This window comes from bacterium, assembly GCA_020444325.1.
In the GTDB taxonomy this organism is placed as follows: Bacteria; Bacteroidota; Ignavibacteria; order SZUA-365; family SZUA-365; genus BM516.
Genome location: JAHLLD010000012.1, coordinates 115,344 through 162,425 on the forward strand (window position 1 = coordinate 115,344; position 47,082 = coordinate 162,425).

42 protein-coding genes and 1 tRNA gene (1 of these 43 cut by a window edge) are annotated in these 47,082 nt (G+C 54.4%); 12 read left to right on the forward strand and 31 right to left on the reverse strand.

What is annotated here, in order from left to right; translation table 11 throughout:
• Window positions 1-527 carry the 3' portion of a M2 family metallopeptidase gene (locus KQI65_14660; protein MCB2205980.1) on the forward strand. It extends 1,264 nt beyond the left edge of the window, so 527 of the gene's 1,791 nt are visible here — the last part of the coding sequence; its start codon lies off the left edge, out of view; the stop codon is at window positions 525-527.
• 152 nt (window positions 528-679) lie between these two features.
• Here KQI65_14660 and KQI65_14665 read toward each other — a convergent pair whose 3' ends face one another.
• The 7 genes from KQI65_14665 to KQI65_14695 form a co-directional block, all read right to left on the reverse strand.
• Complete coding sequence (locus tag KQI65_14665; protein MCB2205981.1) at window positions 680-1,807, reverse strand: alanine racemase; 1,128 nt, start codon at window positions 1,805-1,807, stop codon at window positions 680-682.
• 3 nt (window positions 1,808-1,810) lie between these two features.
• Window positions 1,811-2,251: a GNAT family N-acetyltransferase gene (locus KQI65_14670; protein ID MCB2205982.1), complete on the reverse strand. Its 441-nt coding sequence runs from the start codon at window positions 2,249-2,251 to the stop codon at window positions 1,811-1,813.
• Window positions 2,252-2,501: 250 nt separating this feature from the next.
• Window positions 2,502-7,034 carry a PAS domain S-box protein gene (locus KQI65_14675; GenBank protein MCB2205983.1) on the reverse strand — a complete coding sequence of 1,511 codons (4,533 nt, stop codon included), beginning with the start codon at window positions 7,032-7,034 and terminating at the stop codon, window positions 2,502-2,504.
• Window positions 7,035-7,254: 220 nt separating this feature from the next.
• Window positions 7,255-7,449, reverse strand: a complete 195-nt coding sequence (locus KQI65_14680) for a hypothetical protein (GenBank protein ID MCB2205984.1) — start codon at window positions 7,447-7,449, stop codon at window positions 7,255-7,257.
• The gene (locus KQI65_14685; GenBank protein MCB2205985.1) at window positions 7,449-7,829 is read right to left on the reverse strand and encodes a hypothetical protein; all 381 of its coding nucleotides are present in this window, start codon (window positions 7,827-7,829) and stop codon (window positions 7,449-7,451) included. Before KQI65_14685 ends, KQI65_14680 begins: the two co-directional genes overlap by 1 nt.
• A gap of 110 nt (window positions 7,830-7,939) precedes the next feature.
• Window positions 7,940-9,778: a DUF4153 domain-containing protein gene (locus tag KQI65_14690; protein ID MCB2205986.1), complete on the reverse strand. Its 1,839-nt coding sequence runs from the start codon at window positions 9,776-9,778 to the stop codon at window positions 7,940-7,942.
• Between the two features lie 98 nt (window positions 9,779-9,876).
• Window positions 9,877-11,580: a T9SS type A sorting domain-containing protein gene (locus KQI65_14695; protein MCB2205987.1), complete on the reverse strand. Its 1,704-nt coding sequence runs from the start codon at window positions 11,578-11,580 to the stop codon at window positions 9,877-9,879.
• 227 nt (window positions 11,581-11,807) lie between these two features.
• On the opposite strand from KQI65_14695, the gene KQI65_14700 reads away from it, so the two are divergent.
• Window positions 11,808-12,818 carry an NAD(P)-dependent alcohol dehydrogenase gene (locus KQI65_14700; protein ID MCB2205988.1) on the forward strand — a complete coding sequence of 337 codons (1,011 nt, stop codon included), beginning with the start codon at window positions 11,808-11,810 and terminating at the stop codon, window positions 12,816-12,818.
• Between the two features lie 9 nt (window positions 12,819-12,827).
• Here KQI65_14700 and KQI65_14705 read toward each other — a convergent pair whose 3' ends face one another.
• Both KQI65_14705 and KQI65_14710 read right to left on the reverse strand, forming a co-directional pair.
• Window positions 12,828-13,610: an ABC transporter permease gene (locus KQI65_14705; protein MCB2205989.1), complete on the reverse strand. Its 783-nt coding sequence runs from the start codon at window positions 13,608-13,610 to the stop codon at window positions 12,828-12,830.
• The gene (locus KQI65_14710) at window positions 13,607-14,602 is read right to left on the reverse strand and encodes an ABC transporter ATP-binding protein (protein MCB2205990.1); all 996 of its coding nucleotides are present in this window, start codon (window positions 14,600-14,602) and stop codon (window positions 13,607-13,609) included. The genes KQI65_14705 and KQI65_14710 overlap by 4 nt, the downstream gene beginning before the upstream one ends.
• Before the next feature lie 203 nt (window positions 14,603-14,805).
• Between KQI65_14710 and KQI65_14715 the strand changes: the two genes are divergently transcribed.
• Window positions 14,806-16,080 (forward strand): TlpA family protein disulfide reductase, encoded by a 1,275-nt coding sequence (locus KQI65_14715; protein ID MCB2205991.1) that lies wholly within the window; start codon window positions 14,806-14,808, stop codon window positions 16,078-16,080.
• Between the two features lie 135 nt (window positions 16,081-16,215).
• Window positions 16,216-17,778, forward strand: coding sequence for a T9SS type A sorting domain-containing protein (locus KQI65_14720; protein MCB2205992.1), 1,563 nt, complete (start codon window positions 16,216-16,218; stop codon window positions 17,776-17,778).
• A 165-nt stretch (window positions 17,779-17,943) separates the two neighbouring features.
• Here KQI65_14720 and KQI65_14725 read toward each other — a convergent pair whose 3' ends face one another.
• From KQI65_14725 to KQI65_14740, 4 genes are read right to left on the reverse strand one after another with little or no spacing between them, the layout of a single operon-like run.
• Window positions 17,944-18,849, reverse strand: coding sequence for a hypothetical protein (locus KQI65_14725; protein MCB2205993.1), 906 nt, complete (start codon window positions 18,847-18,849; stop codon window positions 17,944-17,946).
• A gap of 6 nt (window positions 18,850-18,855) precedes the next feature.
• A complete protein-coding gene (locus KQI65_14730) occupies window positions 18,856-21,456 on the reverse strand; it encodes a phosphotransferase (protein MCB2205994.1) in 2,601 nt (866 codons plus the stop codon).
• Between the two features lie 41 nt (window positions 21,457-21,497).
• Entirely contained in the window at window positions 21,498-21,935 is a 438-nt protein-coding gene (locus KQI65_14735) for an ATP-binding protein (GenBank protein ID MCB2205995.1), read from the reverse strand.
• Window positions 21,936-21,973: 38 nt separating this feature from the next.
• Window positions 21,974-22,309, reverse strand: a complete 336-nt coding sequence (locus KQI65_14740) for an STAS domain-containing protein (GenBank protein MCB2205996.1) — start codon at window positions 22,307-22,309, stop codon at window positions 21,974-21,976.
• Window positions 22,310-22,623: 314 nt separating this feature from the next.
• Here KQI65_14740 and KQI65_14745 point away from each other — a divergent pair, with 314 nt between their 5' ends.
• Entirely contained in the window at window positions 22,624-23,181 is a 558-nt protein-coding gene (locus KQI65_14745; GenBank protein ID MCB2205997.1) for a porin family protein, read from the forward strand.
• A 15-nt stretch (window positions 23,182-23,196) separates the two neighbouring features.
• Here the strand turns inward: KQI65_14745 and KQI65_14750 are convergent, their stop codons facing one another.
• Genes KQI65_14750 through KQI65_14795 form a run of 10 tightly spaced genes read right to left on the reverse strand, consistent with a single transcriptional unit; the run spans window position 23,197 to window position 33,717 of the window.
• Complete coding sequence (locus KQI65_14750; protein MCB2205998.1) at window positions 23,197-23,880, reverse strand: hypothetical protein; 684 nt, start codon at window positions 23,878-23,880, stop codon at window positions 23,197-23,199.
• On the reverse strand, window positions 23,877-25,247 hold the full coding sequence (locus KQI65_14755) for a radical SAM protein (protein MCB2205999.1): 1,371 nt from the start codon (window positions 25,245-25,247) through the stop codon (window positions 23,877-23,879). Before KQI65_14755 ends, KQI65_14750 begins: the two co-directional genes overlap by 4 nt.
• On the reverse strand, window positions 25,247-25,957 hold the full coding sequence (locus tag KQI65_14760; GenBank protein ID MCB2206000.1) for an ABC transporter ATP-binding protein: 711 nt from the start codon (window positions 25,955-25,957) through the stop codon (window positions 25,247-25,249). Before KQI65_14760 ends, KQI65_14755 begins: the two co-directional genes overlap by 1 nt.
• A complete protein-coding gene (locus KQI65_14765; protein MCB2206001.1) occupies window positions 25,954-27,012 on the reverse strand; it encodes an ABC transporter permease in 1,059 nt (352 codons plus the stop codon). The genes KQI65_14760 and KQI65_14765 overlap by 4 nt, the downstream gene beginning before the upstream one ends.
• Before the next feature lie 45 nt (window positions 27,013-27,057).
• Window positions 27,058-28,059, reverse strand: a complete 1,002-nt coding sequence (locus KQI65_14770) for an NAD-dependent epimerase/dehydratase family protein (GenBank protein ID MCB2206002.1) — start codon at window positions 28,057-28,059, stop codon at window positions 27,058-27,060.
• Window positions 28,060-29,934: a hypothetical protein gene (locus KQI65_14775; protein ID MCB2206003.1), complete on the reverse strand. Its 1,875-nt coding sequence runs from the start codon at window positions 29,932-29,934 to the stop codon at window positions 28,060-28,062.
• Between the two features lie 4 nt (window positions 29,935-29,938).
• Entirely contained in the window at window positions 29,939-30,865 is a 927-nt protein-coding gene (locus tag KQI65_14780) for a class I SAM-dependent methyltransferase (GenBank protein ID MCB2206004.1), read from the reverse strand.
• Between the two features lie 28 nt (window positions 30,866-30,893).
• Window positions 30,894-32,414 (reverse strand): B12-binding domain-containing radical SAM protein, encoded by a 1,521-nt coding sequence (locus KQI65_14785; protein MCB2206005.1) that lies wholly within the window; start codon window positions 32,412-32,414, stop codon window positions 30,894-30,896.
• Window positions 32,411-33,436, reverse strand: a complete 1,026-nt coding sequence (locus tag KQI65_14790; protein MCB2206006.1) for an HAD-IIIC family phosphatase — start codon at window positions 33,434-33,436, stop codon at window positions 32,411-32,413. The genes KQI65_14785 and KQI65_14790 overlap by 4 nt, the downstream gene beginning before the upstream one ends.
• Window positions 33,437-33,447: 11 nt before the next feature.
• Window positions 33,448-33,717 carry an acyl carrier protein gene (locus KQI65_14795; GenBank protein ID MCB2206007.1) on the reverse strand — a complete coding sequence of 90 codons (270 nt, stop codon included), beginning with the start codon at window positions 33,715-33,717 and terminating at the stop codon, window positions 33,448-33,450.
• Between the two features lie 370 nt (window positions 33,718-34,087).
• Between KQI65_14795 and KQI65_14800 the strand changes: the two genes are divergently transcribed.
• The 4 genes from KQI65_14800 (at window position 34,088) to KQI65_14815 (ending at window position 38,977) form a co-directional block, all read left to right on the forward strand.
• Window positions 34,088-34,345 carry a DUF4386 domain-containing protein gene (locus KQI65_14800; GenBank protein MCB2206008.1) on the forward strand — a complete coding sequence of 86 codons (258 nt, stop codon included), beginning with the start codon at window positions 34,088-34,090 and terminating at the stop codon, window positions 34,343-34,345.
• 194 nt (window positions 34,346-34,539) lie between these two features.
• A complete protein-coding gene (locus tag KQI65_14805; GenBank protein ID MCB2206009.1) occupies window positions 34,540-35,430 on the forward strand; it encodes a hypothetical protein in 891 nt (296 codons plus the stop codon).
• 232 nt (window positions 35,431-35,662) lie between these two features.
• Window positions 35,663-37,282 carry a hypothetical protein gene (locus KQI65_14810; protein MCB2206010.1) on the forward strand — a complete coding sequence of 540 codons (1,620 nt, stop codon included), beginning with the start codon at window positions 35,663-35,665 and terminating at the stop codon, window positions 37,280-37,282.
• Window positions 37,283-37,315: 33 nt separating this feature from the next.
• Entirely contained in the window at window positions 37,316-38,977 is a 1,662-nt protein-coding gene (locus KQI65_14815) for an FAD-dependent oxidoreductase (GenBank protein ID MCB2206011.1), read from the forward strand.
• An 80-nt stretch (window positions 38,978-39,057) separates the two neighbouring features.
• On the opposite strand, the gene KQI65_14820 is transcribed toward KQI65_14815, so the two are convergent.
• Genes KQI65_14820 through KQI65_14830 form a run of 3 tightly spaced genes read right to left on the reverse strand, consistent with a single transcriptional unit; the run spans window position 39,058 to window position 40,639 of the window.
• A complete protein-coding gene (locus tag KQI65_14820) occupies window positions 39,058-39,630 on the reverse strand; it encodes a DNA-3-methyladenine glycosylase I (protein MCB2206012.1) in 573 nt (190 codons plus the stop codon).
• A 40-nt stretch (window positions 39,631-39,670) separates the two neighbouring features.
• Complete coding sequence (locus tag KQI65_14825; protein MCB2206013.1) at window positions 39,671-40,114, reverse strand: OsmC family protein; 444 nt, start codon at window positions 40,112-40,114, stop codon at window positions 39,671-39,673.
• An 18-nt stretch (window positions 40,115-40,132) separates the two neighbouring features.
• Window positions 40,133-40,639, reverse strand: a complete 507-nt coding sequence (locus KQI65_14830) for a hypothetical protein (GenBank protein ID MCB2206014.1) — start codon at window positions 40,637-40,639, stop codon at window positions 40,133-40,135.
• A gap of 886 nt (window positions 40,640-41,525) precedes the next feature.
• On the opposite strand from KQI65_14830, the gene aqpZ reads away from it, so the two are divergent.
• The 3 genes from aqpZ to KQI65_14845 all read left to right on the forward strand — a co-directional run bounded on the left by aqpZ (window position 41,526) and on the right by KQI65_14845 (window position 43,337).
• Complete coding sequence (aqpZ, locus tag KQI65_14835) at window positions 41,526-42,215, forward strand: aquaporin Z (protein MCB2206015.1); 690 nt, start codon at window positions 41,526-41,528, stop codon at window positions 42,213-42,215.
• Between the two features lie 270 nt (window positions 42,216-42,485).
• A complete protein-coding gene (locus tag KQI65_14840; protein MCB2206016.1) occupies window positions 42,486-42,872 on the forward strand; it encodes a DUF937 domain-containing protein in 387 nt (128 codons plus the stop codon).
• Window positions 42,873-42,926: 54 nt separating this feature from the next.
• The gene (locus tag KQI65_14845; GenBank protein ID MCB2206017.1) at window positions 42,927-43,337 is read left to right on the forward strand and encodes a DUF4332 domain-containing protein; all 411 of its coding nucleotides are present in this window, start codon (window positions 42,927-42,929) and stop codon (window positions 43,335-43,337) included.
• Between the two features lie 387 nt (window positions 43,338-43,724).
• Here KQI65_14845 and KQI65_14850 read toward each other — a convergent pair whose 3' ends face one another.
• The 5 genes from KQI65_14850 to KQI65_14870 form a co-directional block, all read right to left on the reverse strand.
• Window positions 43,725-44,420 carry a nucleotidyl transferase AbiEii/AbiGii toxin family protein gene (locus KQI65_14850; GenBank protein ID MCB2206018.1) on the reverse strand — a complete coding sequence of 232 codons (696 nt, stop codon included), beginning with the start codon at window positions 44,418-44,420 and terminating at the stop codon, window positions 43,725-43,727.
• Window positions 44,414-44,908 carry a hypothetical protein gene (locus tag KQI65_14855; protein MCB2206019.1) on the reverse strand — a complete coding sequence of 165 codons (495 nt, stop codon included), beginning with the start codon at window positions 44,906-44,908 and terminating at the stop codon, window positions 44,414-44,416. Before KQI65_14855 ends, KQI65_14850 begins: the two co-directional genes overlap by 7 nt.
• A gap of 222 nt (window positions 44,909-45,130) precedes the next feature.
• Window positions 45,131-45,217: transfer RNA gene (locus KQI65_14860), tRNA-Ser, on the reverse strand.
• 222 nt (window positions 45,218-45,439) lie between these two features.
• The gene (locus KQI65_14865) at window positions 45,440-46,831 is read right to left on the reverse strand and encodes a putative Ig domain-containing protein (GenBank protein ID MCB2206020.1); all 1,392 of its coding nucleotides are present in this window, start codon (window positions 46,829-46,831) and stop codon (window positions 45,440-45,442) included.
• Window positions 46,832-46,897: 66 nt separating this feature from the next.
• The coding region (locus KQI65_14870; GenBank protein MCB2206021.1) for a hypothetical protein at window positions 46,898-47,082 on the reverse strand (185 nt) is incomplete at its 5' end.

Sequence of the window (47,082 nt, forward strand, 5' to 3'; positions counted from 1 at the left end):
CGAACGATGAGATGCAGACCCTGCTCAAGGAAGCGCTCAACTATATCGTCTTCCTCCCCTGGTCGGCCGGCGTCATGACGGAATTCGAACATGAGCTGTATGCTGATGCGCTTCCTGCTGATGCATTGAACAGCACCTGGTGGGACCTGAAAAAGAAATGGCAGGGTATCGTCCCTCCCACCGAGCGCGGTGAGGAGTACTGCGATGCTGCATCGAAAACGCATATCAACAATGACGCAGCGCAGTACTACGACTACGCGCTTTCATATGTCATTCTCTTCCAGCTGCACGACCACATCGCACGCGAAATCCTGAAGCAGGATCCGCATGCAACCAATTATTTCGGCAGTGTCGAGGTCGGCAATTTCCTCCGCAGTATTCTCACTCCAGGCGCGAGCGTCGACTGGCGCAAGCTGATGAAGGATAATCTCGGTGAGGAAATCAGCGCCAAACCCATGCTGCGCTATTTCGAGCCACTGATGGACTATCTCAAAAAAGCCAACGAAGGCAGGAAGTACACCATCTGAAAATCCATCCCCGGGAAGCGGAATTATGCAGAAACTGCATATTCTCCCGCCTCCCGATATGCAGAAACTGCATAATGCCATGATATGAATCGAAAACGTCCCCGTAGCGCGGGGACGTTTTCATTTCGAATCCATGAAAGCGGTACGTACGGTCAGGTGCGTGGCAGTTCGTACTGCTTCCCTGTCGCCGTCTTGTAAATGAATTTGGAATTCATCAGTCGCGCTGCCCCCATATACGTGGGAACGAAGCGTACCGTATCCCCGACGTGATAGCGCTGCTTGCCGCTCGCTGTCGTATTGTCGGTGATCTCGAACACGGTGAGATCCGAGGTCGTGCCAGCGAAGCGGACATGACTGTCCTTCGGCGCGATCTCGTCCGCATCGACGTCGAGCAAGCCAAAGTCTACAATGGCACGACAGTGCATCTCTCCCCGCTGCGGCGCTTCGCTGCTTTCGGCAACGTGTCCGACGGCCGCATCACTGATGATACCGTCGGGTGTGCTTTCCTTTTCTTCCAGTTCCAGTATGTTCGCCTTGTACTCGAACACATCCGTGGAAAGATTGCGAAAGCGTTTGTTGTCGAGCGGGGACGTTCCGAGGAATACCGCTTCGCCGATACGGAAATGGTTCGTTGTCGGCGGCAGTCTCCGGCTCCCTAGAAGCGGCAGTGTAATGGAGCTCCCGCCGGAAATGATGGGCAGCTTGCGGTCAAACATCTCCTCGAGCAACTGCCGGTAAAGAGAGAGCTGAATCATCTTGTCATACGTGGGTTCAATCCCGTACATGCAGCCGAGATTCGTTCCGATGCCGATGACCTCGATATACTCCATCGCAAAAGCCTGTCTGTAGAAATCCACGATATTCTCGCGGACCACGCCTTCACGCAGTTCCCCGAGTTCAATCATGACGATCACCTGATGACGCACGCCTATGCGCGCGGCAGCTTCATTCATCAGATGCAGCGTGCGCAGCGAACTGATCAGTGAGATGTCCGCAAGCTGGACGATGGAAGGAACGAGATTCTGCGGAACGGGCTTGATATACATCGTCCTGATATCGGGCCGCAGGCTTTTGATGACCTCGAGGCTGGAAAGCCGGGAGTCGCCAATGCTGTGCAATCCGTCCATCGCCGGATGCGCCAGTATGCGATGCAGGGATTCCTTGTGTCCACTGAGCACCTTGGATATCAGCGTCCAATGCGCCCCGTGTTTCTTCATCACCGCATTGATTTTCTCAATATTCCCGATGATGCGGTCTGTATGGATCAGCAATTCTGCCATGATCTACCTCTTGTAACGCATTTCCGCATATTTGGAAGCGAAACCGATGCGTTCGTACAGGCGCTTTGCGGGGTTTTCATATTCAACATGCAGTTTCACCTCACCATCGGCTTCGCTGAGTGCGCGTTCGACAACCTTGCGGCCAATGCCCATACCTCTCTTCGAGGCATCCACCGCTACGTACACGAGGATGTTCTCAGGGATATACCCCGACATTCCCGTGCTGTTCATGATCAATGCACCGACAAGCTCTCCTTCAACCTCGGCTGCGAGCGCAAATCCACCGAGCCCGCCATTGAGCCCGAAAGCGAAATCGAGGCATTTACGGATTGCAGGCTTCGGGTCGCCGAACTGATCGAGATGGGTATGCAGAAAATCGATGAAACGATCACTACCTATTTCTTTGTCCAATGCGTCGTAACTGTCAAAACGAATGATGTTCATACGTCTCTTCGTGTTTTGGTGATACGTAGGGTATTTGGTTGCGGCGATGCGTGCACTGTGATTCGTGCACTGCCACTGTTGAGAGTGTGTTGCGGGAATGGACTTGTCAGCTGAGTATGGATACTGCTGTCATTATTGTGAAACTGTCCATTATATATGAACCGGACCGGGGGCAGAAGGGTTCCGATTCGAGAAAAAATGCTCAGAAAAGCCTTTTCCATGCATCAATCTGTTCCGGACCTTCCGGTCGTCAGCTCGCACTCCCTGCGTCCTTATCCAGAGGCAGTGTGATCGTGAACTGCGTCCATTCCCCTTCTTCACTGTCTACCCGCATGCTTCCCCCATGCCCCTCGACGATGATATCGTAGCTCAGGGAAAGTCCCAGTCCGGTGCCATCACCGGTAGGCTTCGTAGTAAAGAACGGTTCAAAAATGCGCTCTCGCACCTCACGCGGGATACCGCCACCATTGTCACGAATCTGGATGACCACATCCTGTCCGGCCACCCGGGTTTGCGCATGGACGGTGGGCATATACGAGTCGTCTTCACCGGCTTGCTGCTTTTTTAAAACAGCATAGAAGGCGTTGTCGAGCAGGCTCAGCACGACACGACTGATTTCCTGCGGGATCAAAGACACGGGAGGAAGATCATCGTCAAACTCTTTTTCGATCTGTACATGAAACTCACTGTTGCTCGCGCGTTTCCCATGATAGGCCAGGTGCAAAGCGTCCTTCACCAGCCGATTGACATACGTCAACTGCCTCTCACCCTGCTTGCTCCGCGCATGCATCAACATTCCCTCCACGATTCGGTTCGCACGCGTGCCGTGCTCCTGGATTTTCTCTGAGGCGAGTCGCAGTTCACCGAATAACTCGAGCGGACTCTCGCCGAGATCAATACTGACCTGAATTTCTTCAACCAGTTCACGCGCGGTGATGGAAAAGTTATTGATGAAGTTGAGGGGATTCCGGATTTCATGCGCAATGCCTGCAGTGAGCTGTCCGAGCGATGCCAGCTTCTGCTGCACCACAAGCTGCTCCTGCGTCCGGACCAATTCTTCGTTTTTCGTTTTCAGCGCCTGCATCGTATGCGCCTTGGCAAGGGCCGTCACGGCATGTTCGCGGTATCGCTGCAGTCTGCTGGCATCCTCAAAAGTGAACACAACCGTATCATCACGATTGTCAAAAAGCAGCACGCTGCGTCCCTGGCTCCCCTCCTGGGTGTAGCTGACCGACATCAGCAACAGCGATGTCGGGCGGTTGCGCTGTGCCGTAGCTTTCCCGCCCTGCTCAAGAGCTTTCCCGTCCTGCTCAGGAGTTTTGCCACGCTGCTCAGAGTCCTTCAGCTGCAGAACCTGTATCCCACTTTCAGGAATGTCATGCAGCACATTGTACCCATGAATCGTGTGGTTTAACGTCAGATCCGAATCACTAGCGGGGTAATTTATGCTGTCGCTGAGGAAATACGACGACCGCGAAGGATCATGAATGAAGATTCTGGCTCGATGCGCACAGGGCAGAAGTTTCATTCCCTGCTCAAGGAGCGAGCGGATGAGGCGCTGGAGACTGGTTTCGTTGTTGAGGATTTCCACGATACGGTCAATCGTCTCCAGTTCCTGCGTTCTGCGGGCCAGTGTCTGTTCCGTCTGCTTGCGCTCAGTGATATCTTCCTGAATTCCGATATAGTGTGTGACGTTGTCATCCTGTCCCTTGAGCGGGGAAATCGAGGTAAGCACCCAGTACGAAGAACCGTCTTTGCGCCGGTTCTGCAGCTCGCCTCTCCATTCCTCTCCCCGCGCAAGCGTACGCCACAGCTGCCTGTACAATGCCGTGGAACTCTCCGCGGATTTCAGCAGACGCGGATTCCTGCCTGCAACTTCCTCCGCCGTGTAGCCGGTGACTTCCGTGAATTTTGGATTAACATACTCAATTGCACCATTGGTATCGGTGATGATGACGATGGTCGGACTCTGATGTACCGCACGGGACAGTTTTTCAATTTCCGCGCGCGAGGCGCGCATCTGTTCATGCGTTTTCTCGAGCTCATCGTACGCAATACGCAGCTGTTCGGCGCGATTCAGTTCAAGTGCTTTCACCTCATTTTCCGCAGACAACGCTTTCGCTTCCGCCTCCGCGGTCTGTGCCCGCAGTTCAGCGGCGAGGACATCATTGCGATAACGCTCCCGCTGAACGGCACGCCGCTGCTGAATTCGAATCAACAGGAATATGGAAAGCACCACGGCGAAGGTGTAGAGTGCGTAGGCCCACGGGGTCTGCCACCACACGGGGCGTATCGTGAAAGGAAGCGAAATGCCGGTCTTATTCCAGCGTCCTTCACTGTTGCATGCGATTACATGAAACGAGTACGCGCCCGGACGCAACCCTGAATAGGAGGCGAAGCGCCTTGGTCCAGGATGCACCCAGTCCTTGTCCACCCCCTCGAGCATATATGCATAGCGGTGCTCATTTGAACGTTGATGACTGAGGGCGGCGAATTCGAAGGTGAGGTAATTCTCATCGTACTGTAATTCAAAGCCACTCGCATTGAAGGGACGCTCTTCGCTATAAACGAGGAGTTTCGTGATGACCACATTCGGTGGCGGCAGAAGATCGTGAATGCTTGCGGGATCAAAGACGTTGAAGCCCTTCACTCCACCGAACACAAGCTTTCCATCAGAAAGATGTGTGCTGGCGCTGGTGTTGAATTCATAATTCTGGAGGCCGTCATCCACGCCGTACTTCCTCACCCGTCGTGTATCCGGATTGAAACTGCAGAGCCCTCTGTGGGTGCCAAGCCAGAGCGTGCCACCCGCATCCTCTTCGATGCTGTACACGATATTATCCGGGAGTCCGTCAGGCATGCCGAACACCGCAAGGGTGCCCCTGTCCGGATCGAACAGATGCAGTCCCCCTCCATGCGTACCCAGCCAGATGCGCCCCTTGCTGTCTTCAAATACGTCACGGATGTTATCGCTGACCAGTCCGGCTTCGGGTGATGAGTCGCGTGTCCATATGCGAGTCGTTTCCGCGGCAGGGTCTACAAGCACAAGCCCGTGATCCGTCGCAAGCCACCATCGCTGCCTGCTGTCTATCGTCAGAGCCATGATCAGATTTCTCGCGACCTCCTGCGTCACGGTGTCGGAGTTGAGCAATGTGGAAACGAACAATCTGCGCGTCGGGGATATTTCCAGACTGTCTGCGTTGATGCGATAGCCGCCATCCCAGGTGCCCAGCAGCATTTCCCCCTTTTCGGTCAGGCTCATGGTGCGAATCCGTGCCACCCGCATCGATTGCGGCAGATAGTCGAGATCAGCGGTACACAGGTATTTCCGTTGGACGGGATCATACACCACCAACCCATCTCCTCCGGTCCCTATCCACAACCTTCCTCTCCGGTCTTTCGCGACAGACCAGACCGGTTCGCGTGTGAGATGATCAAACCTCTCGGGGAGTCCGCGCAGCGCTTCACAGCGGTTTTCCGAGGGACGATAGAGATACAGTCCCGAAAGGGTCGCCACGAACACACTGTCCCTGCTCCACACCAGGAAGCTGCGTACGTTGTTGGTTTCGATCCGGTTCACTGCGCTTCGCTGCACCGGCATGGCAAAGGTGGTAAAGCGCCGCGGGTGATGTTCGAATTTGAATAGTCCCTGACCGGGAATGGTGAGCCACGCAGTCCCTGACATGTCAATGAGAAAGTTGAGGCCCTCGACACCACGTACGATGTTTTCCGCGAGGAGCGTCCAGCGCCTGCGCATCGGATCAAAACGGATGAGCGCGTTGTCGGGGAAGCGCATCCAGCACGCGCCGTCCTTCTCAATGCCCAGTATGCCCATGCTGCGGTCTTCCGGTCTTTGAAGCTGCAGCTGCCGAATCCGCTTTAATCGCGTATCGTCGGCATCCTGTGCCACGGGATAGTTTTCGAACGTCTGTGTTTCCAGATCAAAGCGTGCAATCGCGAGGTCGGGTGACGCAAGCCACAGCGCATCGTCCTGACTGCTCACCGTCACGACCGGACGCTCAAATGTGCGCAGCATGCGCTGCTGCCGCGTATCGGGGTTCAGAGAAATCAAATAGTGCGTGGTGGCGACGAACAATGTTCTGCGACTGTTTCGGAATACCCCAAGTATCTCACCGGGTGCCGAGCGTGTGGGATTGAGGTAGGATCCCGTAAGAACCTCAATTTTCCCGGTGCGCATATCAAAGCGTGAGACGGAACCGTCAGACACGTACCACAATGCACCTTGACACTCAACCCAGTTCAAATCATCGACATGATTCCCCGGCAATGTTCGCTGTGGCTCGAAGAATTCGAACTGATCGGCTGCGGAGTCAAACCTGTTCATTCCCAGATCGGTGCGCACCCAGATACTGCCATCCTGCGTCTGAAGCACGCCTCGCACCCATCTGCCTACCGGCGGGATTCCGCCCTGGTCAGAGTACAGATAGCGTGTGAAGGTTTGCGTTGCACCTTCGTACCTGTGAATGGCACGCCGCGTGAACACCCACAGCCGCCCTTCCCTGTCAACGAAAAGACGCATGACCCTGTTGTCCGTCAACCCATCTTCCTGCGTCCCAAGGCTGCGGAACACCTTGAACTCGTGCCCATCGAAACGCATCAGACCTTCTTCGCTTCCGCACCAGATGTACCCTTCACGATCCTCCACCAGTTGGCGCACATTTGCGGTGGGGAGGCCGTTTTCGACCGTATATGAGGTTGCGGTATAGGTATCCTGTCCGACAGCATCAGCAGCATAGCCGGTACAGAGAACAATCAGACTCAAGAAGATTGAAAGCACTCTTCTCTTATCCGGGACGTATGGGAGCTTGCCAGACACGGTATGGCGCCTTCTTCGCTGGATGCGAAGCTACTCAGTACGTGAAATTAGGATATGACATCACGGAAATATACTTGCACGCACGCGTGTTGTCAAGTGTGCGTACAGTGAGCACCCTTTGCGGACAGTTTCTCCCCGGCACCCCGGCCTGACAATTTGAAATGTGTTATTGACCCCGGGCCTGATACCATATGCGCAGTTCCTTCCCCAGATCGCTGAGTCCGATGAGCACGAGCAGCATTGCGACGTAGCGCTGTTCGGGCTCCACAAAAGCGAAACCAACAAAGAACAGTACTATGGTAATTGAAAATGCGATGTGGAAGCCGCTTCCCTTCTGCAGGGCGCGATCAAAGGCATTCATTACTTTTCATCCTCCACTGTGTGCGACTCATAGGAAGTGATTTTCCTGTTCGACTTGACGGTGAACCGATAATAGATCATGTCCCCATCCCTTTTGTAAAAGGTTGTGTCCTCGCCCGAGATGCTCTGGACATGCCAGCCGGATTCATACCCCGGTGGATTGGATACATTCTCAAGGTTGGGCGCTTTTATGTCTTCACCCCCGAGGCGCTGCGGCATCATCGGTTGCGGTGTGCGAAGCGCCAGCGACGGTGTGTCCTGCTGCCTGCTCGCGGTCACATCATCGGAACTGCTGGAGCATCCTGATACAAGCACAACAACAAGCACGAATGCCAGAGCGGCTGACAGCTGTTTTGCGGTGTTCAGTGCGCGTACGTTCATCCAGTCCCTCCGGGAAGATTGTTATACGTTTAAGAGAATATAGTCTTTTCTTCCTGTGTTGTCAAGGAATGCATCTTCCCGCCAGGGAATTATGCAGAATCTGCATATTGTCAGGGCATCTCCTGCGGAGGAATTTCCTGCGGGGAGACTTCCCCGCAAACAGCCCGCAGGCGCAGGTTCTCGATCTTCAGACTGCCTTCATTGCGCTGCAGTCTGATCCAGGGCATATACAGCTTGACACGCAAACGGGATCCTTCCGCCGTTGCTGTCATGCGCTCGAGTGGAATTTCCAGCGCGCTGACCGTATGGTATTCTTCGGACAGCGCTGTGAAGAATTCCTGCAGGGGTATGACCAGCGTATCTGCAACCGGCGCCTCTGCAAGCACTGTCAGAGTATCAAGCTTTTCGCTCATACGGTATTCGAAACCGGTGAGACGTATGCTGTGCAGATTGCCGCGACGGTGGAAGGTGTATTCGGGCAGCACCCATCTGTAACCGTCTACCTGCATGGCATCGCTGAACCGAGCTTCGTAGGAACGTCTGCCACCCGGTTCTGCCCGGGGCGCGAGGGCGAATTCCACCCCAATCAGTGCAGCGACATCTGTCGCATCCTTCCAGTTCGCGCCCTCATCAGCGTCATCCTCACGAAGCGAGGCCGTAAAGTATTGCTGAATGCCGGCGAAACCGTGAACATTGTGAAGGTACTGCAGAATGGCGCTTATCTCCTGGGTGGCTTCAGCGGGCAGCTCTGCGTCCGCCTGCACGGCATGCCCATCCTTCAGCATGTGCTGCTGATCGAGAATATGCAGAAAGCGCATAATCTGACTCTGTTCCGAAACGGAGAACGCGCCCCAGGGACCGAAGGAAACCAGGAACGCGAGTGCGCACATTGAGGCCGGGATAAGCCGGATGTTCTTCACGCGACTCAGCAGCAGGTACAGCGTGATGAGAAGCAGCCAGATTCCCAGGACAATTGCGAGATAACGTCCTTCCGTCAATCCGTAATCTGACAGCCGGCGCAGCACCGCGAGGAAATACAGGACGAGCAGGGGGAGCAGAGCGATGTTGAACCATTGCAGCGCCGTACGCACCCAGCGGTTTTCCAACTGTTCGCGGATGGGATGCATGAGCAGCATGAAAAACAGACCGGCCCCGGCGAAACCGAGTATGAGCCTGCTCACCCAGCCGTTCGGCCAGCTCCATTCGATGATGATTTTTCCGCTGTACGCGATCAGAATCACGAGGTAAATCACGACCAGCGGAAATACAACATACTGCGCGAAAATCTTGAGTCCCTTCGGGTAGTCGGTGGCCTCGTGCAATTCACTGAGCCGCTGCGGAATTCCGGCGAGAAAGAACCAGGGCATGAACACGCCAACCAGCAGCATCCAGAGCTGGGCGTAGCGTTGTCCGGGCACCTCCAGTTCGAAGAGATTCTCAATCGCAGCAAGCGCGATCGCAAGTCCGGCATACAGCACATGCGCAAAGAGTCCGGCAGTGAGCAGGCGCAGGAACAGCGTCTTGTTGTACTGCCAGAACCCATTCCCCTCCCCTTTTCCTGTCCAGGGAAGTACGGATACAAGCAGCATCGCACCCGTCACGAGCATGGCCAGGCGTATGGCATGCATCTCCGGCGCGTTTGACAGGTTTCCGGGCAGCGTCCATGCGTACAAAACAGGAAGGACGAGTCCCATGACCTGCAGAAGCAGGCCCCCTCCCCTGCCGATTTCCCGCTTCTCCGCCACGAGCCTGAACACCAGCGTGAGCGGTACGGCCAGCAGCGCAGCAAACAGCACACGCAGTGCAAAGGTATCCGGCGATGTTCCGATGTCTTGAGCCAGCGTAATTCCCGCCAGTGTTCCGGCAGCCGCGGCCGCCAGAGTGGCAGGAAAACGCTGAAGGGTGGTGAGAGACGAACGGGTGATCTGCTGCATCGAGGGAAATTTCACAGGCACACCTCATCATGTGGGAGGATTACGGGGCAAAATACGGATGTTTCGCCCCGATTTCCGAGCGGTACCTGATTTTTCCCTTACGGCCTGAGCGCTCAGTCCAGCACCATTCTCATCGAAGAATGCCTTTCTCCACTCTTGAAATGCAGAAGGTATATTCCTGCCGTCACAGCGTGCAGATTGAGATCCGACACGGTCGTTCCATCCGCACTGCTCATGCCTTGCGTTCGCATCACGCATCTGCCTAGAAGATCGTGGATGGTGATGGACCAGGGTGAAGCCGGTGCCAGATCCTCTATGTTGATGTGCAACTGACCATCCTTACATGGCTGCGGGTACACGTCGAGCGTGAAATTCGTCGCGGCAGAAGTGGCAACGGAGGTGGACTGTTCTGTATAAAACTTCACCGGTGCGCTCCAGTCGCTGGTGTAGCCGCCGCCACGCGCACGGACACGCACAAAGTAGTCACGGTTCACCTGCAGCCAGAACGCAAGGTCGAGCATGGTGGGAGTCATCCACTGTCCCTGCATGTACGGATCCGTATCAAAAATCTCGTACTGAATCGTGCTGGTGTGGTAATCCCGCGTCATCTCGAGCTGGTATTCGGTCGCGCCCGGAACTGCGGTCCACCTCGCCGTGAAATCGAGATCACCACTGCCATGATCGATCGTGACGACGGGAGATGGCAGCGTGCGTCGGCCGGTATAGGTAACGATGTGCTTCAACGCGCCTGCGACCGCTGATGAAGTATCGGGAAACACGACTTCCACCATCGCGGGATCATAGAGGTAGAACGGACGAGGTGCGCGCTCCCAGCTGTCACCCCCGTCATGCGAATGCAGCAGTTTCCCGAGTCTTCCTACGGCAATCACTTCATCTTCCGTGGCTGCCGCGATCGCAATAAGTCCGAACGCAGGCTCAACCAGGGTATCCATCACCATTTGCCAGCTCGCACCGCCGTCTGTCGTCCGTGCGATGCCGTCGCGCTCGACGTCACCCAATCCTGTATCAATGCCAAAGGCCATCCAGCCGAGATCGGCGCTGATAAAGAACGGATCACGCCTTGCGGGAAGTATGCCACGCATTTCCCAGCTGTCGCCGTTATCCGTCGACCGGTACAGCGGCCTGTCATTCTGCCACTCGACGGCGAACAGTGTGCCGTCGGCTGCGTATTCGAGTCCCGTCACCCTGTAATCGGCAAATGGAAGTTCTATCGTTTCCCAGCTGTCACCTCCGTCATTTGTACGATACAGCACGGGATGATCCATATCGATGAATCCACCGGAGCGGATGCCATGCGTCCCGTCGCGCATTGCCAGCCATGCCATCGTAACGCCCTGCCCGGAATCAGGAAGGATGACATCCGTCCATGTCCTCCCGCTGTCGACCGATCGCAACAACAATGGCTGCTGGAGTCCATCAAACTCCATGCTGCCCCAGCCGTAAGCGTAGCAGCGGTCAGGGGTGGGACGACAGACGGATTGTATCACAACCTCAGCATAGGGTTGGCGAATCGGCGGCTGCAGCTGCCCGAATCCATAGCGCTTGACTTCGAGCGTAGGCGTCCAGGTCTCTCCCCCGTCATTCGAATTCTGCAGCATGCAGCTGTTGTCCTCCATTCCCCCGGTGAGATAGTAACCGCCAGCGCAGCCATCCATACCACGGACAATATGGAGAAACGTAAATCCTCCGCTGCCCGATGTAATCCACTCAGGGTATAGCTGCGCGTGCAATTGCGGTTGGAGACATGAAAGAGAAAGCAGACCGATAACAGACAGCATTCGTATCCTTCCTTGCATGAAAGCACTCCTTCACTGTTGGTGCGTGGAATGCATGACTGACAACGAAGGTTTCAGATAAGTTACACCTCTAATGCTTTCAACCTGAATTTCTCCCGCGATTTGCTGCATGTCCGAGGGTTCGATACATTTGTGTCATCCAGTACATAGTTCCAGGGAAGGAGCATTGTTCCGCCATACGTGTCGGCGGCTGGATATATGCAGTTTTACATAGAGGAGATCGCCTGATGAAAGCAATCATGTACAGGGAATACGGGGGACCTGAGGTACTGACCATTGAGGAAAAGGAAACACCCGTTCCGAAAGACGACGAAGTGCTGATACGCACGCATGCCACGACGGTGAACTATGGGGACCTCCTCGCGCGCAATTTCAAGGCCTTGACCCCCGCCGAGTTCAACATGCCGGGAATACTCTGGCCGGTCGTCAAATTGAGTTTCGGCGTGTCGCGCCCGAAAAACGGCATACTCGGGAGTGAGTTCTCTGGCGTTGTGGAAGCGGCCGGCAATGCGGTGACAAAGTTCAAACCCGGGGATGAAGTGTTCGGCTACCTCGGTCAGAGCATGGGGGCATACGGGGAGTATTTCTGCATGAAAGAAAGCGCCGCGGTCGCGCTCAAACCGTCGAACCTTTCACACGAAGAAGCGGCAGTTCTTCCCTACGGCGCAGTCATGGCGCTGCATCTGCTGCGGTCGATGGATATCAAGAAAGGTGACCGTGTGCTCATCGTTGGTGCCAGCGGCAGCATGGGTTCGGCGGGAGTACAGATTGCGAAGCATTACGGCGCACACGTCACCGGAGTCTGTGGTCCCTCGGGAATGGACTTCGTCAGCGCGCTCGGGGCGGATCATGTGATCAACTACCGGGAAGAGGATTTCACGGAAGGCAGTGAGCGCTACGACCTGATTTTTGATGTACTCGGACGCAGTGAGTTTTCACGCAACCGGCGGGTTCTGAAGGAACATGGACGTCAGCTCAATGCCAGCTTCAAATCCAAACAGCTCTTTCAAATGCTGTGGTCGTCCATCGCCGGCAAGCAGAAAATTGTTTGCAAACTTGCCCCGGGTGGACAGGAAGATCTTCTCGCGGTACGCGAACTGATTGAGGCGGGGGCGATACGGCCGGTGATGGACCGCGTGTTTGAGATGTCCGAAGCCGCTGCAGCACACAGACATCTCGAGGAAGGAAAGAAAAGCGGACATGTGGCCATTCGAATGATTGCGACGGCGGAAGCGTAGCGCAGCATGTCACTGCGTATTGTCAGTCCACCGCAATTGCAGGTTGGCTGCGGCGATTCCCAGCCAGGCGGTGATCATGAGGATGAGATTGCTGCCTGGAGCGAGTGTCTCGGAGCGAGGACCCGCGACGCCGGCGAAAAGCGGGACGATAGACCAGGGGAACCACTTTCCCCACCCCGTCGCTCCAATTGTCATTCCAAGCACAAGCATGAGAATCGTGAATCCCAGGGGCGCGAAATACCCTTTCCCGGCGATCGCAATCCAGGCAACGGGAGAGGCAAGGAAGAAACATGCGAACGACAGCGTGATAAGATCTCCCAGACCGTCAAGCACAAGTGTCGAGGAATACCCAGGAAGATCCAGCAGCAGGCCAATGACGAATGCCTCTATCAGGAAGGATAAAAGAAGCACGTAGAACCAGATCATAACCACGAGCAGCTTCGTGCCCACGAGAGCCGACCTCCGAACAGGCAGAATCAGCATATTTTTTGCAGTGCCCTCGCTGTATTCCCGCCCATACACGTATGCCGTCATCACGCCAACAAGTATCATCCCGCCAATGCCAATGGTCTGCAGCAGCATACCGATATAGCTCTCCCAGCTCGCCGTCGTGCCAGCAAACTGCGCTTTCTGACCGAGCAATCCCATCTGCATCGCCCTGTCCGGCTCCATGACAATCCACATGAACAGCCCCGAAACCAGCGGCATCAGAGAAAGCACCAGCCAAGTCAACCAGGTAATCCGGCTTCTCCGCAGTTTGAGAAGTTCAGTGAGCAGCGTTTGCGAGATCATCGCGTTTCCTCCCCTGTAAGTCGCAGAAAATGCTGTTCGAGATCCTCCTCAACTTCGACAAGGCGCGAGAGTGTCACGCCCCCCTCGACGAGGAGTTTTGCAACCCGTCCTGCAAGGTCCGATCCGGCCGCAATATGCAGCGTGCTGGAATCGATCTCTTCAATACCTGCGACGCCTTGCATTGGCAGCAGCAGTTGCTTTGCACGTTCGATATCGGAAACGGTGATCTCAAGTCTTCTGTGCAATTGCCGGTGCAGGTGCGCACGGTCAAGATCCTCGATGATCTTCCCCTCATGGATCACACCGATGCGATCCGCGAGCTGAGCAATCTCGGAGAGGATGTGGCTTGAGAGGAAAATGGTCACACCGTTTTCATCAGCAAGCTGTCGAAGGAGGTTGCGTATCTCAACGATACCGGCGGGGTCGAGTCCGTTCACCGGTTCATCGAGCACGAGCAGTTCCGGTTCATGCAGCATGGCCTGCGCCAGCGCAAGTCGCTGCTTGTTTCCGAGGGATAGCTGTCCCGCCCGCCGGTCGGCGTAGCGCTCGATACCCAGAAGCTGCATGGTTGCAGATACCGTGGCAGGATCGACTTCTCGGATGCGCCGGACGATATCAAGATTCTCACGTACAGTCAGATTCGCATATGCCGTCGCGGTTTCCACGAGTGCACCGACACGTGCGAGCGTACGCTGCACTCCCGGAACAGTGGGTTTCTGCATGAACTCCTGTGTGCCAACATCAGAGAGCACCGTCGATTTCCCTGGATTCATCTGTTCCCCGAGGACCTGCACCGTGCCTGAAGTTGGTTGCACGAGTCCAAGAATCATGCGAATGGTCGTGGTCTTCCCCGCCCCGTTTCGTCCGAGAAAGCCGAACACTTCGCCCTTGTGGACCTCAAGGTCAATCGCGTCGACGGCGCGCACACTGCCGTAATGCTTCGAGAGTCCCCTGAGGGAAATCACAGCGGAGGAGTTTGTCGATTTCTGCATGCCCAACATTACTGTATTTTTTTCTATGACACAACGCACCGTGATGATCGCGATCGTGGAAGCATGCTATTTCGCGTGATCCTACAACTACGAATTCACGTTGTCTCTGCTAAACCTTGCTTCTCTCAAGGGGATAATCTATGATAGTGCATGTACACCGATGAGCATTCGCATCAGTTTCGGGATATCGTTGAGGAGGCAGTATGCGTTCATTTCAGTTGCTCGTTCATTCGCTCAAGCTTTACAAGTGTTTAGCATCGGTAGCGCGAGATCGACGAGGTATTCTCGTCGCCGTGCTCTGCCTTTTCTTGGCACCTACGCTGCTTCAGCCAGCAATCTGTGACGCACAATCCATGGAGCAGGAGTTCGACCGCATCCTGCATTCCATGGCGGCGCGGTTGTCGGATATGTCCACCGTCCGATTGGAAGTTCAGGCAAAGTTCTCACGTGAAGGATCGGCAACTGCAAAATCCACGGCATACACCGTCACAGCCGAACGCGATGACAAACTCTACACTGGCTGCCAATTTCATGGCGTCACCACCGACGGTGAAGTAATCATGTTCGACGGTGAGAAGCTGCTCGAGGGCATGCCTGCCTCGGGACGAATGCATTCCTACGCCGCGGCACGTCAACCGCAATCGCGCATCGGCGGCGTACTCACGGGGTGGGACCTCCTTCCACTCCCCGGCAGAAAGAACATCCTTCCCACAGGGCTCGATGAAAAAGACATCACCGACCGCGCAGTGAAAGCGGGAATGATGGGAACGACGCCAGTTGTCATCCTTTCCTGCAAACTGGTAAAAGCTGGTGGAATCATCCAGGAATTCATCGAGTGGCACATACGCGAATCCGACATGCTGCCGCTGCGTATCGTCCGCCTCAGCAACTGGAAGCCCCTGGGAAAAACCTATGCCGAGGTGGATATCAGTTCCTTCGAAGTCGACCCTCCCCTGGACCGAAACGCATTTACGGGGAGCACCCTCCCTGCGAATATCGAGATCACCGAGGCTCCGAGGCCCGGGTATGATGGACCGAAGCTGCTGGAGGCGGGCAAGAAGGCGCCGGAATTCACCGCGACAGGAACCGATGGAAGGAAATACCGCCTCAGCGATCTCCGCGACAAGGTGGTTCTGCTGGATTTCTTCTTTACGGACTGTTTTCCCTGCAGGCGTGTGATCCCGTCCCTCATCGAACTGCGAAACAGCTTTGCAGCAGATGAGCTCGTGATCCTCGCACTCGATCCCATTGACGATGTAAGAGATGACGCGCTGCGCAGCATGGTCGACTCCAGTGGTATCAACTATCCCGTCACCGTCGTTCCCCATGCTGTCGCCGTACAATACGGAGTTCGTGCCTACCCGGTCTCTTTTATCATCGGTCGCGATGGCACGATCATTTCAGCCCATGGCGGATTTGATGAAGGCATCGAACCGGCAGCCTGGCGGGAAAGCATCCTCTCTGCACTTGCGGACTGATCGCTTGCTTCAAACACAAAGGTGTCAGGTGTAACCGATTACACTCTCCGGTGTTCTTTCATCGAAGCAAAACAACCGGGGATAGTTATGTGCACGAATCGCTTGCTGGTAAATACTTTCATATCCCTGACGGTAATGCTCCTCACTGCATTTCTTCCATCTGCAGGGTCGGCGCAGGGCGGTGGTGGTGTTATCCTCACGGCTTCGATGGATGTACCGGTAAGCAACCCTCCTCTGGATTCCCCCATTCTCGCCCCGCGCTGTTACCTGCCGGATTCACTGTATTTCGACGAAGCACTCGACAGCTACGTCCCCAATCCTTTCACTGTGCGACTGACCTGTGTCAATAATGGAAACGCACCGGCGTATGATGTATACGGCCGTATCATCCTCCCCCCCAATGTGGAATTCGATCCACCGGGACAACGGGCGACGGCGAAGATCTATCCCGATCCAATGGAGAAATGGCAGATTGGGGATCCCGTGCCGGAACTGACATGGACAGTGCGCTGGGTGCCGCGCCTGCGCGATGAGGCCCGTCCTGAATTCAGCTTCAAAGTGACAGGAAAAAACTTCGAGGGCACGCAGATGGATTCCACCGAAGTGCGATGCAGCGTGCCGGTGCCCGGACTGCAACCTCTCTTTTCTGGCAGGTTGCTGCTTCCTGATTCACTTCCCTTGCAATCTGATACCTGTGATGTCTGGCCGAACCCCTTCCCTGTCCGGCTCACATTGAAGAACATATCGCCGCAGGTGGGAATGATTCGGCGTGTCATCCTCTATTTCCCGACCAGTGATGGACTCAGCCTGAGCCCGGACTCCCCGAATCCAACGGACTTCGATCCTCAGCTCACACTGGACAAACAGGAGGAGGCCTCCTTTGACTGGCTCATTGATGTGAAGAATCGTATTACGCGCAGGAACGTGCAGATCCAGGTCATTGCATACGACGATGATGGAAATCCCATGGCACACGCGCACTGGCTGCCGATCGCGAATTTGAAAACCGCGCTGTATGAATGTATCGAAACCGACGCCCCGGTGCTGAACTATGTCTCAGCCATCGACTGGTATGAACCCGATTCCTTTGTGATCACCAGTACGCTTCGCAATCCGGGCTGTGGTGAGCTGCATGAGATTGTGTCGGAGCTGACCTGGACAGATAACAGCGGGATGGATCTCATCGAGTTTGATCCTGCGCACCCTGACAACAGCAATCCCAAAACTCTCGGCATCCTTCGTCACAACGAGGAAACGGCATTCACTTGGGGTTTCCGGGTGAAAAACAGGAATACCACCGATATCCCGCAGTACATTTCATTTAACATCGCGTACGGTTCACGAGAGACCCCCTACATCAACAACGGTTGTGAGACCTATGTCGAGATCGATCCTGTGACCACGACCGCTGTGCATTCCCCCGCCTCTCCTGTAGCGCTGACACTTCATCCTCCACATCCAAATCCTTCCACCGGCACAACAACCATCGCCTACACACTGCCGCAACGCACCTTCGTCACGCTGACCTTGCATGATGCACTGGGGAGAGAGCTTCACCGGAACCATAGTGCCATGCTGCAGGATGCAGGCGCACATCAGTCACGCATCGATCTCGCGGCCTTTCCCCCAGGCCTGTACTTCATTCGCCTCCAGGCTGGGGCACAATCGCGCATGACGAAACTGCTGATTGAACGATAAGCTGATCGTCCAGAAGACTATCGCAGTCCTGCAACCACAATGCGGCGATGCAGCGTATATGCTGCACCAATTGCGGTAAGGAAATACACTCCCGGACCGGGAACGTGCAGCTCCAGAGAAATATGCAGTTTCTGCATATTTCCCTTATATAGGTTTTCAGTAGTACTAATCGATCTTCGAGAGGAGCTCGAGCAGTCGATGCATACAGTGCCCTTTGCCCCCTGCGATGAACAAACCGGTGTGGCCGAGCATATCGATGCTTTTTCCCTGGACGTCTACTGCGTCGCCACCCGCGCCACGCACGAGCAGAATTCCCGCAGCGAGGTCGAATGACTGCGCGGGACCTCCTGCCCAGTTGTTGACATACAGGTAATGTCCCTTGGCTGCGTCGAGCATGGACCACACGGGCGAACCGCCGAGTGACCGCACGCTGCGCACGGCATTCTGTTTCCATTCCGTGTACAGCGCCTGTACGATGGCATCGGCGGATCGGGATGGATGCACATTGATGAGGCAGGTATCATCGTGCTGCCGTCGCGGCGTGAGGTTCATCCCCATATCGGCTTCTCCAAACAGGGAGAGCTGCAGGAGACGGGTCAGTCCTCCCTTCGCTGCATACGCAAGCTCACCGGTGGCATGATTGACGACCATGCCGAGTGTGGGTTCTGTATCCTGATACCATGTGAGTGTCGTGGTGCAGGACTCTGCATGCGCCAGAAAACTCCATGTCCCATCAATCGGATCCATTGCCAGGGCCACGCCTTTCTCAGGCAGACTGTTCCCGAGTTCTTCACCGACGAATTGCACATCCGGCATAGCAGCGCGCAGCGCTTCGAGCACACGATACTCGATTTCCTTTTCAATGGACGTCACCATGCTGCCATCCGCTTTCACGCTGCGCTCCAAATCCGCAACACCCATCCGGTATTCGCGAACGATCTGTGCGCTGGTAAGCAGAGCCCAGAGACCAAAACGCAATGGTTCGTCATCCGACTCCGCTTGCTGCTTTCCCGGAAGGGTCCCGTTGCGAAATGCGTCGATACTTGTCTGTTCCAGTTTCGTCAGCGACATAATCCCCTATCCTGATTTCCTGAGAATCTCCATTGCGATTTCTTCCTTCACCCGCCCGGATTGCAACAGCGACTCGACGGCGGAACGAAGGATCGCTGCCTTGCCGGTTGAGAAACGATTGATAAGTTCCGGTGTCAGTTCGGTCCAACGGAGTGTACACCAGGGTTTGTACGATTGCACACTTGTTTCACTCTCCGTATGCAGCAGAAAACCGTAGGCGTATATCCACGCATTATCGGTCTGCCTGGCATCGTAGAGATAATCCTGGTAAAGCAGCTTCGTGCTGCCCGCTGCGGCATCGGCGTCCAGCACCGCGTCCACATATCGCCGGAGCACCTCTTCGGTTTCCTCCCCGAAATTCACAAAGTCTTCCGGAAGATCATCCGCTTCTTCCCCTCGGTCACAGAGCAGGAGTTCGAGTCCACTTTCATGCGCGTTGACACGCGTGATGACCGGAAGGACGACAGGGTTCGGACCCCATCTCCCAAGTGCGCCACGGCCTGCAATGCCTGTTCGTCCTGAAGGATTGAGCGGTTTTCCATCCTCGCCTTTCATAATCTCTGTCATCCCATCCACCAGAAATGCTCCGGAAAAATCATCTTCGGGATCTGCCCATCCCGAGGCGCTGCTGCCGCGGCTGTGCGCGAGCACTTCCGGCTCGACGTTATACGGTGGATTATAATCCCGGCTTTCAAAACGCCAGTCTGCTTCGTCAATGGAAACACGCTGACGGGGAGGATAGGTCGATGGACGCTCTCCACGGATTTTCAACTGGAAATCGTCGGCCACGAGTTGGAAAAGCAATGATTCCGCCGAGGCGAGCGCATACCAGAGCTGTACCGGACCACATTCCCCACGATCGCGACTCCTGTCGAAACTGAGCGTGTGGATGGCGTATTTCAGCAGAGCGATGCGGTACATCAACCATTCGTCGCCATCACGCAGCGAGAAATACGTTTCTCGCACCGCGCGTACAGCGAGATACATGCGTTTGAAGCGGATATCCCATGCAATGAATCGGAGTGACGCTGGCATCTCGTTAATATCCGGAAGAATAGCAGTATCCAGCACACACTCCTCGAATCGTTGCAGTCGGATAAAATCTTCCTCCTGGAAGTCTTTCCCGATGACAAACTTGATATCGTTCTCGAGCTTCGCAAAGTCCAGTTCAAGGGGATGATTGTCCGCATGCGTCCAGTCGATCGCCCAGGTGTTCCCGATGTTGTCGCAGATCAGATTCGCAAGATTGAGATCACCGTGCGAGAGACAGACGACGGTTTCGAGACCGTCATCATTTTTTCGAACAAGGTCGAACATGCGCACAACCATGTCTGTGTCTATGGTGTCCGTTCCCTTGATGCGCTGCCGGTGAAGACTCTCGATATTGCCCTGAAGCCAGCGGGACTGCTTCCGGATGTGCAGCATGAACTGGCGGTAGGGTGCGACATGACGACGGCGACCGGTATTCCCGTACATGTTGTGCGCCAGGAGACTGAGTGTGCGGCGCAGGAGATTCAAGAAACGTTCGAGGCGTGCATCATCAGTGGCAGCTTCGAAGAGATCCTGCAGGGTGGAAGGACTTCCCTCCATAGTCGCAAGTTCCATGCCGATGCCTGTGAACTCACCGAAGGAGACGGGCGGACTAATGGTGGGCACGTGCTTGCCGAGCAAGTCTTTCACACGCTCATATCCTTTCAACTCTCGGCGGATGGAATGGAAGGAATCAATTTTCATGACCATCGGTTCCGTGAGTGCTTCCCCTTTCCAGCCGTTCGCCAGGAAGAGAAAACTTCCGCTGAATCCTCCCTTCAGCGGCTTGAGTTCGGTTCGGGTCCAATGCATGCAAATGGCTTCGACAATGCGGCGCTGATCATGGGAGAGCGCTTCCCGTATTTCCGTGGGACCGATGCTGCAGGCATGTCGCGCCTTGTGCGGAAGTTTCGAGGGATCGAGTCCGACCCACGCGAGCGCATCCGCAAGTTCGGGGATGACATCGACGAGAATGTCCGGGTAACGGTATCGCAGGGCTGTGAAATGTGCGTCCCTGTTCGCGCTTCCAACCAGATGCGGTGTGACGGCAACGTGACGGAAGCCAAAAACGTGACGAAGGATATGCGCTGTATTCAGCAACCTCTTTTCCGTGTGCACACCGACCAGCAGTATGCGCGTGTCCTTCCACTCCTGCTTACCCTGCTCCTCGATGCGCTGCCCGGTCAGTCCTTCAAAGGCCAGCGAAAACGCCTGCAACGGGAGCGCGAGACTACCGGTCTCGAGAACGGTAACAGTTGAGGAAAGGCTCTCAAGGGATGGAAGGAATGCGTAGCCTCTGCTGTCCTTTATCCCGTGATCGCCATATCGGAGAAGGATTTCCCTGTGCTCGGGTTCATCGGGATCCAGGCAGTCCCTGAGCAGGACAATCCCTGTCTGTCCGTCGCTCTCCTGCGCCAGACGCAGTACGGCAGGAAGCACCCCTTCCCCATGCTGCTCTCCGCCACCGAACAGGCGCTCATACTCATCGATACCGATGTTGAGAATATTATCCCTGAACTCTGTTTCGGGACTGCAGTAATCGTTGGTGAGATTGTCGGCGAGGATAAGTGCGTGCATGAACTGACTTCGGAGCGTACTTGAGATGCTTGTTGATGCGGCTACAGTTTTTTCAATACGGTGACGATATTCCGGCTGTCACTTCGCGTGTACGACACCGCATCCATCATCTGCCGAACGAGGTGGATACCGAGTCCGCCGACCTCCCGCTGCTCCAGTGGCAAATCAGTGTCGGGTACCTGGTACGTAAATGGGTCGAAGGGAATGCCGTCATCACGAAGTGTCGCAGTCAGCTGCCGGTTGCGCAACGCGACTTCGACGTCAATCTGATGCTCATCACTGTCGGTGTAAGCGTGACGAATGATGTTGTTGATCAGTTCATCGAGTACCACGCGCAGGTTGTCACGCAATGCCACAGGAATCCCGTGTGCGGCGGCGAAATCCGCAACAGCGGATTTAACCTCTTCTATCGATGGGAGGTTGTTGCGGATGGTGAGCGCGATGCGCGCTTCGTCGCTATGGTTTGCTGTGGAGTTCATCAGATGGGATACCCGCGATCGGATACGGGCCACACCGCTCAGGGAAATGCGCTGCGTGCTTCCTCTTCTGATGCAAACACTTTGAGTATGGTACTGAACCCGGAGATATCGAAGACGGATTTCGTCGTCTGGTTCAACGTGCAGACATGCAGGTCGCCGCCTTCCCTGCGGAGTTTCTTCGTACTTGCCAGCAGTATGCGGAGTCCGGCACTGCTCACGTAATCCACCTTCTCGAAACTCGCGACAACGTGTCGCGCCCCCTGGTCGAACGCGGAATTGAACTGTTCCTCCACCATGGGAGCAGTGTTGGAATCAAAACTCCCTATCAGATGCAGGGTAATGACTTCCCCGTTAATTATCCGCTCAATCTCCATTCTTTGCTCCTGAATACGTACACGGAATCAGCACCCGCACGATGCGGAACGCTGACACGATCACAGCCATCGGAGAAGTACAACTCCATCATGGGTATGCAGCTCACAGATGGCTGAATGAGACCGTAGACCTGAATGCCCCAATATAAGAAAAATCTTATCTCAAGTGCCCAGTCCCGCATGATATCCAAGCATACGAATACACTTCCGTATGAGATCTCTGCCGGTCGTGAATCACTTGACATTCAGAGTAGGATGTCTATTTTACCGCAACGCTTTTCCCCAGGAAATCCATAACTGCCCTCGGAGGTCTCATGAACACGTACATGCGTCTTGTCGCCATTGTGTTACTGTTCACAGTAATACATACCATGCACGCCCAGGAACGTTCTGCTGCGACGATGGAAGGTGCCACCATACTCAGTGGCACCGCATCGATAACGAGTCAGGGAAGCGAAAACTCGGACAACAGGTATACCGTACTGTCGCTCGTTCCAAGTCTGCACTATTTCGTTTCTGATGGTGTGGGCCTCGGCGGCGATGTCAGTCTCACTCATGCCTCGCAGGGTGATGCATCCGCAACACAGATTGGCATTGGCCCGAAAATCTCGTACTTCTTTGACAAGGGAAGCAATACCATCCCCTATCTAGGAGCTGGAGCCAGCTTCCTGTCACAGGCGGCGACGCGGAGCGAGACGGATACCGGATGGCGGATCAAACTCGGAGGTGGATTGCTGCTGCGGAAAGATCATCTCGGATTTGTCATTGAAGCGGGATTCTTGCTCGATTCCATTGACAGAGGTGAGTGGACAGGCACTGTCAGCTACAACACTATCTACATTGCCTTCGGATTTGCAGGGCTGTTTTTCTGATCACCTTGTGTCGCCTCACGGTATTGAGGCGAACATGACCTGCAGTCCGAGGACGCTCCCGAGCAGTACGAAGGCCGCACCGGTGATACGCTGAACGCGCATGAAATACCGGGACTTCAGTCGCCGGGTATACCGCGAGGCGATGCGCATGCACGCCTGGAGGTAGATAAAATTGCCGAGGGCAAAACCAGACGCAAAGAGCAGGCAGCTTATGCTGCTCCACTGCAGCAATCCCAGCGATTCTGCCTGTGATGTCAGCAACGCAAAACCCACGAGAAAGCACGGACTGACGATAGTCGCGGCTTTCACGGTGAATCCCAGTGAGAAGGGACCGAGTACCTTGCCGGTCCCTTCCTTTTTTATCGTGGCAGCCGCGGGGTCGGGCGCGGCGACAATATCCGGCCGACGTTGAAGCACAAGATATGTTCCGTACCCTATGAGCGCTGCAATCAGAAAAAGCTGCACCCCCATATATATACCCTGATGCATCTCCATGCTCCCCACGAAATACCTTGATGCCGCACCTGCGGCAAAGACTGCCAGCAGAGCATAGATCACATCCACGACGAGGACACCGAATGTGAAGGGTGCGGCCCTGGCGAAGCCACGAGTGATCGAGAGATTCAATCCGACCACAATGGTACCGCCAGGGACGAGGGCATACAGAAACCCTATCAGTATTCCTTCAAACAATATCACGTGACGCACTCGGTGACCTGTTGCGCCGGCTGCTGCTCCTGTCGCTTCTCCCTCATCCTCTTCAAACGCAGGTATTCCCTTCTGAACAGCCAGTTGCTGTACAGGAAGAAAACTGAGAGTCTTGGATCGGGGCAGAGTGAACGGCGCACAATACCCACAAGGCCGGAGAGACGTCCGAGCAGATCTATGAATCCTGCTTCGGCTTCGTCTGCTGTCATCTGCAACGGCTTGTACAGGCAAAGATTAAAGGAGGAATTGTACCCGATGTTATTCCTGAGAAAATCGTGCTCATCCTTGATCAGCAGCCGGTTCTCTGATTTGAGTCGGCTGTAGAGTGGCGTTCCCGGCAGCGGCACCAGGAGGTTGATCATGGGCAGTGCAATATTATGGCTGATCACGAGTTCGCTCAGCTGCGCTGCCGTATCCTTCGTGTCATGATCGAAACCATACATCAGAAATGCCGCTATTTTTATTCCCGCCCTGTGAATGTTCTGAATCCGCCGGCCATATGTTTCCACCGACTGCGCTTTGTTCACATTCTCGAGATTGGCCTGTGTGAAGGATTCGAGTCCGACGAACAAGGCCTTGCACCCCGCCTTCCGCATGATGCGCAGCGTTTCGGGATCATCTCCGATATCGATGGTCGCCTGCGCCCCCCAGGTGAAACGAAAGCCACGCGCAAGCATTCCTTCACACAATGCTCGAAGGTAGTTGTGGCGACTGTGAATGTTCGTGTCCATGAACGCAATGCGCCGCGTTTTCCCATGCAGGTATTCAAGTTCTGAAAACACATACCGTAACTTCCGCACCCGGCACACCCCTTTATATAATGCTGCAATGCAGCAGTAATCACAGCGGTAATTGCAACCGACACTGGTAAGCACCGGCGTGAACAGCAGCCGTTTCGCATTCAACGTTGTATAGTCGATCTGATAATTGAGATCAACACCGCAATGGTATTCCCGCTTCACCGTCCCCTGTATGAAATCATCCAGTATCTGACGCATCGCAGTGGGTCCGGGATTGCCATGTATGACGGCATCGCAGTGCGGCAACACGAAATCCGAGCTCATATGCGCCTGCATTCCGCCGAACATGACTTTTTTCCCTCTCCTGCGAAACTCATCGGCAATTTCTATACCACGGTAAATCTCGTATCCCATCGAAGAAATTCCGATCACCGAAGCATCGGTATCGAAATCAACATCATCGAAATACTCATTGCACAATTGCGCCTCCCAATCGGGAGGAACGATGGAATACAGTGCCTGTAGAACGAGAGACATCGTGTAGAGACTCTTCCCTTTCAGCAGCTTTCCGTACTTGTCGCGATAGGTGGGCTGTATGAAATACACTTTTCTGCGCATCACAATGCCTCGTTTTGTGTATGTGAAATACTGCCGTTCTCAAGGAGATGAATATGATCGGCATGCGTACGCAGGCGCAGATCATGACTTGCAACCAGCACGCATTTGTTCAGTTCGCGGGCGCAGGAGTGCAGAAGACTGATGATGTTCTCACCCTGATCCATATCCAGGCTCGCTGTCGGTTCGTCTGCTATGACAAGGTCCGCATCGACGGCGAGCGCTCGCGCTATCGCTACCCGCTGCTGTTCACCATGACTGAGTTCAGAGGGACGCTTCTGACCAAGATCGGCAATGTCGACACGCTCGAGTGCATCCATTGCGCGCCTGTGTGCTATCGATTTCTTCAATCCTGCGAAACGAAGCTGAAGGAGTACGTTGTCCATCGCCGTGAGTGCATCGATCAGCAGAAAGGTCTGGAAAACGAAACCGATGTGCCTGGCGCGAAGCACCTGAAGGTCCTTTGCACCGTAACCGGTCAGCGCCCTGCCGAACAGGTCCACAGTGCCGGTGGAAGGACGCACAAAGCCGGCAGCAATCGTAAGCAGCGTGGTCTTTCCGCTGCCGCTGGGACCAAGCATCAGCGAAAGTTCCCCCGGAAAAAACGTGAGCTCGACTCCATCGAGTGCTGTATACACGTTACCGTGTGACAGATAGTGCTTCGACACGCCGGAGAGACGCAGCACGGGAGTATGCTTGCTGTGCTGCTTCATGAAAAGACCTCAACGGGTGAGATGCGACGTACACGCATGCTGGCGAGCAGTCCGCTCGCCGTACTGAGCACGAAGACTGCACCCGTGATCAGCGCAACGTGATGGCATGTGACCACGGCAGCCAACTCAGGCGTCACCGACTCAATGATTGCGAGTATCGGGGAAAGCAGAAGTAATCCGACACCTTCCGCAAGACAGGCCAGAAGCAGCGACTGCGCGACAACACTGCGCCGAAGGTACCCTGAAGGAGCGCCGATAATTTTCATGACAGCAAAATCATTGCGCCGCTCCAGGATGTTTACCGAGAGGATCAGGCTGAGAATGATGGAAAGCACCACACCGCCGATCAGTGCGATGGCGAAGAACAGCGGGACAACCCCGGCTTCAACCTCCGCAATATTGTTTTCCAGGAATTGGGCATGGGCAAACATCGAAAGCCGCTCCGGCAATTTCCTGTTGATTGCATGCATGACCTCGGTGGTACTGCTACCCGGGACAAGCCGAACGATGAAAAAGCTGGCAAGATTCGGGAGTTCGAGAATGGACTGCTGATATGAAAGCGTGACGAAGGCGTACTGCGTGACAAAGGCGTTCGTCCCTGACGAAAGTCCCACCACCCTGAGCACGTCATCCCGAATCCTGATATGCTGACCGACACTGATATCATGTTTGCGCGCGAAGGCCTCGTCCAGCACGATTTCCCCGTCCTCTCGCAGTTCCCTCCCGGCGGAAATCTGCGGAGGTCCCCCCAGGGCGCCCGCGGTATAACCGGTGAGCAAAACCGTGGCCCGCTCATCCACGATTTCGATGTTCGTAAAGAGCATCAGCACAGGATCCGCAGACGCGACGCGCGCATCAGTAAGAATTTCAGAGCAAAACGATGCCGGCAGTACTGATGTACCGCGCATGATGTTGTTCGTATTCGCCTGGAGTATCCAGATATCCGCCGGGGTTTTGCGTACGTAGTCAACCGAACCGATCGCAACGCCATGATACACACCGAGGATGAAGAGAATGAGGACGATGCAGAGCGCCAGACCTGAAACCGTCAGCATCAGTCGAAAGGGATGTCGTACCAATGTGCGCCAGACATACATGCCTTACACCCCTTCAGTTTGTTCGTGCATGCACGAGAGAAGCACTTCTTCAAATTCGTTCCAGCGACATTCGTAATCAGTGGCCGCCAGCCGGTCTGCCGCGAACGTCATATCGAAGCCTGGACGCCAAACGGGGAATACCAGGTTTCGATGCGCCCGCTTCAGCAGCCAGTCGGAGAATGCCGGCATGCGCTCGATCAGCCTCGACGCATGACCAAGGAAGCGCTGACGAACGCGAAATCCCTGTCCCTTGCCGAGCGCGCGGAGATACGCACTGAAGGCGTCCTCGTACGTGATCGATTCCCCTGCCACAATGTTGTAGACGTCATCCTTCCTCTCCTGCAGATGCATGAGATGGACTGCGGCGTTCGCCACGTCATGGACATGCACAAAGTTGAATCGCCTGTTACGGAATCTGCCACCGAGCATCAGACTGGAAATCGAGGCCTGTCGAAGTTCATCTCCGAAATGCGTGTGCTCTCCCGGACCAAACACGGCCGTGGGCCGTATAACGACAGTTTCGAGCCCGGACGACGCACTGATTTCCATCGCTGCCTGCTCACCCCGCAATTTTGATCGCCCGTACCTTTCGACTGCGCGGGGCGCAACCTCTTCACCGACCTCTCCCCCGTTATGCGCAAGCAGTCCATAAACCGCCGTGCTGCTGCAGTACAGCGCCTTTTTCGCACCTGCTTCAGCAGCACAGCTCCACACATTGCGTGTCCCTTCGACATTGATGCGTGTCAGTTCCTCCTCGGACGCACGTGATGTTACTGCGGCAGCGAAATGATACACATGCTGCACCCCCTGGAAGACTGCAGACAGTGAGTGCCGGTCGCAGATATCGATTTCCACGATGTCACAGCTGTCCAAACTCTGCAGTGCTTTCCGTGAACCGTGCTTGCGCACACCAGCGCGCACTCGAACCCCGGCGTCGAGCAGCGTCCTGACCACATGACGTCCGATATACCCTGAAGCTCCAGTGACGAAAGCGACGTGCTGCATTTACTGAACACCTGCTCTGTATTTTCTTGCGATGAAATCACCGAGGACCAGAATTTCAATGTCCGTGTTGAGGAAGCAGCGAATGGCATCCTCAGGCGAGCAGACGATGGGTTCATGCTTTACATTGAAAGATGTGTTGAGGAGAACGGGCAATCCCGTCAGCTGCTCAAAGGCGTCGAGCAGATTCCAGAAGCGCGCGTTCGTCTCCCTTTTCACTGTCTGGACACGCGCGGTTCCATCGACATGTGTGACAGCCGGAATGACTGACCGCATGCTGTCATGCACGGGCACGACGAAAAGCATGTACGGCGATTCCTGTAGCCCCTTCATGTCAAAGTACCTCGCCGCCGCTTCCAGCTTCACTGCTGGGGCGAAGGGACGGAAACCCTCCCGGTGCTTTACCTTGGCGTTGATTCTGTCTTTCATGTCCACAGGTCTCGGGTCAGCGAGAATGCTGCGATTTCCCAGTGCACGGGGACCGAATTCCATCTTCCCCTGGAACCAGCCGACGACGTTGCCGGCAGCCAGTTCACGTGCCGTATCCGCGGCGATATTCTCTGAAACCATCCAGTGCAATTGCCCGACATACTTTTCCAATGCACGACGAAGCTCTGCATCCTCATATGAAGGTCCCATGTACACATGGTGCAAACGGCCTGAGGCGCCATGTGATGCAGCAGGTGTCCCAGCCGATGCGGCTTCCTGTTTCCAGGCATAGAGGGCGGCCCCGAGTGCGGCTCCTTCGTCTCCCGCCGCAGGCTGAATGAAAATGTCATCGAACATGCCAGAACGCGCGATTGCTCCATTCATCATGCTGTTGAGTGCGACGCCGCCTGCCATGCAGAGTTTCCGACACCGTGTCCGCCGCTGCGCCTGCTTGAGTGTGTGCAAGACGGCCCGTTCGAGCGCTTCCTGCAGCGCAGCAGCGATGTCGCAGTGACGCTCACTCAGCTTCTCATCCTTTGCCCGCGGTTCGCCAAGACCGGCACGCAGTCGCCTGTTGAGATCACGGTTCGCAAAGCCTTTGATTGCATAGGAACCATCATCCCTGAGCTGGATCAGTGATGCAAAGAAATCGCGATAACGTTCCGGACGCCCGTACCCCGCAAGCCCCATTACCTTGTACTCGTCCCCGAGCGACCTGAATCCGAGATACACAGTAATGATCAGGTACAGCGTCCCAAGCGACACCGGGAGGAGCATGCGTGATTCTTCTCGAATGGAACCATTGTGTCCCACCGCCAGCAGTGCGCTCTCCCGCTCACCGGTTCCGTCGATGGTGTATATGAGGGCATTGTTGAAGGCGGACGGGAAATAGGTACTCGCCGCATGCGCGAGATGATGATCGACCTGCACAAACCTGCGGGGTTCGCTGCCCGTCATGTTCTGAAACTGACGGAGCAGTACAGGCAGGTCCATCATTCCCGAAAAAACTCCATGGTACGCGTCCGCTATCATGTCGGCTTCATCATTCGTGACCCAGGGTGCAATGAGCGCATGCCGGTCTTCGATGGCCTTGCGATCGAAGCGGCAATAATGCGCGACAACATCGACATCATCCATCCCGATGCCCGCTTCCTGCAGGCAGAATTTTATAGCCCGCGCCGGAAGCAGGGTGTTCCCAACGAGGTTCAGCGAGTATTTCGCGCGTGTAAAGCGCTCCTCGGCCGCGCATGCAACAATTTCTCCATCCCTGATCAATGCAGCGGAAGCATCATGACCGAAAAAACCCAGCGGAAACATCTGAAACGGGACCTCACCCTCATGAAAATTGAGGATGGAGTCGAAAGTCTGCGCCGTTTTCGCGAAAGGATTGCGATACCCTGATGCAGTATGTGAATCACGGGTAAACCCGCTGTAGCCGAGTACGTACATGGCATTACGCTCCTTCCTGCCGGCGAAGCATCAGGAAATACCGCTCAGGTTTGAACAGGAGGTCCAACGCGATGCGCTGCTGATCCTCCGGCAGCAGGGTGTATCTCCTGTACAGTTCATCGGATTTGATATGCGACCTCACATCCTTCGGCATCCCGATCCATTCAAGAATCTGCAACTCCTCGTTGTGGAGAAGACGATGCAGATCCTTCATCGACACGCATCGCTCGTTGGGATTGAGGAACTGATCGGCGATCCATGTCGGATTTTCAAAAAACGAACGCAGAAGAGGGTCGCCGTTCCGCGAACCCAGGAGATCACGCGCCGCCATGTTGTCACCGACGGTGTGAATGAATTCGTGCGCGAGACCGACTCGATCCTCGACCGGCGCCGCGTCGAGGAACATGGCGAGGAGCGACATATTCAGTCCGTGATGATATCTCCCATACGTCCCGTACACCCAGATGAACATCCTTCCCTCTGTCCTGAGCGCACGCCTGAGCGTGTGCAGTGCTGCAGGCATATCAGCTGTATGATGCAGCGCACCAAAGCAGAGAACGATATCGAAAGGCTGCTCATCATCGAGTTCTTGCAGCATGTTCCACTGGTAGTACGTCAGATTCGCCAGGTTTTTCTCGCGTGCCGCTTGTCGGGCAGTCTCGATGGACGTGGTCGAAAGGTCGATTCCCGTGAACGAGACTTCCGGAAATTGTGCGGCAAGCGCGCGGGATGTATTCCCGGTTCCGCAACCGGCATCGAGGACACGGATCGGTCTCCCGACCCCACTCAACGATGCGATGATGCGCGAAAATTTTCGCAGGAATATGAGACTATCCTGCTCCATTGGACGTGTGCCAGGGAACTGAATATCTTCATAAAACCTTTTCACCATCTCGGTGACGGCTTCCCGCTCGCCAGTTGTGGAGGCCATGTGATTCGGCCTTCTATTTTTTCCTTTCTCAGACATAGAATTCCCTCTTCATTGAGAAGCGGTCAGCAATGACGAAATGCCGTTTGAGACGCTGTTTGACAAACGGATCTTCGAGATCCTCCCACCGTGTCTGCGACGAAACGACGTATGCCATGAACAGGCCGTCGATCTCCCGCTGCGAGAAGTACGGCGGCATGATATCCATCGCGCGCTGCACACGTTCCCTGGTGAAGGCGAACTCACGGATCGCTTTCTTTTTCAGTTCAAACATGCGATCGGCGGAGAATGCATAGGGTCCTTCACTCACCTGCACATAGTCGCGCTGGACGAAATTGTCGGCATCATCGAAGTAGCCCAGCTGCTGTGCGAGCGCATACAACTTGGTCCCCGGATAATAGACGACCTGGAAGAACGTCGCGCCACAGAGATCGGACTGTTTCGCATATTCGATAGTCCCAAGCGCCTCCTCCTCCGTTTCGGAAGGGAATCCGAGCATGAAGAATCCACGCGTCACGATACCAGCCTTTGTACACTGCTCAATGGTGCGGGCTGCGACATCCAGGTCGAGTTTTTTCCTGATGAGTTTCTGTATGCGTGGGGAAGCTGTTTCTATGGCGATGGCTGAGAACTTCGTCCCCGCCAGTGCCATCTTCTCGATAAGTTCCACGTCCATGCGATCCGCGCGGATTGCATTCGGAAATGCGAAGGTTAATTTCATGTCACTCTGAATTATCAGATCGCAGATTTTTTTCGCGCGGTCCATATCGAGATTGAAGATGTCATCGATCACCTGGAAATCCGTTACACCCAGATGATCGTGCAGCCAGCGAATTTCATTGAATACGTTTTCTGCGGAACGCGGACGAAAGGTTTTGCCGAGGATATTATGGCAATAGGCGCAGCGATACGGACATCCACGCGAGGTCATGATGTTTGCATGTGGTCGTGAGACCTTCGCGGAAAAGCTGAGATAGCGGTTCGAGAACTGATCGATATCGACGATGGAATAGTCCGGCAGTGGCAGCGTATCCAGATCCGCAATGAGAGGACGCGGAGTGGATCGCTGCAACACTCCGTCCCGCAGGTACGCGATACCAGCGACGTCATGATATGGTCTGCGATCCAGGAAACGTTCCGTGAGCTCGAGCATCGTATACTCGCCCTCACCGATAACCGCAACATCCACGAGACCGCTTTCGAGTACATCCATCGGATCGTCTGTGGCATAGGGACCACCGGCGACGAGAAAGCAATCCTCCCGCCATTCCTTCACGACCTGCGCGACAGTATCGACGCAGTCGCGGCTCAGGGTCAGCGAACGCACACCGACGATATCGGGCGACACCTGATCGAGCAGGTGCTGTGTGGCAATGCGGTCATCCTCCGGATGATGTGGCAGCGAAATCAGTGAATGCAATTCGATGTCCACTCGCTGACCCAGCTTTTGCTTGAGCACAGCCGAGAGATACATCAGTCCGATCGAGTGTTCAGCCGCCGGCCAGATTTCCTCAAGGCCGGAACGCAAAATATCTATGAACAGGATTTTCATACGAGCCTCACCCAGCTTGGTCTGGTCAGTTGATAATTGTCATCGAGTTTCAAGAGCAGGGTCCCATCCTCCCACCTGTCATACTGCCGATAACCGGACATCTGAAACATCGTCCGCATCATACGGTTGCGCTCTGTTTCCCTGAGCAGCGTGGTCATATAGGTGACACCGGAAGGCAGATGCCGTTCGAACAGCGCAAAGAGGAACGCTTTTTCAATCCCTCGTCCCATAACGCGGCAGGACATCGCGAAGAGCAACATGCGCCATTCCTTGGCGTGCTTCTCCATCACGGTAATGCCGATAATCCCGCAGGATCCGAAGCGATCATGCAGCTCAGCGATATACAGTTCGCGTTCATCCCTCCCATTCGTAAGCACATCCAACAGTTCCTCCTCACCCAGCATCAGTCCGCTGCTGTTCATTTGATGCGTACGAGACATCATTTCGCGAATGCGCGGAATATCCTTTGTGACGGCCGTGCGAACCGACAGCTGCATATCGCAGGATTGCAGGAATTCCTCCCTGCTGGAGAATGCCGGTTCCGCCTCTTTTCTTTCCTGTTCCTCCCGGTACAACCGCGCACGCTGCGTTGTCACATCAGATATCAGCGTTGTATCGAATCCCGGCAATCCCGGCAACTGTTCGGCACTCTCAGCCGGGAAGACCCGCACCTCCGGCAGCATAAATTCGACCTGTTCACGTTCAAAAGGATCATCATCGATGAACGCCATGGCATCGAGCGGGATGTTGAGCGTCGATGCGATATCCTGAATGTTCGCACTCTTCGGCAGCCAGTTGATTTTCGGCACGACGAAGTAATCCAGCATGCGCTGCTGCTTCAGCACCCCGAGCGCCACTTCCGCCTCGCCCCTGCTTGCCACGGAATGCAGTATTCCGCGGCTGTGAAGCGTTTCAATCGCGTGAAGAGTTTCCTGACGCGGAACGACATGCCCCTCGAGACAGATGCCATCCCAGACAGTATTGTCAAGATCCCACACGATACATTTACAGAGCGAAGTCACAGCATCCTCCATCACTTTGCCGCGACGGGTTGACGAACCCGTTCGTGTATGTAATTCTCAATAGAGGCCAGCGTCGAAAACTGCTCCGGTATCAGATCCTCATCCGGAATGACGATATCGAAAGTATCTTCGATGTATCCGATGAAGTGAAGAAGTCCGGCGGAGTCGATGGTCCCTGTTTCAAAGAGGTTATCGTGTTTCCCGATGGTTATCCCCGAGTTCCGGGGGAGACAGTGTTCGCGGATAAATGCATCGAGGGTCTGTTCAATATTCGGCGCCATCATTTTTCCTCGCGATTTGATTGGATCTCTTGGACAATTCGCTGAAGTGCAGCCACACGACGTATGCACAACACATGCGCGCAGACATCACAATGGTCTTGCCCTATAAAGGCCTGTTTATCTTGTGTTTTGGTTTGTCAGAGTATACACTCAACGAAACCGAGAGTCAACAGGACTGAGAGCACACATTCGTTTCATGGAATATCGTCTCATCTGCCTGTGCGTATGTCACAGGTATGTCATGATTGTGTAAAAGGAATCCCTGTCTCGTTTCCCCTCGGATTCACGTCCAAAAAACACCATTCATCGCAACAGTTCATACCGTCCTCCGTAAATCTCCTGTATGCTGAAACGTTCACAGGAGATGGCATTGCACACAACCACAAATCCCCCGCGGGTCTATGCAAGAATCGCAGGAATCACCTACCTGTTGGTAATTATCCTTGGGGTGGTAAGCGCCGGTGTTATTGATGCTGGTCTCATCGTATCGGGGGATGATGCAGCATCGGTCACGAACATCATGCAGAACGAATCGCTGTTTCGCATGAGTACTCTTGTTTCCATCATATTGTATGCTGCTGTCCTGGTACTGTCCTGGTGGAGGACGTATATACCCACCGCTCCCTGACCGGGCCTCTCGCAATGAAGTGATTGACACCCGGAGGGTCATTCAGGTTCTCTCAGTGAACCTGCGCGGCGATACTAGTCGTGAGTTGCGGCGTTGCTCCGGACATCCTGTCATTGTTTTGTGATAAAATCATGACAAGTCAAGTCATGACTTGCCGTATCGTGGGAATGAATTCACAAACCCCGGAGGTACTCATGATACGGCTGCAAAAACAATTGAAGCTGGCAACGCGATACTGCATCCTCATACTCTTCCTTCTTGTGAGCCACGCGCAGGCGCAGGAAAACGCAGCCGCAGATTCATCAACGACACTGATCTATATCGAAACGATCAGCGGCGGGACGATCCTCGGCACGTTCGTTGCGGAGGACAGCAGTTCCATACGTGTACACGATGCATCACTCGGTACAATCACGATTGAGCGGTCGCAGATTGAGGCGATTGAGTATCGCGATGCCTCACGAATCAAGGATGGTGAATACTGGTACGACAATCCTTCATCAACACGATACGTGCTCGGTCCGAACGCGCTCCCGGTTGGAAACGGTGAGGGGTATTACCAGAACACCTACCTGTTCATCAACACGTTCAATGTCGGTGTCGGGGATTATTTCTCTGTGGGTGGCGGATTCGAGATTCTCTCATTGTCCAGCGGGAATCCGGTTTTCTTCTTCATTCCCAAAGTCGGTATTCCGGTCAGCGATGGTATGGCCGTAGGAGCCGGTGTGGCCATCGCCGCCGTTCCATCAGAGGATGTCTCGGCTGGAATCGGCTATGGATTGTTCACGATTGGGGATAGAGATGACAATATGACGCTGGGCATAGGTTACGGATACAGCGGGGACGAGGTGATGGATCAGCCAATCATCACATTGAGCGGCATGCTGCGCACGTCACGTTCTTTCGCTCTTGTTACGGAGAACTGGATCGTTCCAGACGAATCGGGAAGCTATGTCATGCTCTCATATGGAATTCGCTTCCTCTCGGAAGGCATCGCGGTTGACCTGGGTTTTCTCAACAATGGCGATATCGCAGAGGCGTTTGCACTGGGCATTCCCTACGCAACTTTTATGGTCCGTTTCTGAGCCTGCGATTCCCATGTCAGTTCGGGACGTACATTGTATTTGATATCACGCTCATGGTGACAGCATGGATGGCGTTGACATCGTACACCATTTGTGATACATTATATCTCAGTTCCATCGATTAATACAGAATGATGCAGTCTGCACCTAACGAGGTCCCGGCAGGTTATCCGCTGTTTTCCATGTCAGCGGACGGGAGCATAGGTTCGACGCGCAACAGCAGAGGAGTCGCATGTATACATGGATTCTGAACGCACAGCAGAAGTTCGCGAGCGATGCCAGTGATACCGAAGATGTGAGGTTGAAAAAGCTCGCCATCTTCCTTGTTGCGGGATCATGTTGCATTGCGGGCGTTGCATGGACAGGGATGTACTACTTCGCTTTTGGCGCAGGTATCACGGCAGCACTCCCAGCGATCTTCGTGCTTGTTGTGGGTGGAGCAATGGTGGTTTCTCACGTTACGAAGAATCATCATTACACAGTTTACACGCAGATCATCTGCATCATGTACATCACACTGCTTATCTCATGGAGCATCGGCGGGGTACTCGATTCAGGTGTCGTCATCATCTGGGCGCTGCTGGGTCCGATTTGCGCACTGATGTTCCTGTCAAACCGGCAGGCCCTCGTATGGTTCCTCCTCTACCTGCTCAGTCTCGTCGTATTTATAACGTTTGACGAGTATTTCGCAATGCACGGGCAGTCAGTGACACATGGGACGAGGATACTTTTCCTCCTCATGAATGTCGGTGTTTCATCGGTGGTTCTCTTCTCCTTCGCCGCGTACTATGTGAACAAGGCTATTCGTGAGCAGGCTATCGCACACGACCTGCTGCATGCGAACCTGCAGCAGGAAATTATTCTTCGCGAGAATGAGAGACTTGCAACGCTGGGAAAACTCAGCGCGGGCGTGGCGCATGAGCTGAACAATCCTGCCTCGGCCGCGCAGCGTGGTGCGGAGCAACTCACTACGATCGTAGAAAAACTCGAAAATGTCGAGTACCGTCTCGGTGCGGCGGAGCTCAGTGACTGGCAGCTCGAAAAAATCGTACCTCATCTGGAACGTCTGAAAGAGCGGGCAATGCAGCCACTCAACCTCGATCCGCTCGAGCGCAGTGATCAGGAGGATGAAATTGAACGCTGGCTCGAAAAGAAAGGCATCAAGGATGCCTGGGAACTTGCCCCGATTCTCGTTCAGGCCTCCTGCAATTGTGATCACCTTACTGAACTCGCGAAACATTTCAGTGATGAGCATTTCGGCATCGTGGTGGCAATGCTGAGCCATCGCTTTGCCGCAAGAAGTGTCCTGGCTGAGATCAGGTACGGAGCCAATAGAATCTCTGAGCTTGTTCATGCACTGAAGTCGTATTCGTACCTCGATCAGGCACCGAAGAAATCCGTAGATGTCCATGAAGGATTGAACAGCACCCTGGTCATGATGCAGAGCAGTCTCAAGCGCGGTATCACCGTCCGACGCGCGTATGAGGAAAATCTCCCGACAATTGAGGCCTACGGTGGCGAACTCAACCAGGTTTGGACAAATCTGATCGACAATGCCATCAGCGCAATGAACGGCGAAGGGATACTCACGATCCGCACATCACACGATGATGTCGACCTCATCGTAGAAATAATGGACTCGGGTCCGGGCATCCCGGAGGACATTCGGCATAGAATTTTTGATCCTTTTTTTACAACCAAGGCACCGGGCGAAGGAACCGGGCTGGGACTCAACATCAGCTACACAATCATCACGCAGAAACATCATGGCTCTTTGAGCGTGCGATCGAAGCCAGGTGAAACCTGCTTCGAGATCCGCCTCCCTCTGCATGCCGAACTGGCATCAGTCTGACGCACTGCGACAACACTCTGGAGACACAATCCTATGGGCAAGCCGGTCATTCTCACTGTAGATGACGAGATTCAAGTCACAAACGCCATCGAACGTGACCTGAGAAATCACCACTATCGCGACTTCCGCATTCTAAAAGCGAATTCGGGTGCGGTGGCATTGGAGACGCTGAAAAAACTCAAGCAGCGCAATGATCAGGTTGCACTCCTGCTCGTCGATCAGAGAATGCCCGAGATGGAAGGCACTGCATTTCTCGCAGAGGCAATGAAGATATATCCTGAAGCAAAAAAGGTTCTCCTCACAGCGTACGCGGATACGGAGGCTGCGATCGTAGCCATAAACGCCATCGGACTCGATCACTATCTCATGAAACCCTGGAGTCCGCCGGAACAGAGCCTCTTTCCTGTTCTCGACGACCTGCTGGACGACTGGCGTGCAACAGCACAAATCCCCTATGAAGGCATCCGTGTTGCAGGTACGCTCTGGTCATCCAGCTCTCATGTCGTCAAGGATTTCCTCGCACGCAGTCAGATTCCATACCAGTGGCTTGATATCGAACTAAATGCCGAGGCACGCGCGCTGGTGGAAGCGACGAATCCGGCTGATCACAGGCTCCCTCTCGTTTTCTTCCCCGATGGCAGCACACTCGTTAATCCCAGTATCACCACCCTCGCGGAGAAGACAGGGCAGCGCACACGTGCATCGCAGCCGTTTTACGACCTGATCATTATCGGTGCGGGACCCGCCGGACTCGCCTCGGCGGTATACGGTGCATCCGAGGGACTGCGCACACTGCTGGTAGACAAGGAAAGCACGGGTGGACAGGCGGGTACAAGCTCGCTTATCGAGAACTACCTCGGCTTTCCGAAAGGCGTTGCAGGTGCGGACCTCGCCCGGCGTGCCACCGCGCAGGCGACACGCCTCGGCGCGGAGATCCTGACAGCAACCGAAGTACGCGGTGTGCATACAGAAGGTCCATATCGCTATGTGACCCTCGCAGACGGCAACATCCTGAGCTGTCATGCTCTTGTCATCGCAACTGGTGCGTCGTTGCGTGAGCTCGAGGTGCCTGGTGTCTCGAAGCTCAACGGTGCAGGCATCTATTACGGTGCGGCACTGACCGAAGCTGCGCATTACAAGGGCAAGCATGTCATCGTGGTCGGCGGAGCCAATTCGGCCGGACAGGGCGCGATGTTTTTCTCACGGTATGCTTCAAAGGTCACCGTCCTGGTCCGCGGCGATGCCCTCAAGAAAGGGATGTCCCAGTATCTCGTAGACCAGATCGACAGCACGGACAATATCGAAGTGCGCGTCCACCGCATCGTGCGTGAAGTACGGGGTGATGACCGGCTTGAGGAAGTCGTGATCGATAACACGGAGACAGGTCAGAGCGAGGTCCTCCCTGCTTCCGCGATGTTCATATTCATCGGAGCAAAACCACATTCCGGCCTGGTAGCAGATCTGGTTCAACTGGACAATCAGGGTTTCATTCTTACCGGACCGGATCTCGCCGCCAGCAATGGCAAGCCGCACCAGTGGCCGCTCAAGCGCGATCCCTACCTGCTCGAGACAAGTGTCCCCGGTATTTTTGCCGTCGGTGACATCCGACAGGGAGCAATTCGACGTGTTGCATCCGCCGTCGGACAGGGATCATCCGTCGTCAGCTTTGTCCATGAGTATCTGAAAACTGTATAGGGATGTCGTGGGATCGCCTCAACGTGGTGAGACATCCATCGCCAAACATCTCGAATCTGTCGGATTGGATTGGGGACAGTCTAGCCGAGTTTTTGCACTTCCCGGTAGCGGAAGCATTCGGTGGTGTGATCGTTCACCATGCCGACGGCCTGCATAAAGGCATAGCAGATGGTCGATCCGACAAAATTGAAGCCGTGTTTCTTGAGGGCCTTGCTCATCTGGTCGGACAATATCGTACTCGCGGGCAGGTCGGATATGGACGCCCAGGCGTTTTGAATGGGAGTACCATCAACGAAGCTCCAGAGATAGCTGTCCAGCGAAGCGTATTCTTCCTGGATCCGGAGCACTGCACGGGCATTCCGTATCGTAGAGTCAATCTTCATGCGGTTGCGAACGATACCAGCATCTGCGAGCAGCCGCTCCTTATCCACATCCGTGTACCCGGCGATGCATTCGACGGAGAAATTGTCAAACGCTTTGCGATAGTTCTCGCGTTTCTTGAGGATGGTACTCCAGCTGAGTCCGGCCTGCGCCCCTTCGAGAGTGAGCAATTCAAATAGCACGCGATCGTCGTGAACGGGGACGCCCCATTCTTCGTCGTGATAGGCGACGTACAGGGGGTCGGTTCCGCACCATTCGCAGCGATGTATCATGATTTTTTCCCGTGTCAATGAACAACATGCGTGATTCTCTTTAGACCAACTCCGTGACGAGGGAATATGATGTCTCAATAACCGTGTTCCCCTTTATCATCTGCCAGACGGGACAGTACATTTCCTCGGTCAGTTGAAGCGCTTTGGTAATATCCTCGTCCGTCGCGTCATGCGATGTCAGGACAAATTCGAGACTGATCTGATCGAGCCTGACCGGGGGCTCCTGCGTGCGCCTGCCACGAGCATTCACCTTTAAATCTCCGACATTCTTTCCCATGCGGCGCAGGATGAAGGCCATGGATGTGCCACTGCAGCCCGCGAGGCTCATGAGCACGAGTTCGAGTCCATTATACCCATCTCCATCCCCGATCGGCGGATAATAATCGAATTCGATCGGACGTCCGGGATTTGCTTTCGATGAGCCGATGAACTGTACTTTGTCATTTGTCAGAACGGCGGATACTTCTTCAAACTGTTCGGCCATGGAATTCTCCTGTCGGTGCTAGAAGATATTGATGCTCAGTCCAACATCGATATTCGGCCAGATCTGGGTGTACCGGATCCCGCCGCCACTATCGTATTTCGCCTCCAGGACGACTCCTCCCCTATAGTAGAACTGCACCCCGCCTTCATTCGTGATGTGTGAGCCAACGGCCGCGGAGAGAAACCACTGCTCAACGTGTGAGTTATTTGTGGATTCAATGAAATACGCGTTGCTGAACGCAATGCCGGCCATCAGGTTGCTACCACCGCCCTTGTGCCAGTTGAGTCCGGCTGTAGCTCGGAAGTTCCAATCATCAACGACATTCGACAGCGGCCAGCCATAGGAGGCTTCTACCGAGAAGTGATCACACAGGTATACCATCGTACCGACATGGGCACCCCGCGCAATAGCATCGATGCCTGCTTTTATGTTGCAGAAATACCGGGCTGGAACAGTCTCCCCATCGTTACCAGGCTGCACAACACGGGAAGTCCGCGGCTCGTCATGTGTAAAAGCCTCTGACATACTCTGAGAAAATCCTGTAGGACTATCCAGAAGAAATACCAGTACGGGGAACAGAGACAGCAAGACCCGGTTCGAACGATCCCGTAAGCTAGAAATCGCTCCCTTGCGATTCAGGCATGGATGGTTATGGTACACGGACCCTCCCATAGTTCAGGTTTCACGATGCTGCCGTTCGAAACACAATAATACGACGATAGCGGAGAAGAAAGCCATAATATCGTGCATCTGGTTTCAAAAAACATCAAAAAACATCCAACATGCAGTGAAAACCGGTGTCTTCAGGCGGATCAGGAGGATTAGTATCAACGAGAACAGCCCGAAACCAAGCATTTCGGGCTGTCTGATAATGGGTGCGGAGAGACTGGGATGATCCGCTGGAGTATTACCATGTCTTTAATTATAAGGCTGTTGTGCGCCATTCAAGGTCTCATACATCCAGAGAGAATCGGCATAAGAAAAAATAAGGCAAGCAAAATGCTTGGCCACACCAGTATCGCGATGACATCTGATCACTACACAGACAGCGAGACGAAACAGCTTCATGATCAAGTGAATGTACTCGGTATACCATACGCCCTATTCCCTCATCGAAAATCTGGCCTGCCTGCTCCCCACCACCACCACACGCTTGCGCTGCACCTCCGTATCAGCAATAAGGCTGGACAACGTACATCCCGGGTTCAACTCCCCGTACATCGAACGACAAAGTGCTCTCTGCTGCGTCCCGGGCAACAGGCACTTGACCCCGATATTCGATTTCAGGATATTGATGCCACAATCCACTTCGAAACAGATTCTGTCATTCCCTGAATGGGACCGTAATCCCTGTTTCAGCTACGGGTGACGAATCCCCTTCAGCATCGGTAATTTGTCTCAGGAGGACAGTATGAAGAAGTATGGAGCAGAGTTTATCGGAACGTTCTGGCTCGTGCTCGGCGGTTGCGGAAGCGCCGTTCTTGCCGCGGCTTACCCTGAACTTGGTATCGGTTTTGCGGGTGTTGCTCTCGCATTTGGACTGACACTTCTCACAATGGCATTCGCGATCGGACACATATCCGGCTGCCACCTCAATCCCGCAGTTTCTGTCGGGTTGTGGGCGGGAGGGCGTTTCCCGGCGAAGGAGCTTCTCCCCTATATCGTGGCGCAAGTGCTCGGCGGCATCGTCGCCGGCGGCGTTCTCTTCCTCATTGCGAGTGGGAAAGCAGGCTTCGACGTTTCCGCGGGATTTGCCTCCAATGGATTCGGTGAACACTCACCGGGTGGATACAGCATGCAGTCCGCTCTCATCACGGAGATTGTCATGACCGCGATGTTCGTCCTTGTTATCCTCGGCGCCACGGACAAACGCGCGCCGCAGCAACTCGCTCCCATCGCCATCGGTTTATGCCTGACACTCATTCACCTGGTCAGTATCCCGGTGACGAACACATCTGTCAATCCAGCACGCAGCACCGGGGTCGCCCTGTTCGCTGGTGGCTGGGCAATCACCCAGCTCTGGCTGTTCTGGATTGCACCGATCGTCGGCGGTGCACTTGGAGCCATGATGTACCGTTTCATCGGAAATGAGAAATCGTGACGGACACACAGGTGTGATCCTTGCGATCCACCTGCATGGTGCTTCATCTCTGCTGAGAGAAACAACGTTCGAATGTCACCGAGTATCTCAGGTCGGTGCGGACTCGCATCAACGAGCGAGGACTGGGTTCCACAGCTCTGACACTGCGCCCCGTGTGAATTTTCACAAAACGCACTGAGTGCATATATTATATCATCTATAAAACATCATAATTGTGGGATATGAAGCAAACCGTTCCCACTGTCTTCACATCCTCAAAGGAGCATAAGTATGGGTATTCTGGATAATCTTGCAGGCGCAGTCGGCGGCGGCGGACAGGAAGGTCTCATGGACGCCATCGGCGGACTCGTGGGTGGCGGCGGCCTCAGTGGACTGGTCGATAATTTTTCGAACGCCGGACTCGGCGACACGATTTCGTCGTGGATCGGCTCGGGAAACAATCTGCCGATCTCGGCAGATCAGATTCAATCGGTCCTCGGCAGTGAGCAGCTGCAGGGCATTGCCGCCAAACTTGGTATTTCTGCGGGTGACGCGTCCAGCGGAATCGCATCCCTGCTGCCGAAGGCCATCGACGCGTTGACACCTGACGGCAAGGTGCCGGACGGCGGTGTAGCCACGGACGGGCTCGGCGGCCTGCTCAAGGGTCTCGGGCTCTGACATATCCGAAGCATGGATTCCATGACATTTCACATCAACACAACAGACAGAGGAATGGCCAATTACAACATTGAGGACGTCGAAGGTATCGGACCGGTGTTCGGTGAGAAATTGCGTGCTGCCGGCGTGAAGGATACCGATGCCCTACTGGGTAACGCGTGCACGCCGCAGCAGCGGAAGGAGCTCGCGGAGAAAACAGGGCTTCCTGAAGCGAAGATCCTGAAGTTCGCCAACATGGTTGATCTCTACCGTGTTTCGGGGATCGGTTCCGAGTATTCCGAACTTCTCGAAGCCTCAGGCGTGGATACAGTGCCCGAGCTCGCACAGCGCAATCCGGTAAATCTTGCCCAGAAAATGGCCGAGGTGAATGCGGAGAAAAACCTGACCCGCCGCGTACCCAACGAATCGGAGGTCGGTAAGTGGGTTGACCATGCCAAAACCCTCCCGCGCAAGCTCGAGTACTGAGTCTGGAGTTTCACAGATCGGACTGCAAACCGCCAGTTGGCTTATGTTAACCGGCGTTTTTTTACATTCTTGCGTGCAGTATTGAGGGTGCGTTGATCGGCGAAGCACATGAGTACGACCTCGAGGTCATTATCCCCATCACCATCCCCGATCGGCGGATAGCAGTAGACAGCAAGTGCACACATGTACAGAAGCATGCTGGACCTAAACAAAAACAGCCCGAAATAAGCATTTCGGGCTGTCTGATATTGGGTGCGAAGAGACTGGAATTCGAGCCCAGGGTAGCCCGAAGGGCACATCGGTTTTCGAGACCTTGGTACAACCATGTGTTTCTATGATGGAATCGTTCCACCGGCAGCGAATTCATTATCCCAAGCTCCGAGCCTCTCAACCGAATTGAACTATTTGTTCAATGCATTGAACAATTCTGCCATACCTTGCTTCACGAGTTTCGTATTCTAAATGTCCAAGTATGGCTTCCTGCAACAGGTCGTCATTCAATATCAATCCGAGCTGTTCCTGCAGATACCGCCTGACATCATTCGACGCATTGTTGATCTGGTCGACAATATCAGTTCTATTGTCAATGACGTACACGATGTCCTCGAGATCATGACTTGTTCGGGGATCTGTTCCGCCCCGTTCATTGTAGGCAGCAAGCTTTGATGCAAGAAAATGAGGCAACGGAAGCAACTGTATCTGATGGCCCTCGATTCGTGCCGTTACTCTTTGAGCAAATCCCTGAGGGAACCATGGATTGGCCGGGGCCCAACCGACAGCCACCGTACTCATCACATCGACCTTGATATTCTCATACCGGAACCTGCAGATCACATCATCTTCGGGAGACTGCGTGAATCCTTTTTTCACCAATTCCTGCCTAATGGATTCGAGCTCTCCCAGCGTTGCGATCTCAACGGTAATATCCACATCCCTGGTCGGTCTGGCATCCTCAGCCGCTGGATTGTTGACATAAAATCCTATTGTCGCACCACCAACAAAGATCGCTCGTTCATTCATTTCCCCGAGTGCGCGAGATATCTTCAGAACTACTACCCGGTTCTGCTCAGTATTCTTCAACATATCCTGTTTTTCAATTCCTGGATTGCGAGGTTCTTTTCCCGTGCTCTTCCAACTCGGAGAGCGTCGACCAGTGAAAGCAATTCATACAATCTCGCGTCATCCCGGGCCGCTTGCGGAACGGAAGGATACAGCGGCGCAATGCCATGCCCTCGGACCTCACCCAAGGCAAAAGGCCAGACGTAGTTATCATTGCTGCTGATCTCCAGGTTAAGAGGGGCAGCGGAATGCGCCGTTGGCATGCCCCGGACGATGGCCCCTGGCTTTGCCGGAAATACGACTGCTAACCCGTGCTGCAGGAAATCGTGCAACGCCTTCCGCATCACCCGTTTCCCCGTATCGTCGAGCAATCCTGCATATCGTGAACGGGCAACCGACTGACTGACCTCACTTTGACTCATGCTCAGGGAATGTGCCAATGGAAGTTGTTGCCATCGATCACTGTTCAGGGCAATGATCTTGAGCAAGATGACAACATCCTGTGGCTTCATACTATGTTGGATTCCTGCCATATTCATTATCGCATATCGCAATATGCGATAATACCTATAAACCTACTGATATGCAAGTAGTTAGGGCATATTATTGCGTATCGCGATATGCGATATTTAGTAAATCATGCTACGTTGCGAGCGTTCGCAAGTACAGAAGCGTTCTGAGCATTATCGAAAACAGCCCGAAAATAAGCATTTCGGGCTGTTTGATAAGGGGTGCGGAGAGACTGGGATTCGAACCCAGGGTACCCCGAAGGGTACAACGGTTTTCGAGACCGCCCCGTTCAACCACTCCGGCATCTCTCCAAGTATGTCTACCCTTCCTCCTGATGCTCAGTCCCGGCGTAGTCCCGTGAAGCGGGACGAAGCCGGACGGCATTTCTTGCGAAATGCATCTATAAATGTACAAAGCACACACGGGAACTGCAACCTGCAGTCCCGTATGCTAATAAGAAAAATTCGGCATGGCCTGGTGGATATCGGGCAACAACTTCAGGAATCCAGGGAATGCACAACAGGGCGTGCGCGTCAATGCAACAGGAGCATACTGACGGTTTTCTGCACGTGCGGCGTGGTCAGTACCGCCAGATAAGTACCTGCTGGCACTGCCTTGCCCTGATCATCACGCCCATCCCATTCGACACGATGCGCCCCTTGCATGAAGGAAGCGTGTGTTAGCGTGGCCAGTCTGCGGCCGCTCAGATCAAATACTTCAAGCCGTGCTACGGCGCTGTGTTGCAGGGAAAAATTGATCTGCGTTTTGCTTCGGAATGGATTCGGGAAATTCTGATGCAACTCGACATCAGCCGGAAGCGACGAGGAGAGATCCTCAACCGGAGTTGGTGATGGAGTTCTGAACGTATAGGATGCTTGCGTACTCACAGTGTCGTATCCGTCCGTGGCCGAAACCGTCCATGTGTACAGGCGGCTGAACTCGAACACATCACTGTCAAGGACGAGTTCGTTTGTCGGTAACCCTGTGATCACCGTGTCCATGTTAGAGGATTTCAATCGCACAATGTAAGTGACGATGTCGGTTGGATTGTCATCTGTGCAGGTACTCCAGTGCAGCGTCACTCCTATCGAATCGAGCCGTATTCCATTTGCTGGACTGATCTGCACAGGTATTGTCGGTGGGTGTGTTGTGTGAAACACCGCAAGCTTGAATGACTGAGTCGCGGTTCCCCCTTTCCCGTCACTCGCACGCATGACAACATCATGTCGACCCGTGGCTGCGGGAGTACCGCTGATAGTCCCACTTGCCGCATCGAAGCTGAGAAATGCCGGACCTTCAATGAGACTGTATTCAAGTTGATCACCATCGGGATCCTGTGCCTGGATTCGATAGCTGTATTGCTCTCCAACTACAGCACGGTCTTCTGGCTCGGAAGTGATTTCCGGACTCCGGTTGCTGCTTTCTCCAACAACGATAGTGCCATGCAAGGGGGATGCATCAATAATGTAGTTGGGAGAGTTCCGAAGCTCGATATTCTGGACACGAATGGCACTTGTTCCTTCACGAAGTGCTTTAAACGTTACAGAGAATACTTCACCTGAACCTTCTACTGCCGCCTTCCCAAGGATCGCCTGATCAACGCGGATGGAATCCGGATCTGTGGTTGGCATCAGCTTCTCGTAGTAAAACACCGAATAACCTTGCTCATTCGATTTCAGAAAACTCCCAACGGATGTCCCCACAAAGCTGACAATATTTTTGTCGAATGCGACGCCTACGACCACCGTGTGCAGATCGGAAACGTTGTTCACCTTGATGTTGATCGTGACCGTTGAACCAGGTGATACAGTACTTACTTCGGGAGTAACCTCCACGGTGGACTGTGCCGCCGCTGTTGCCCCCGTCAGGAGAAGCAAGACGAATGAAAGAACAAAGCTGAACAGTGATGTTGTGTGTGTGTGCATGATACTCTCACATATCAATGGAAAAAAACGAAAACTCTCGTCTGTCATAATTAGAGCGCATGCCAGTTACAGGGCATGTAGCATTGTTCGGCTGCATCTGAACGATCCAGCGCGCATTGTGTAGTAGTAAAGTCCTGTCGGGAGTCCGGTCGCGTTCAGCTGCGCCTGATAGCTGCCAGCTTCCTGCACGCCGTCGACCAGCGTCGCGACCTTCGCACCCAGAGCGTTGTACACTTCCAGCGTCACGTGAC

Excerpts from the sequence above, each read along its gene's own strand:
- KQI65_14825 (MCB2206013.1), bottom strand. The coding sequence starts at position 40,114 with ATGGCCGAACAGTTTGAAGAAGTATCCGCCGTTCTGACAAATGACAAA.
- KQI65_14845 (MCB2206017.1), top strand. The coding sequence starts at position 42,927 with ATGGCCAATTACAACATTGAGGACGTCGAAGGTATCGGACCGGTGTTC.
- KQI65_14685 (MCB2205985.1), bottom strand. The coding sequence starts at position 7,829 with ATGAACGTACGCGCACTGAACACCGCAAAACAGCTGTCAGCCGCTCTG.
- KQI65_14785 (MCB2206005.1), bottom strand. The coding sequence starts at position 32,414 with ATGAAAATCCTGTTCATAGATATTTTGCGTTCCGGCCTTGAGGAAATC.
- KQI65_14770 (MCB2206002.1), bottom strand. The coding sequence starts at position 28,059 with ATGCAGCACGTCGCTTTCGTCACTGGAGCTTCAGGGTATATCGGACGT.
- KQI65_14715 (MCB2205991.1), top strand. The coding sequence starts at position 14,806 with ATGCGTTCATTTCAGTTGCTCGTTCATTCGCTCAAGCTTTACAAGTGT.
- KQI65_14670 (MCB2205982.1), bottom strand. The coding sequence starts at position 2,251 with ATGAACATCATTCGTTTTGACAGTTACGACGCATTGGACAAAGAAATA.
- KQI65_14795 (MCB2206007.1), bottom strand. The coding sequence starts at position 33,717 with ATGGCGCCGAATATTGAACAGACCCTCGATGCATTTATCCGCGAACAC.
- KQI65_14665 (MCB2205981.1), bottom strand. The coding sequence starts at position 1,807 with ATGGCAGAATTGCTGATCCATACAGACCGCATCATCGGGAATATTGAG.
- KQI65_14735 (MCB2205995.1), bottom strand. The coding sequence starts at position 21,935 with ATGAACTCCACAGCAAACCATAGCGACGAAGCGCGCATCGCGCTCACC.
- KQI65_14775 (MCB2206003.1), bottom strand. The coding sequence starts at position 29,934 with ATGTACGTACTCGGCTACAGCGGGTTTACCCGTGATTCACATACTGCA.
- KQI65_14710 (MCB2205990.1), bottom strand. The coding sequence starts at position 14,602 with ATGCAGAAATCGACAAACTCCTCCGCTGTGATTTCCCTCAGGGGACTC.
- KQI65_14730 (MCB2205994.1), bottom strand. The coding sequence starts at position 21,456 with ATGCACGCACTTATCCTCGCCGACAATCTCACCAACGATTACTGCAGT.
- KQI65_14740 (MCB2205996.1), bottom strand. The coding sequence starts at position 22,309 with ATGGAGATTGAGCGGATAATTAACGGGGAAGTCATTACCCTGCATCTG.
- KQI65_14695 (MCB2205987.1), bottom strand. The coding sequence starts at position 11,580 with ATGCAAGGAAGGATACGAATGCTGTCTGTTATCGGTCTGCTTTCTCTT.
- KQI65_14805 (MCB2206009.1), top strand. The coding sequence starts at position 34,540 with ATGATACGGCTGCAAAAACAATTGAAGCTGGCAACGCGATACTGCATC.
- KQI65_14830 (MCB2206014.1), bottom strand. The coding sequence starts at position 40,639 with ATGTCAGAGGCTTTTACACATGACGAGCCGCGGACTTCCCGTGTTGTG.
- KQI65_14850 (MCB2206018.1), bottom strand. The coding sequence starts at position 44,420 with ATGTTGAAGAATACTGAGCAGAACCGGGTAGTAGTTCTGAAGATATCT.
- KQI65_14810 (MCB2206010.1), top strand. The coding sequence starts at position 35,663 with ATGTATACATGGATTCTGAACGCACAGCAGAAGTTCGCGAGCGATGCC.
- KQI65_14745 (MCB2205997.1), top strand. The coding sequence starts at position 22,624 with ATGAACACGTACATGCGTCTTGTCGCCATTGTGTTACTGTTCACAGTA.
- KQI65_14700 (MCB2205988.1), top strand. The coding sequence starts at position 11,808 with ATGAAAGCAATCATGTACAGGGAATACGGGGGACCTGAGGTACTGACC.
- KQI65_14705 (MCB2205989.1), bottom strand. The coding sequence starts at position 13,610 with ATGATCTCGCAAACGCTGCTCACTGAACTTCTCAAACTGCGGAGAAGC.
- KQI65_14725 (MCB2205993.1), bottom strand. The coding sequence starts at position 18,849 with ATGTCGCTGACGAAACTGGAACAGACAAGTATCGACGCATTTCGCAAC.
- KQI65_14760 (MCB2206000.1), bottom strand. The coding sequence starts at position 25,957 with ATGAAGCAGCACAGCAAGCATACTCCCGTGCTGCGTCTCTCCGGCGTG.
- aqpZ (MCB2206015.1), top strand. The coding sequence starts at position 41,526 with ATGAAGAAGTATGGAGCAGAGTTTATCGGAACGTTCTGGCTCGTGCTC.
- KQI65_14840 (MCB2206016.1), top strand. The coding sequence starts at position 42,486 with ATGGGTATTCTGGATAATCTTGCAGGCGCAGTCGGCGGCGGCGGACAG.
- KQI65_14855 (MCB2206019.1), bottom strand. The coding sequence starts at position 44,908 with ATGAAGCCACAGGATGTTGTCATCTTGCTCAAGATCATTGCCCTGAAC.
- KQI65_14815 (MCB2206011.1), top strand. The coding sequence starts at position 37,316 with ATGGGCAAGCCGGTCATTCTCACTGTAGATGACGAGATTCAAGTCACA.
- KQI65_14765 (MCB2206001.1), bottom strand. The coding sequence starts at position 27,012 with ATGCTGACGGTTTCAGGTCTGGCGCTCTGCATCGTCCTCATTCTCTTC.
- KQI65_14865 (MCB2206020.1), bottom strand. The coding sequence starts at position 46,831 with ATGCACACACACACAACATCACTGTTCAGCTTTGTTCTTTCATTCGTC.
- KQI65_14780 (MCB2206004.1), bottom strand. The coding sequence starts at position 30,865 with ATGGCCTCCACAACTGGCGAGCGGGAAGCCGTCACCGAGATGGTGAAA.
- KQI65_14820 (MCB2206012.1), bottom strand. The coding sequence starts at position 39,630 with ATGATACATCGCTGCGAATGGTGCGGAACCGACCCCCTGTACGTCGCC.
- KQI65_14720 (MCB2205992.1), top strand. The coding sequence starts at position 16,216 with ATGCTCCTCACTGCATTTCTTCCATCTGCAGGGTCGGCGCAGGGCGGT.
- KQI65_14755 (MCB2205999.1), bottom strand. The coding sequence starts at position 25,247 with ATGCGCAGAAAAGTGTATTTCATACAGCCCACCTATCGCGACAAGTAC.
- KQI65_14680 (MCB2205984.1), bottom strand. The coding sequence starts at position 7,449 with ATGAATGCCTTTGATCGCGCCCTGCAGAAGGGAAGCGGCTTCCACATC.